50 protein-coding genes and 3 tRNA genes (1 of these 53 running past the window's edge) are annotated in these 57,671 nt (G+C 68.6%); 30 read left to right on the forward strand and 23 right to left on the reverse strand.

Going from position 1 to position 57,671, the window contains the following annotated elements; genetic code table 11:
- Positions 1–131: 131 nt before the first annotated feature.
- Positions 132–1,574: a CCA tRNA nucleotidyltransferase gene (locus ACWDZ4_RS23255; RefSeq protein ID WP_451510319.1), complete on the reverse strand. Its 1,443-nt coding sequence runs from the start codon at positions 1,572–1,574 to the stop codon at positions 132–134.
- A 182-nt stretch (positions 1,575–1,756) separates the two neighbouring features.
- Here ACWDZ4_RS23255 and ACWDZ4_RS23260 point away from each other — a divergent pair, with 182 nt between their 5' ends.
- The 7 genes from ACWDZ4_RS23260 (at position 1,757) to trxA (ending at position 11,395) form a co-directional block, all read left to right on the forward strand.
- Entirely contained in the window at positions 1,757–4,060 is a 2,304-nt protein-coding gene (locus ACWDZ4_RS23260) for a DUF6049 family protein (protein WP_451510320.1), read from the forward strand.
- Between the two features lie 157 nt (positions 4,061–4,217).
- A complete protein-coding gene (murJ, locus tag ACWDZ4_RS23265; protein WP_451510321.1) occupies positions 4,218–6,434 on the forward strand; it encodes a murein biosynthesis integral membrane protein MurJ in 2,217 nt (738 codons plus the stop codon).
- Between the two features lie 120 nt (positions 6,435–6,554).
- On the forward strand, positions 6,555–8,273 hold the full coding sequence (locus tag ACWDZ4_RS23270; protein WP_451510322.1) for a serine/threonine protein kinase: 1,719 nt from the start codon (positions 6,555–6,557) through the stop codon (positions 8,271–8,273).
- Between the two features lie 28 nt (positions 8,274–8,301).
- Positions 8,302–9,006 (forward strand): RNA polymerase sigma factor SigM, encoded by a 705-nt coding sequence (gene sigM / locus ACWDZ4_RS23275; RefSeq protein WP_451510323.1) that lies wholly within the window; start codon positions 8,302–8,304, stop codon positions 9,004–9,006.
- Positions 9,003–9,902, forward strand: coding sequence for a zf-HC2 domain-containing protein (locus tag ACWDZ4_RS23280; RefSeq protein ID WP_451510324.1), 900 nt, complete (start codon positions 9,003–9,005; stop codon positions 9,900–9,902). The genes sigM and ACWDZ4_RS23280 overlap by 4 nt, the downstream gene beginning before the upstream one ends.
- 124 nt (positions 9,903–10,026) lie before the next feature.
- Positions 10,027–11,001: a thioredoxin-disulfide reductase gene (gene trxB / locus ACWDZ4_RS23285; RefSeq protein WP_451510325.1), complete on the forward strand. Its 975-nt coding sequence runs from the start codon at positions 10,027–10,029 to the stop codon at positions 10,999–11,001.
- Positions 11,002–11,047: 46 nt separating this feature from the next.
- Positions 11,048–11,395: a thioredoxin gene (trxA, locus tag ACWDZ4_RS23290; RefSeq protein ID WP_344495934.1), complete on the forward strand. Its 348-nt coding sequence runs from the start codon at positions 11,048–11,050 to the stop codon at positions 11,393–11,395.
- Positions 11,396–11,471: 76 nt separating this feature from the next.
- On the opposite strand, the gene ACWDZ4_RS23295 is transcribed toward trxA, so the two are convergent.
- From ACWDZ4_RS23295 to rpmH, 9 genes are all read right to left on the reverse strand, one after another.
- A complete protein-coding gene (locus tag ACWDZ4_RS23295; protein WP_451510326.1) occupies positions 11,472–12,089 on the reverse strand; it encodes a GNAT family N-acetyltransferase in 618 nt (205 codons plus the stop codon).
- A gap of 307 nt (positions 12,090–12,396) precedes the next feature.
- Entirely contained in the window at positions 12,397–13,494 is a 1,098-nt protein-coding gene (locus ACWDZ4_RS23300; protein WP_451510327.1) for a ParB/RepB/Spo0J family partition protein, read from the reverse strand.
- On the reverse strand, positions 13,491–14,567 hold the full coding sequence (locus ACWDZ4_RS23305; protein ID WP_451510411.1) for a ParA family protein: 1,077 nt from the start codon (positions 14,565–14,567) through the stop codon (positions 13,491–13,493). Before ACWDZ4_RS23305 ends, ACWDZ4_RS23300 begins: the two co-directional genes overlap by 4 nt.
- Positions 14,568–14,820: 253 nt before the next feature.
- Positions 14,821–15,537: a 16S rRNA (guanine(527)-N(7))-methyltransferase RsmG gene (gene rsmG, locus ACWDZ4_RS23310; protein WP_344495931.1), complete on the reverse strand. Its 717-nt coding sequence runs from the start codon at positions 15,535–15,537 to the stop codon at positions 14,821–14,823.
- A 105-nt stretch (positions 15,538–15,642) separates the two neighbouring features.
- Positions 15,643–16,155, reverse strand: coding sequence for a Jag family protein (locus tag ACWDZ4_RS23315; protein ID WP_344495930.1), 513 nt, complete (start codon positions 16,153–16,155; stop codon positions 15,643–15,645).
- 19 nt (positions 16,156–16,174) lie between these two features.
- Positions 16,175–17,416, reverse strand: coding sequence for a membrane protein insertase YidC (gene yidC, locus ACWDZ4_RS23320; RefSeq protein WP_451510328.1), 1,242 nt, complete (start codon positions 17,414–17,416; stop codon positions 16,175–16,177).
- Between the two features lie 3 nt (positions 17,417–17,419).
- Positions 17,420–17,761 (reverse strand): membrane protein insertion efficiency factor YidD, encoded by a 342-nt coding sequence (gene yidD / locus ACWDZ4_RS23325; protein WP_344495928.1) that lies wholly within the window; start codon positions 17,759–17,761, stop codon positions 17,420–17,422.
- Positions 17,758–18,132: a ribonuclease P protein component gene (rnpA, locus tag ACWDZ4_RS23330; RefSeq protein WP_451510329.1), complete on the reverse strand. Its 375-nt coding sequence runs from the start codon at positions 18,130–18,132 to the stop codon at positions 17,758–17,760. Before rnpA ends, yidD begins: the two co-directional genes overlap by 4 nt.
- Before the next feature lie 18 nt (positions 18,133–18,150).
- Complete coding sequence (gene rpmH / locus ACWDZ4_RS23335; RefSeq protein WP_019707372.1) at positions 18,151–18,288, reverse strand: 50S ribosomal protein L34; 138 nt, start codon at positions 18,286–18,288, stop codon at positions 18,151–18,153.
- A gap of 356 nt (positions 18,289–18,644) precedes the next feature.
- On the opposite strand from rpmH, the gene dnaA reads away from it, so the two are divergent.
- From dnaA to ACWDZ4_RS23390, 11 genes are all read left to right on the forward strand, one after another.
- The gene (gene dnaA, locus ACWDZ4_RS23340) at positions 18,645–20,402 is read left to right on the forward strand and encodes a chromosomal replication initiator protein DnaA (protein ID WP_451510330.1); all 1,758 of its coding nucleotides are present in this window, start codon (positions 18,645–18,647) and stop codon (positions 20,400–20,402) included.
- Positions 20,403–21,231: 829 nt separating this feature from the next.
- The gene (gene dnaN, locus ACWDZ4_RS23345; protein WP_344495925.1) at positions 21,232–22,362 is read left to right on the forward strand and encodes a DNA polymerase III subunit beta; all 1,131 of its coding nucleotides are present in this window, start codon (positions 21,232–21,234) and stop codon (positions 22,360–22,362) included.
- A gap of 67 nt (positions 22,363–22,429) precedes the next feature.
- Positions 22,430–23,308: a phosphogluconate dehydrogenase (NAD(+)-dependent, decarboxylating) gene (gene gnd, locus ACWDZ4_RS23350; protein WP_344495924.1), complete on the forward strand. Its 879-nt coding sequence runs from the start codon at positions 22,430–22,432 to the stop codon at positions 23,306–23,308.
- A 30-nt stretch (positions 23,309–23,338) separates the two neighbouring features.
- On the forward strand, positions 23,339–24,469 hold the full coding sequence (gene recF / locus ACWDZ4_RS23355; protein ID WP_451510331.1) for a DNA replication/repair protein RecF: 1,131 nt from the start codon (positions 23,339–23,341) through the stop codon (positions 24,467–24,469).
- Positions 24,466–25,011, forward strand: coding sequence for a DUF721 domain-containing protein (locus ACWDZ4_RS23360; RefSeq protein WP_451510332.1), 546 nt, complete (start codon positions 24,466–24,468; stop codon positions 25,009–25,011). The genes recF and ACWDZ4_RS23360 overlap by 4 nt, the downstream gene beginning before the upstream one ends.
- Before the next feature lie 270 nt (positions 25,012–25,281).
- Positions 25,282–27,348, forward strand: a complete 2,067-nt coding sequence (gyrB, locus tag ACWDZ4_RS23365) for a DNA topoisomerase (ATP-hydrolyzing) subunit B (RefSeq protein WP_451510333.1) — start codon at positions 25,282–25,284, stop codon at positions 27,346–27,348.
- Positions 27,349–27,398: 50 nt separating this feature from the next.
- On the forward strand, positions 27,399–30,068 hold the full coding sequence (gyrA, locus tag ACWDZ4_RS23370) for a DNA gyrase subunit A (protein WP_451510334.1): 2,670 nt from the start codon (positions 27,399–27,401) through the stop codon (positions 30,066–30,068).
- 93 nt (positions 30,069–30,161) lie between these two features.
- Positions 30,162–30,749, forward strand: a complete 588-nt coding sequence (locus ACWDZ4_RS23375) for a DUF3566 domain-containing protein (protein ID WP_451510335.1) — start codon at positions 30,162–30,164, stop codon at positions 30,747–30,749.
- A 61-nt stretch (positions 30,750–30,810) separates the two neighbouring features.
- Positions 30,811–30,884: transfer RNA gene (locus ACWDZ4_RS23380), tRNA-Ile, on the forward strand.
- 231 nt (positions 30,885–31,115) lie between these two features.
- Complete coding sequence (locus tag ACWDZ4_RS23385; protein WP_003958712.1) at positions 31,116–31,250, forward strand: DLW-39 family protein; 135 nt, start codon at positions 31,116–31,118, stop codon at positions 31,248–31,250.
- A gap of 288 nt (positions 31,251–31,538) precedes the next feature.
- Complete coding sequence (locus ACWDZ4_RS23390) at positions 31,539–32,930, forward strand: hypothetical protein (protein WP_451510336.1); 1,392 nt, start codon at positions 31,539–31,541, stop codon at positions 32,928–32,930.
- A 21-nt stretch (positions 32,931–32,951) separates the two neighbouring features.
- Here ACWDZ4_RS23390 and ACWDZ4_RS23395 read toward each other — a convergent pair whose 3' ends face one another.
- A complete protein-coding gene (locus ACWDZ4_RS23395) occupies positions 32,952–34,355 on the reverse strand; it encodes a protein kinase domain-containing protein (protein ID WP_451510337.1) in 1,404 nt (467 codons plus the stop codon).
- Between the two features lie 31 nt (positions 34,356–34,386).
- Complete coding sequence (locus ACWDZ4_RS23400) at positions 34,387–34,935, reverse strand: helix-turn-helix domain-containing protein (protein ID WP_451510338.1); 549 nt, start codon at positions 34,933–34,935, stop codon at positions 34,387–34,389.
- Positions 34,936–35,096: 161 nt separating this feature from the next.
- On the opposite strand from ACWDZ4_RS23400, the gene ACWDZ4_RS23405 reads away from it, so the two are divergent.
- Positions 35,097–35,169 (forward strand) — tRNA-Ala (locus ACWDZ4_RS23405).
- Between the two features lie 165 nt (positions 35,170–35,334).
- On the opposite strand, the gene ACWDZ4_RS23410 is transcribed toward ACWDZ4_RS23405, so the two are convergent.
- Positions 35,335–36,045 (reverse strand): DUF5324 family protein, encoded by a 711-nt coding sequence (locus ACWDZ4_RS23410; protein WP_451510339.1) that lies wholly within the window; start codon positions 36,043–36,045, stop codon positions 35,335–35,337.
- Positions 36,046–36,314: 269 nt separating this feature from the next.
- Here ACWDZ4_RS23410 and ACWDZ4_RS23415 point away from each other — a divergent pair, with 269 nt between their 5' ends.
- Together ACWDZ4_RS23415 and ACWDZ4_RS23420 are read left to right on the forward strand one after the other, a co-directional pair.
- On the forward strand, positions 36,315–36,842 hold the full coding sequence (locus ACWDZ4_RS23415; protein ID WP_451510412.1) for a peptidylprolyl isomerase: 528 nt from the start codon (positions 36,315–36,317) through the stop codon (positions 36,840–36,842).
- Between the two features lie 142 nt (positions 36,843–36,984).
- Positions 36,985–37,830, forward strand: a complete 846-nt coding sequence (locus ACWDZ4_RS23420; protein ID WP_451510340.1) for a rhomboid family intramembrane serine protease — start codon at positions 36,985–36,987, stop codon at positions 37,828–37,830.
- A 263-nt stretch (positions 37,831–38,093) separates the two neighbouring features.
- On the opposite strand, the gene crgA is transcribed toward ACWDZ4_RS23420, so the two are convergent.
- The gene (gene crgA / locus ACWDZ4_RS23425; protein ID WP_451510341.1) at positions 38,094–38,354 is read right to left on the reverse strand and encodes a cell division protein CrgA; all 261 of its coding nucleotides are present in this window, start codon (positions 38,352–38,354) and stop codon (positions 38,094–38,096) included.
- Between the two features lie 141 nt (positions 38,355–38,495).
- Here crgA and ACWDZ4_RS23430 point away from each other — a divergent pair, with 141 nt between their 5' ends.
- The 5 genes from ACWDZ4_RS23430 to ACWDZ4_RS23450 all read left to right on the forward strand — a co-directional run bounded on the left by ACWDZ4_RS23430 (position 38,496) and on the right by ACWDZ4_RS23450 (position 42,366).
- Positions 38,496–39,263 (forward strand): DUF881 domain-containing protein, encoded by a 768-nt coding sequence (locus ACWDZ4_RS23430; protein WP_451510342.1) that lies wholly within the window; start codon positions 38,496–38,498, stop codon positions 39,261–39,263.
- A gap of 90 nt (positions 39,264–39,353) precedes the next feature.
- Positions 39,354–39,524, forward strand: a complete 171-nt coding sequence (locus ACWDZ4_RS23435) for a hypothetical protein (RefSeq protein WP_451510343.1) — start codon at positions 39,354–39,356, stop codon at positions 39,522–39,524.
- A complete protein-coding gene (locus tag ACWDZ4_RS23440; protein WP_451510344.1) occupies positions 39,521–40,159 on the forward strand; it encodes an aminodeoxychorismate/anthranilate synthase component II in 639 nt (212 codons plus the stop codon). Before ACWDZ4_RS23435 ends, ACWDZ4_RS23440 begins: the two co-directional genes overlap by 4 nt.
- Entirely contained in the window at positions 40,156–41,577 is a 1,422-nt protein-coding gene (locus ACWDZ4_RS23445; RefSeq protein ID WP_451510345.1) for a class E sortase, read from the forward strand. Before ACWDZ4_RS23440 ends, ACWDZ4_RS23445 begins: the two co-directional genes overlap by 4 nt.
- Positions 41,578–41,625: 48 nt before the next feature.
- Positions 41,626–42,366, forward strand: a complete 741-nt coding sequence (locus ACWDZ4_RS23450) for a class E sortase (protein WP_451510346.1) — start codon at positions 41,626–41,628, stop codon at positions 42,364–42,366.
- Between the two features lie 42 nt (positions 42,367–42,408).
- Here the strand turns inward: ACWDZ4_RS23450 and ACWDZ4_RS23455 are convergent, their stop codons facing one another.
- The 8 genes from ACWDZ4_RS23455 to ACWDZ4_RS23490 form a co-directional block, all read right to left on the reverse strand.
- Positions 42,409–43,188, reverse strand: coding sequence for a restriction endonuclease (locus ACWDZ4_RS23455; protein WP_451510347.1), 780 nt, complete (start codon positions 43,186–43,188; stop codon positions 42,409–42,411).
- A gap of 263 nt (positions 43,189–43,451) precedes the next feature.
- Complete coding sequence (pknB, locus tag ACWDZ4_RS23460; protein WP_451510348.1) at positions 43,452–45,500, reverse strand: Stk1 family PASTA domain-containing Ser/Thr kinase; 2,049 nt, start codon at positions 45,498–45,500, stop codon at positions 43,452–43,454.
- Positions 45,501–45,707: 207 nt separating this feature from the next.
- The gene (locus ACWDZ4_RS23465) at positions 45,708–46,022 is read right to left on the reverse strand and encodes a hypothetical protein (protein ID WP_451510349.1); all 315 of its coding nucleotides are present in this window, start codon (positions 46,020–46,022) and stop codon (positions 45,708–45,710) included.
- Between the two features lie 202 nt (positions 46,023–46,224).
- Complete coding sequence (locus ACWDZ4_RS23470; protein ID WP_451510350.1) at positions 46,225–47,685, reverse strand: peptidoglycan D,D-transpeptidase FtsI family protein; 1,461 nt, start codon at positions 47,683–47,685, stop codon at positions 46,225–46,227.
- Positions 47,682–49,079 carry an FtsW/RodA/SpoVE family cell cycle protein gene (locus ACWDZ4_RS23475; protein WP_451510351.1) on the reverse strand — a complete coding sequence of 466 codons (1,398 nt, stop codon included), beginning with the start codon at positions 49,077–49,079 and terminating at the stop codon, positions 47,682–47,684. Before ACWDZ4_RS23475 ends, ACWDZ4_RS23470 begins: the two co-directional genes overlap by 4 nt.
- Before the next feature lie 22 nt (positions 49,080–49,101).
- The gene (locus ACWDZ4_RS23480) at positions 49,102–50,649 is read right to left on the reverse strand and encodes a PP2C family protein-serine/threonine phosphatase (protein ID WP_451510352.1); all 1,548 of its coding nucleotides are present in this window, start codon (positions 50,647–50,649) and stop codon (positions 49,102–49,104) included.
- A 120-nt stretch (positions 50,650–50,769) separates the two neighbouring features.
- Positions 50,770–51,279: an FHA domain-containing protein FhaB/FipA gene (locus tag ACWDZ4_RS23485; RefSeq protein ID WP_344489487.1), complete on the reverse strand. Its 510-nt coding sequence runs from the start codon at positions 51,277–51,279 to the stop codon at positions 50,770–50,772.
- 10 nt (positions 51,280–51,289) lie between these two features.
- Entirely contained in the window at positions 51,290–52,171 is an 882-nt protein-coding gene (locus ACWDZ4_RS23490) for an FhaA domain-containing protein (protein WP_451510353.1), read from the reverse strand.
- A gap of 447 nt (positions 52,172–52,618) precedes the next feature.
- On the opposite strand from ACWDZ4_RS23490, the gene ACWDZ4_RS23495 reads away from it, so the two are divergent.
- Both ACWDZ4_RS23495 and ACWDZ4_RS23500 read left to right on the forward strand, forming a co-directional pair.
- Positions 52,619–52,701, forward strand: a tRNA-Leu gene (locus ACWDZ4_RS23495).
- A 111-nt stretch (positions 52,702–52,812) separates the two neighbouring features.
- Positions 52,813–54,507, forward strand: coding sequence for an ArnT family glycosyltransferase (locus tag ACWDZ4_RS23500; protein ID WP_451510354.1), 1,695 nt, complete (start codon positions 52,813–52,815; stop codon positions 54,505–54,507).
- Here ACWDZ4_RS23500 and ACWDZ4_RS23505 read toward each other — a convergent pair.
- Positions 54,494–54,985 carry a MarR family winged helix-turn-helix transcriptional regulator gene (locus ACWDZ4_RS23505; protein WP_451510355.1) on the reverse strand — a complete coding sequence of 164 codons (492 nt, stop codon included), beginning with the start codon at positions 54,983–54,985 and terminating at the stop codon, positions 54,494–54,496. The genes ACWDZ4_RS23500 and ACWDZ4_RS23505 overlap by 14 nt on opposite strands.
- A gap of 80 nt (positions 54,986–55,065) precedes the next feature.
- Between ACWDZ4_RS23505 and ACWDZ4_RS23510 the strand changes: the two genes are divergently transcribed.
- Together ACWDZ4_RS23510 and ACWDZ4_RS23515 are read left to right on the forward strand one after the other, a co-directional pair.
- Positions 55,066–56,202, forward strand: coding sequence for a hypothetical protein (locus tag ACWDZ4_RS23510; RefSeq protein ID WP_451510356.1), 1,137 nt, complete (start codon positions 55,066–55,068; stop codon positions 56,200–56,202).
- Positions 56,203–56,382: 180 nt separating this feature from the next.
- Positions 56,383–57,671: the 5' portion of a DUF2252 domain-containing protein gene (locus ACWDZ4_RS23515; protein WP_451510357.1), read on the forward strand. 202 nt of this gene lie beyond the right edge of the window; the window shows 1,289 of its 1,491 coding nt (coding positions 1–1,289); it begins with the start codon at positions 56,383–56,385; the stop codon falls past the right edge of the window.

Here is a 57,671-nt window from a genome sequence, read left to right on the forward strand (position 1 = left end):
GTGCGAGCTTTCTCTCAGAGCGCCGGCCCGCTGTTATACTATATCACCTATGCGGTGAGGGGTGGTGTTTCACGTGAAACACCACCCCTCACCGCATTCGCCCCCCGTCATGTTTCACGTGAAACATGACCTCAGCTCTGCGTCGCCCACCACTCCTTGAGCGCCGCGACCGCCGCGTCGTGGCCCATCGGCCCGTTCTCCAGCCGCAGCTCCAGCAGGAACTTGTACGCCTTGCCGATCTCCGGGCCGGGGCCGGTGCCGAGGACCTCCATGATCTGGTTGCCGTCCAGGTCCGGCCGGATGGAGTCCAGCTCTTCCTGCTCCTGAAGCTGCGCGATGCGCTCCTCGAGCCCGTCGTACGCCCGCGACAGCGCGCTCGCCTTTCGCTTGTTGCGCGTGGTGCAGTCCGAGCGGGTCAGCTTGTGCAGCCGCTCCAGCTGAGGACCCGCATCACGTACGTACCGGCGCACCGCGGAGTCGGTCCACTCACCGGTGCCGTACCCGTGGAAGCGCAGGTGCAGCTCCACCAGCGTGGAGACATCCTTGATCATGTCGTTGGAGTACTTCAGGGCGGTCATGCGCTTCTTGGCCATCTTCGCGCCCACCACCTCGTGGTGGTGGAAGGAGACCCGGCCGTCCTCCTCGAAGCGCCGCGTCCGCGGCTTCCCGATGTCGTGCAGCAGCGCAGCGAGCCGCAGCACCAGGTCCGGCCCGCCCTGTTCCAGGTCCATGGCCTGCTCCAGAACGATCAGCGAGTGCTCATAGACATCCTTGTGCCTGTGATGCTCATCACTCTCCAGACGCAGCGCCGGCAGCTCGGGCAGCACGTGTCCGGCAAGACCGCTGTCGACGAGCAGCCTCAGACCCTTGCGCGGGTTCGCGGAGAGAATCAGCTTGTTGAGCTCGTCCCGGACCCGCTCCGCCGAGACGATCTCAATGCGCTCGGACATCGACTTCATCGCCGCGACGACCTCGGGGGCCACCTCGAAATCGAGCTGAGCGGCGAACCGCGCGGCGCGCATCATGCGCAGCGGATCGTCGGAGAACGACTCCTCAGGGGTCCCGGGAGTGCGCAGCACACGGGCCGCGAGGTCGTCCAGGCCGCCGTGCGGGTCGATGAACTCCTTCTCCGGAAGCGCGACGGCCATCGCGTTCACGGTGAAGTCGCGGCGGACGAGGTCCTGCTCGATGGAGTCGCCGTAGGACACCTCCGGCTTGCGGGAGGTCCTGTCGTACGCCTCGGAGCGGTACGTCGTGACTTCGATCTGGTAGCTCGCCTTCTGGCACCCCACCGTGCCGAAGGCGATCCCGACCTCCCACACCGAGTCCGCCCAGGGGCGGACGATCTTCAGTACGTCCTCGGGGCGGGCATCGGTCGTGAAGTCCAGATCGTTGCCGAGGCGGCCGAGCAGCGCGTCCCTGACCGATCCGCCGACGAGCGCGAGAGCGAAGCCCGCCTCCTGGAAACGGCGCGCGAGATCATCGGCGACAGGAGAGACCCGCAGCAGTTCGCTGACCGCGCGGCGCTGCACCTGATTCAGGGCACTGGCATTGTCTTCGTTGGCGTTCGGCACAACAGAAAAGAGTACGTGCCCCGGTCCACCGGGGCGTCCCCGTTTACCGCCGCCCCGAGGAGCCTTCCGATCACGTGGAGCACTCGGCAGCACTTTGCCACAGCACACCTCGTTACCATGCGTGGACGCAGGAACCGACAACCAACACCGGCAGCAGACGATGACGAGGGACGGGCGAGAGCGTGGCCGAGGCGGCAGACTTTCAGGGGATGACTCCCTCACCTGCCCGCCGGTGGCTGCGGCGCACGGCAGGACTGCTCGCCGGCGCCCCGCTGGTGGCGGGCCTTCTGTACCTCCCGGCCGCCGCGCCCGCGCAGGCAGCCGAAAAGGCCACCGGCTCGCGCACGGTCGATGTGTCCCTCGACGCGCTGTCCCCCGGCACTCCGGTGGAGGGTGACGAGATCACCATTTCCGGCACGGTCACCAACAGGGGCAAGGAAGCCGTCACCGACGCGCATGTCGGACTGAGCGTGGGGCCGCGCCTGTCCGGCAGAACGGCGATCGACGCAGCGGCCCGGCACAGCCGGGATGCGAACGTCCGTGACCGCGCGGAGCTCGGCGGGAAGTTCACCAAGAAATTCGCGACCCTCCCCGCCGGCATCAGCGAGAACTTCAGCATCACGGTACCGGTCGACAAACTGGACCTCGACGATCAGGGCGTCTACCAGCTCGGCGTGTCCCTGTCGGGGCAGACCCCGAGCCGGCCGTACGAGCAGACTCTGGGCATCCAGCGGACCTTCCTGCCCTGGCAGCCCGAAGCCACGGAGAAGAAGACCCGGCTCACCTACCTCTGGCCGCTGATCTCCTCGACGCATCTCACCGCCGAGACGGGTTCGGACGAGCAGCAGACCCCGGTCTTCGAGAACGACGACCTCGGTGCGGAGCTCGCCCCGGGCGGACGGCTGGACCAGCTCGTCTCGCTCGGCAAGGAACTGCCGGTGACCTGGGTCGTCGACCCGGACCTGCTCGCCACGGTCAACGCGATGACCGAGAGCTACGACGTCAAGTCCGAGGACGGTGAAACCACCGTCTCCGGCAAGAACCAGGCCGTCGCCAACCGGTGGCTGAGCGATCTCCAGAAGGCGGTGGAAGGCAAAAAGGTCGTCGCCCTGCCGTTCGCCGACCCCGATCTGGCCTCGCTGGCGCACCGTGGCAAGGACGTGCCCGGCTCTCTCAGCCACCTGCGGCGCGCGACCGATGTCGCCGCCGCCACCGTGAAGTCGATCCTCCACACGGAACCTTCCACCGACTTCTCCTGGCCGGTGAACGGCGCCGTCGACCCGTCGGTCGTCGATGTCGCCACTTCGGCCGGCGCACACAACGTGATCGCCCGCAGCGACAGCCTCCAGGAGACGAGGGGCCTGGCGTACACGCCCACCGCGGCCCGGCCGATCGGCGGCGGCACCACCGCGGTCGTCGCCGACGCCCGGCTCTCCACCGCCTTCGAGGGTGACATGTCGAAGGCCGGCGATTCCACCCTCGCCATACAGAAGTTCCTCGCCCAGACCCTGGCGGTGACGCTCCAGGACGAGGAGAAGCAACGCAGCATCGTCGTCGCCCCGCAGCGGCTGCCGTCCGCGAGCCAGGCCCAGTCGATGGCGCGCGCCCTGCACAGCCTCGACGCCCAGCGCTGGTCTCAGCCGCTGGACCTGGTGGCTGCGGCGAAGGCCGAGCCCGACGCCCGTGCCACGACCGACGTGCCGGGGCCGTCCTCGTACCCCCGGTCGCTGAGCAAGCAGGAGCTCGCGGCCAAGGCGTTCCAGGACATCAAGGCCACGCAGGCCAAGCTCGACAACTTCAAGGTGATCCTCACCGCCCCCGACCGGGTGGTCACCCCCTTCGGCAACGCGATCAACCGCGCGATGTCGTCGTCCTGGCGCGGGAACGGGCCGAAGGCCCAGACGTACCGCAACGGGGTGCAGAGCTACCTGATGAGCCTCACCGACGAGGTGCAGCTCATCCAGAAGTCCGACGCGACCCTGTCGGGGCGCAGCGCGACGGTACCGGTGACCGTTCAGAACAAGCTGGTGCAGGGGGTGGAGCACCTGGTGCTGCGGCTCACGTCGACCAAGCCCACCCGGCTCAACATGGACGGCGGGCAGACCGTCGCCGAGCAGCGGGTGAAGGTCGCGGGCGGTCACAGCCAGTCGGTGAAGTTCACCGCCACTGCCAACGCCAACGGCCCGGTCCCGGTGATCGCCCAGCTCTACACCGAGGACGGCACGCCGTACGGCCGCCGGATGGTGTTCACGGTCGACGTCAACGAGTTCACTCCGACCGTGATGCTTGTCATCGCCGGCGGTGTGCTGCTGCTGGTTCTCGCCGGCGTCAGGATGTACACCCAGCGCAAGCGCGCGGCGGCCCGTGAGGCCGCCGACGGGGCCGACGGCGAGGGCGGCGACTCCGAGCAGCAGAGTGACCCGACACCGGACACCGGTCCCGAAAGCAGCAACCCGTCGGGCACGGGTGAGAAAGTGGACCGTTGAGCAACACCGTGACCGGGCGGCCGGGGACGATGAGGTGGGGTTGCAATGCAGCGTCTTCCCGGGAGAGAGTCCCCGGATCCCCGGCCGGTCCGCACGATCAGCATGGTCGGCCAGCGGGGCACAGCTCGCCGGAACAGGAAGCTCGAGGGGAGCACCAGTGAACGCGCCGTACGACGGTGACCGTGGACAGGGCGCGGGTGGCACCGTGCCCTTCCGGGGGGCGCCCCCGGAGCCCTCGGCAGCAGGCCATGTGCCGTCGCCGCAGCATCCCGAGTCCGACCGGCACCCCGAGTCCGGCCAGGAGCCCTATGCCGCCCCGGACCCGTACGTCCAGGACGCCTACAGCTACGACCCGTACCGCTCCCAGGACCTCACCGCGCAGGACCCGGTGACGGAGGCGCTCTACGACCGCGCCTCGCACCCCCCGCCGCCGCCCGGCACCTACCAGGAGCCGCAGCCGCTGTACCAGCAGCCGTCCGCGCCGCAGTACGCACCGGATCCGCACGTGTGGGCGCAGACCCCGCCGCCCGAACCGGAAGGCTTCTCGCGCCACCTGCCGTACGGGGACGATGCCGCGACCACCGAGTTCGTGGGCGTGGACGACCTGATCACCAAGGCGGGCGAGGAACCCGCTGAGCAGGACGCGTTCGCCCACCTCTACCGCGACCAGCAGGCACCGGGGCAGCCCGCCCCCGCGGCCGCCCCCGAACCGGCCCCGGCCCCCGCCCCGCCGAAGAAGCCCGCCGGCCGCGCGGCGAGCGTGCTGAAGTCGAGCGCGTTGATGGCCGCGGGCACGCTGGTCTCCCGCCTCACCGGCTTCGTCCGTTCCCTGGTGATCACCGCGGCTCTGGGCGCGGCACTGCTCGGCGACACCTTCACCGTCGCGTACACCCTGCCGACGATGATCTACATCCTCACGGTCGGCGGCGGCCTCAACTCGGTCTTCGTGCCCCAGCTGGTGCGCGCGATGAAGAACGACGAGGACGGCGGCGAGGCCTTCGCCAACCGCCTCCTGACCCTCGTCATGGTCGCGCTCGGCATCATCGTGGCCCTCGCGGTCTTCGCGGCGCCCCTGCTGATCCGCCTGATGTCCCTGTCAATCGCCGAAAACCAGGCGGCCAACAGCGTCGCCGTCACCTTCGCCCGCTACTGCCTGCCCACGATCTTCTTCATGGGCGTGCACGTCGTCATGGGGCAGATCCTCAACGCCCGCGGGAAGTTCGGCGCGATGATGTGGACCCCGGTCCTCAACAACATCGTCATGATCGCCACCTTCGGCCTGTTCATCTGGGTGTACGGCACCTCCGCCGAATCCCGGATGGGCGTGACGACCATCCCCGACGAAGGCGTCCAGCTCCTGGGCATCGGCACCCTGCTCGGCCTCGCCGTCCAGGCCCTGGCGATGGTCCCGTACCTGCGCGAGACCGGGTTCCGCTACCGCCCCCGCTTCGACTGGAAGGGCCACGGTCTCGGCAAGACCGTCAAGCTCGCCAAGTGGACCGTCCTGTTCGTCCTCGCCAACCAGGCCGGCGTCCTCGTCGTCACGCAGCTCGCGACCGCCGCGGGCAAGGCTTCCGGCAAGGACGGCGCGGGCATCCTCGCCTACTCCAACGCCCAGCTGATCTGGGGCATGCCGCAGGCCATCATCACGGTCTCCGTCATGGCCGCCCTACTGCCCCGCATCTCCCGCGCCGCGCACGACAACGACCCGGGCGCCGTCCGCGACGACATCTCCCAGGGACTGCGCAACTCGGCCGTCGCGATCGTCCCGGTCGCGTTCGCCTTCCTGGCGCTCGGCGTCCCCATGTGCACCCTGCTGTTCGCCTCCACCGGCCACGAGGGCGCCCAGGCCATGGGCTTCACTCTGATGGCCTTCGGACTCGGGCTCATCCCGTACTCCGTGCAGTACGTCGTCCTGCGCGGCTTCTACGCGTACGAGGACACCCGCACCCCCTTCTACAACACCGTCATCGTCGCCGCGGTCAACGCCGCGGCCTCCGCCGTCTGCTACTTCGTCCTGCCCTCCCAGTGGGCCGTGGTCGGCATGGCCGCCTCCTACGGGCTGGCCTACGCCATCGGTGTCGGTGTGGCCTGGCGGCGCCTGCGCAACCGGCTGGGGGGCGACCTGGACGGCACACACGTCCTGCGTACGTACGCCAGGCTCTCCGGTGCCTCCGTGCCGGCGGCGGTCCTCGGCGGCGCAGCGGCTTTCGGCATCATGCGGGTCCTGGGCAGCGACGCCCTCGGGTCGCTCGCGGCGCTGGTCGTGGGCGGCATCGTGCTGCTCGGCGTCTTCTTCCTCGCCGCGAAGAGGATGCGGATCGTGGAACTCAACGCCATGGTCGGCATGGTGCGCGGACGACTCGGGCGCTGACGGCCGGGCGGCCCCGCACAACCTTCATCGGCCGCCGCGTGTCGTGCATAGCACCGGACTGTGGGCACAATTGGCATGGCTGTTCAACAGCGCGCAACGGATGGGGAGGCAGGAACGACGGTGGCGGAACGTAGCACGGCTGCCGTCGACGTGGCCGACAACAGCGGCGATGAACCGCTGGCCGCCAAGGCGGACAAGGCCACGGCCGACGGGGTGGCAAAAGCCCAGGAGCCAGCGGACGAGAGCAAGGGCGACGCGGACGGCGAGCGCCAAGGCGCCGAACCCCCCATCGCCACGCCCGAGCTGCACAGCGGGCACAAGCTCGCCAGACGCTACCGGCTCGAAGAATGCGTCACCCGCCTGGACGGTTTCAGCAGTTGGCGCGCGGTCGACGAGAAGCTGCGCCGGGCCGTGGGCGTGCATCTGCTGCCCGCGGACCACCCGCGGGCCAGGTCCGTGCTCGCCGCGGCCCGCTCCTCGGCACTGCTCGGCGACCCCCGGTTCGTGCAGGTCCTGGACGCGGTGGAGGAGAACGACCTCGTCTACGTCGTCCACGAATGGCTGCCCGACGCCACCGAACTTACGGCGCTCCTCGCAGCGGGCCCCCTGGAGGCCCACGAGGCGTACCAGCTCGTCAGCCAGATCTCCCAGGCCATGACCGCCGCCCACCGCGAGGGCCTCGCCCACCTCAGGCTCACCCCGGGCGCCATCCTGCGGACCTCCTCGGGCCAGTACCGCATCCGCGGACTCGCGGTGAACGCCGCCCTGCGCGGCATCACCTCCGACCGCCCGCAGCGCACCGACACCGAGGCGATCGGCGCGCTGCTGTACGCCGCCCTGACACAGCGCTGGCCGTACGAGAAGGACGCCTACGGCCTCTCCGGGCTGCCCAAGGGCGTCGGACTGATCGCCCCCGACCAGGTACGGGCCGGCATCCACCGGGGCCTTTCGGAGCTCGCCATGCGGGCCCTGGTCAACGACGGCGCCACCGCCTCACGCCAGGAACCACCCTGCACGACCCCCGACGAGCTGGCCAAGGCCGTCGCCGCGATGCCCCGCATCCGCCCGCCGGAGCCCGCCTTCACGGCTCCGCCCGAGTACCAGCGCACCACCTACCAGCAGGGCACCTACGGCAGGCCGGGCCCGCACCCGGGCACGCCCGTCACCCAGCCCATCACCGCCGTCCCGCCCCGTCCGCTCCAGAGCCGCACCGGCAAAGCCCTCAAGTGGAGCGTGGCCGCGCTGCTCATCACCGCGCTCGGCCTCGGCAGCTGGCAGCTCGCCGACACGCTCCTGGACCGCAACAAGGACTCCGGCGACACGAAGACCTCGCAGCCGAACGGCGACGAGGCCCCCAAGAAGAAGCCGGACCCGAAGCCGCTTCAGATCTCCGACGCCACGGTGTTCGCCCCGAACGGCTCCGGCATAGAACCGGAGGACGTACCGAACGCCATCGACGGCGAGACCGGCACCGCCTGGATCACCGGGCAGTACCAGGGTTTCGCCAACTTCGGCAATCTCCCGCAGCGCAAAGACGGCAGCGGGATCATCGTCGATCTCGGCAGCGTCGAGGACGTGTCCGGCATCGACATCGACATGTACCGCAGCGGGCAGACCGTCGAAGTGCTCGCCGCCGAAGAAGACACCTCGGCCCCGTCCGCCGTCTCCGATTTCTCACAGGAGATGACCAAACTCGAGCCGGTGACAGACAAGCTGGAAGCCGAGCTCGACAAGCCGGTCCGTACCCGGTACATCCTGATCCACATCACAGAGCTGCCGACCGATGGATCACCCAGTGCCTTCCGTGGCGGAATCTCGGAGATCAGGATCAGCGGCTGACCTGTACACCAGGGGAGGGGGCTCACCGTTGGACGACGTGACGCTCAGCGCCACAAGCGATCAGGATCTCCTGGCCGCCCACGTCAAAGGCGACCCGAACGCCTTCGGTGAGCTCGTACGACGTCACCGCGACCGGCTGTGGGCCGTGGCCCTGCGCACGCTGGGCGACCGCGAGGAGGCCGCCGACGCGGTCCAGGACGCCCTGGTGTCCGCCTACCGCGCCGCCCACACCTTCCGTGGCCAGTCCGCCGTCACCACCTGGCTGCACCGCATCACCGTCAACGCCTGCCTCGACCGGGCCCGCAAGGCGGCCTCCCGCAAGACCGCACCGGTCGACGACGCGGACCGTCTCGACCAGCTCCTGGAGCCCCATGAATCCGCCGAGGCCCCCGCAGAGCGCCAGGACCTCCACCGAGAGCTCATCGCGGCACTGGCCACCCTGCCACCCGAGCAGCGGGCCGCCCTGGTGCTCGTGGACATGCAGGGCTACCCGGTGGCGGAGGCCGCCGACGTCCTCGGTGTACCGACAGGGACGGTGAAGAGCCGCTGTGCGCGCGGCCGTGCCCGGCTGCTGCCGCTGCTCACCCATCTGCGCGCCAGCGGCGGGGATAGCAATCACCTCGGTGGGGGAAGGAACCGGACGCCCGGGGCATCCGTCCCACCGGCATCGGGGCCAAAGGACGCAGGGCCAAGTGATCCTGCTGCTGTGAAGGGCGGAGGTGAGCGCGCATGACATCGACGGCCGGCACGTCTCAGCACCCGGACGTCTCGGAGATCTCCGATCTCACCGAGGGCCTCCTGTCCCCTTCCCGCACGGAAGAGGTACGTCGCCATCTGGACGCGTGCGCGCTGTGCGCCGACGTACAGACTTCCCTGGACGAGATCCGCGGGCTGCTCGGTACCCTCCCCGGCCCGCTGCGCACACCTGCCGATGTCGCAGGCCGCATCGACGCCGCTCTGGCAGCCGAAGCGCTGCTGGACTCCACGGCGCCCGAAGAGAGCGGGCATGTTTCACGTGAAACAGCGCCCGCACCGCGTGTCGCCGAGACCACCGTCGCGGACCGCCCCGCCGGCCGTCCCCACGCGGCAACCGGTCCCGGACGGGACCGCCGGGCAAAGCGCCGTCGGCGCAATGCCGTCATCGGCGCAGTACTCGGCACGGCCGCCCTCGGCATGGGCGTACTCCTGCTGCAGCCGTTCCAGTCACCGAACTCTCAGACCGACAAGGACACCTCCGCCGACGGTGGGGTCTCCGCCACGAAGAAGTCGGAGGACAAGTTCTCCGATACCGCTCTCGAGGACCGGGTGCGGGATCTGATCGCCAAGCAGCCGATGTCCCGGAGCAAGACGGCCGAGAACGGCTCTTCCCTGGGCGTCGAGCCCAACTCTCCCAAGTGGGGGACCGACACGATCGTGCCTCAGTGCGTCCAGGACGGCACCGGACGCAACACCGTGCCGCTCGCCGCGGAGAAGGGGACCTACAACGGCAAGAGCGCCTTCCTCGTCGTACTGCCGCACGCCACCGACACCACCCGGGTACAGGCCTATGTCGTCGATGCCGCCTGTGTCGAGGCGGCCCCCCCTGCCAAGGGTGAGATTCTGCTGACACACGCCTACTCCCGCCGCTGACATCACGCCGGAACGGGCCGGACACCTCGGGAATGCATGCCCCGTAGGATCCGTTGGGTGGGGTGAGAGTCCTAGACAGGCCCCAGTAGGCAGCAGGCAGTCCGCAGAGACGAGGAAAAAACCCGTGAGCGACGTCCGAAACGTGATCATCATCGGCTCCGGGCCCGCCGGCTACACCGCTGCGCTGTACACAGCGCGTGCGTCGTTGAAGCCGCTGGTGTTCGAAGGTGCGGTGACCGCAGGCGGTGCTCTGATGAACACCACCGACGTGGAGAACTTCCCCGGGTTCCGCGACGGCATCATGGGCCCCGACCTGATGGACAACATGCGTGCCCAGGCCGAGCGCTTCGGCGCCGAGCTGGTCCCGGACGATGTCGTGTCCGTCGACCTCACCGGCGACATCAAGACCGTCACGGACACCGCCGGTACGGTCCACCGCGCCAAGGCGGTCATCGTCTCGACGGGTTCCCAGCACCGCAAGCTCGGCCTGCCCAAGGAGGACGCGCTCTCCGGACGCGGTGTCTCCTGGTGCGCCACCTGCGACGGGTTCTTCTTCAAGGACCAGGACATCGCCGTGGTCGGCGGTGGCGACACCGCGATGGAGGAGGCGACCTTCCTCTCCCGCTTCGCGAAGTCCGTCACCATCGTCCACCGCCGGGACACCCTGCGCGCCTCCAAGGCCATGCAGGACCGCGCCTTCGCCGACTCGAAGATCAAGTTCGCCTGGAACAGCGCGGTTGCCGAGCTCCAGGGCGACCAGAAGCTCGCGGGTGTGACGCTGCGGGACACCAAGACCAGTGAGACCACGCCGCTGCCCGTCACCGGATTGTTCATCGCCGTGGGCCACGACCCGCGCACCGAGCTGTTCAAGGGTCAGCTGGAGCTGGACGGCGAGGGTTACGTGAAGGTCGACGCGCCGTCGACGCGCACGAACCTCACCGGTGTCTTCGCCGCCGGTGACGTCGTCGACCACACCTACCGGCAGGCCATCACGGCTGCGGGCACCGGCTGCTCGGCCGCGCTCGACGCCGAGCGCTTCCTGGCCTCTCTCGCCGACACCGAGAAGGTGGCCGAGCCCGAGAAGACCGCCACCGTCTGATCTTCCCTCCCCACCCCACACCCCACCCGAAGTTAAGGAGGCTGCCGTGGCCGGCACCTTGAAGAACGTGACTGACGCATCCTTCGAACAGGATGTCCTCAAGAGCGACAAGCCCGTACTGGTCGACTTCTGGGCCGCGTGGTGCGGTCCGTGCCGTCAGATCGCCCCGTCGCTCGAGGCCATCGCGGCCGAGCACGGCGACCAGATCGAGGTCGTCAAGCTCAACATCGACGAGAACCCGGACACCGCCGCCAAGTACGGCGTGATGTCCATCCCGACGCTGAACGTCTATCAGAACGGCGAGGTCGTCAAGACCATCGTCGGCGCCAAGCCGAAGGCCGCGATCGTCCGCGACCTCGGTGACTTCATCGGCGACGAGGTCACCACGGCCTGACCGCCTCTCCTGTTTCACGTGAAACGTGTGTGGGCTCATCCCTGACAGGGATGAGCCCACACACGTTTTCCCACTCTCACAGCGGACGCAGCACCGGTTCCTTCTGGACCGCCCCCAGCAGCCTGTCGAGAGCAAGCTCGACGTCTTCCTTCCAGGACAGCGTCGTCCGCAGCTCCAGCCGCAACCGGGGATGCAACGGATGCGGACGTACGGTCTTGAAGCCGACCGACAGCAGGTGCTCGGCGGGCAACAGACACGCGGGCTCCGTCCAGCGGGCGTTGCCGAACGCCTCGATGGCCTTGAATCCCCGTCGCAGCAAGTCCTTGGCAACGGTCTGCACCATCACCCGCCCCAGCCCCTGCCCCTGATAGCTGGGCATGATCCAGGCCGTCATCAGCTGCACAGCGTCCGGGGACACCGGACTGGTGGGGAACGCCGTCGACCGCGGTACATACGCCGGCGGCGCGTACAGAACGAAGCCCACCGGGACCTCGTCGACGTAGACCACTCGCCCGCAGGACCCCCACTCCAGCAGAACAGCTGAGATCCAGGCTTCCTTCTCCAGCTCGGGGGTGCCCGCCTTCAAGGCTGCTTCTCCACTGACCGGATCAAGCTCCCAGAAGACACAGGACCGGCAGCGCTTGGGAAGGTCCGGAAGATTGTCCAGCGTGAGCGGTACGAGCCGACGCCCCATGAAGGATGTTCCTCGCTTCCTTCGCCTGCCGCATCGCGGGCGGCTGCCAGAACGCCCCGTTCCCGGAGCAGACTGCCGACGAACCCGCCGACTGCCCCGACACTCAGCCCTGCTGTCACCAGTCGGCTGCGGCTCACCGATCGCATGACCCCCAACCTCCCTCTCAAGTGAACCAAGGTGGATGTGCCATACCAGAACGCATCGTATCCACCATGCGATCGGACGGACACCGTGGGAAAGCAAAGGGCGGGTCGTGTTCCGGTTTGCTCCGGAACACGACCCGCCCTGCAACGGCTCGACCGAGAGCTCAGCTCTCGTCCTCCTCCGCGTTCTCTTCGGTGAGTCCCTTCTGCAGGACCCGCCCCTCACCGGGGGCAAGCGTCCCGAGAATCCGCTCCAGATCGTCCATCGAGGCGAACTCGACGACGATCTTCCCCTTCTTCTGCCCCAGGTCGACCTTCACTCGGGTCTCGAACCGGTCCGAAAGCCGGGAAGCGAGACCAGTCAGAGCAGGCGACACCCTGGTGCCCGCCCGCGGGCTCTTCGCCTTGGGAGAGCTCTGTGGATGTGAGTCCATCAGAGTGACGATCTCCTCGACCGAACGCACCGACAGTCCCTCGGCCACGATGCGGTGCGCCAGACGGTCCTGTTCCTCCGAGTCCTCCACGCCGAGCAGGGTCCGCGCATGACCGGCGGACAGCACACCCGCCGCGACCTTGCTCTGCACCGAAGGCGACAACTTCAGCAGACGCAGCGTGTTGGAGACCTGCGGGCGCGAGCGCCCGATCCGGTCGGCCAGCTGGTCATGCGTGCAATTGAAGTCCTTGAGCAGCTGGTCGTACGCCGCTGCCTCTTCCAGCGGATTGAGCTGAGCCCTGTGCAAGTTCTCCAGCAGTGCGTCGAGGAGCAGTTTCTCGTCCTCCGTGGCCCGGACGATCGCGGGGATCCTCTCCAGCCCTGCTTTCTTGCAGGCCCGCCAGCGGCGCTCACCCATGATGAGCTCATAGCGCTCATGTCCCAACTGCCGTACGACGACGGGCTGGAGGAGGCCCACCTCCTTGATGGAGGTGACCAGTTCCGCGAGGGCTTCCTCGTCGAACTCCTTACGGGGCTGCTTCGAGTTCGGCTTGATGGAGTCCAGCGGCAGCTCAGCGAAGTGAACTCCGGCGACTTCATCGAGCTCTACCGGCTCCCGCTTCCGCACGGGAGCTTCTGTTTCACGTGAAACAGAAGCCGCAGGAAGCGAAGTCACCTTGGCGGCGGCCACTCCGCGCTCCGCGGTCAGCACCGGCACCGCCCCGGGGGACGTCGAAGCCAGCCCTACGGAAACGCCCGGCTTCTCCGGTGAAGCGGGCGGGATCAGCGCAGCGAGCCCGCGCCCCAATCCTCTACGTCGGTCACTCACTGGATCCCCTCCGGCATGCTCTGCTGACTGTTCTGGCTGCCCGAGTGGGCATGCTGCGGGTCGTAATGCACCCCGACGCCCCGCAGCGCGATCTCACGCGCCGCTTCGAGGTACGACAGCGACCCACTGGACCCCGGGTCATAGGTGAGCACGGTCTGCCCGTAACTCGGTGCTTCGGAAATACGCACGGACCGCGGGATGCTCGTCCTGAGCACTTCCTTGCTGAAGTGCGTACGCACTTCGTCAGCCACCTGAGAGGCGAGCCGCGTCCTTCCGTCATACATGGTCAGCAGAATCGTTGACACATGCAGGTCCGGGTTGAGATGCCCCCGCACCAGATCGACGTTCCGAAGGAGCTGCCCCAGGCCTTCGAGCGCGTAGTACTCGCACTGGATGGGAATCAGCACCTCCGCACCGGCGACCATGGCATTGACCGTCAGCAGGCCCAGCGAAGGCGGGCAGTCGATGAGGATGTAATCCAGCGGCTGCTCGTACGCCTGGATGGCTCGCTGCAAGCGACTCTCCCTCGCCACCAGCGACACCAGCTCGATCTCTGCACCGGCGAGATCGATAGTGGCCGGGGCGCAGAAGAGGCCTTCGACGTCCGGGACCGGCTGAACCACTTCGGAGAGCGGCCTGCTGTCCACCAGGACGTCATAGATCGAGGGGACTTCGGCGTGATGGTCGATCCCCAGCGCCGTGGAGGCGTTGCCCTGCGGGTCGAGATCGATCACCAGGACGCGTGCACCGTGCAGCGCGAGCGAAGCGGCAAGGTTGACCGTCGACGTGGTCTTCCCGACGCCGCCCTTTTGGTTGGCCACCACCATGATGCGGGTCTGCTCAGGCCGGGGCATCCCCTCACCGGCGCGACCAAAAGCCTCTACCGCCAGTTGAGCAGCACGACCAATGGGGGTGTCGTCCATCGGGGGCGGTGTTTCACGTGAAACATCCTCCCCCTCCGATTCGGTTCGGGGACCGGGGACCGGGTCGGTCATCGGTCCCGCGATGTTGGCGTCGGACCGCAAGGATTCACTCTCCTCGACTTCAGGCTCGCAATGCACAGAGCCTGCCATGCTTTCGGGGTCATGAACCAGCGAGGCCCGTTCTTCTGTGGAGGAATCCACCTCTGTGAACAACTCCGTAACCCTCACGGGCCTGCGGTCGCGCGGCGCGGCAGCCTCACGAGTGCGGCTGATGATTCCATGCAGCAGAGAGCGGTGTTTCACGTGAAACACGATGCACCGGCTCCGCAGCTACACCGTCACGACACTCCGAAATACGTACATATGGCAGATCATGCGCAACATCATTGACAGGCAGCGCAGATCACCGGCGCCGACGCGTACGCCCCGTCCGCGCCGCCTTGGCCCGCTTGGCCGCGAATCGCACCCCGCCGGGGCTCTCCCCGACCTTCACGCGCACCACCGTGGACAACGGGTCCACCACGCCCTCACCGACATGCAGCACCTCCGTCTCCACCACACCGAGCTTGCTCAGCGCGGAACGGGTGCTCTTGAGCTCCTCCTCGGCGGTGTCACCCTTGAGCGCCAGCATCTCCCCGTACGGACGCAGCAGGGGAACGCCCCAGCCGGCCAGCCGGTCCAGCGGTGCCACGGCCCGCGCCGTCACCACATGAACCGGCGGCAGCTTCCCGAGGACTTCCTCCGCGCGGCCACGCACCACCGTCACGTGCTCCAGGCCCAACAGCTCGACCACTTCCTGAAGGAAGTTCGTACGCCGCAGAAGAGGCTCCAACAGGGTGATCTTCAGGTCCGGACGCACCAGCGCCAGCGGGATGCCCGGAAGCCCGGCGCCCGACCCCACATCACAGACCGTGACCCCTTCGGGAACGACCTCGGAGAGCACCGCACAGTTCAGCAAGTGCCGCTCCCACAACCGCGGCACCTCACGCGGACCGATCAGACCTCGCTCGACTCCGGCATCCGCGAGCAGTTCCGCGTACCGGACGGCCTCTGGAAAGCACTCACCGAATACCGCCCGTGCCTCTTCAGGCGCCTGGGGAAGCGCTGCTTCCTCCGTCACGGGGACCGTCCTTCCGTACCGCGCTACCGCACTGGTGGCTGACTATCAGGCTGACAAAGATCGGCCCCGCCTGCGAACAGACGGGGCCGACAGGCGATGGACCGGTCAGGCCGGGAGCACAACGACGAAGCGCTGCGGCTCCTCGCCCTCGGACTCACTGCGCAGACCCGCCGCTGCGATCGCGTCGTGCACGACCTTGCGCTCGAAGGGCGTCATCGGGTCCAGCTTCACCGGCTCGCCCGTGCTCTTCACATCATTCGCGGCCTTGGCGCCGAGCTCTGCGAGCTCTTCGCGCTTCTTGGCCCGGAAGCCCGCGATGTCCAGCATCAACCGGCTGCGGTCCCCGGTCTCACGGTGCACGGCAAGACGCGTCAGCTCCTGAAGCGCCTCCAGCACCTCACCGTCGCGACCCACGAGCTTCTGAAGATCACGGCTACCGGCGTCACTGATGATCGAGACCGAAGCCCGATCGGCCTCGACATCCATGTCGATGTCACCGTCGAGGTCGGTGATGTCGAGCAGACCCTCAAGGTAGTCGGCCGCGATCTCCCCTTCCTGCTCGAGGCGGGTCAGGGTGTCGACACCCTCAGCGGCCACGGAGGTGGTGCCTTCCGTCACGGGATGGACTCCTTATTAATTACTTCTTGGACGGGTGCTTGGGCCGCTGCTGGCCCTTGCGCTGCCCGGACTTGGCTTGGCGTGCGGAACCGGAAGCAGGCTTGCCGGCCGTCTTGGGCTTGTCGGCCTGCTCCGGTCCTTCCTTCTGCAGCGAGGTCTTCGTCGCCACAGGCTCGGTACCGGACTGACGCTGCGCCTTGGTCAGACGCTTGGGCTGCTGCCGCTTCGGGCCGGAGTCGACCGTAGCGCCGCCCTCGGTCTCGACCTCGGGTTCGCCCTTCGCCACGGTGCCGTCAGGCTGCACGGTCAGGCGCGCCATGCCGAGACCCTTGACGAACTTGCGCTCGGCCTCATTGCGCTCACGGCCCTTGGCTGCGATCTGCTTGATCACGTTGCGCTCGCGCCGGCTGCGCACCTTGCCGTGCTTGACGATCGACTTCTGCATCCGCTCCAGCAGCTGGGCCTGCGCCTTGCTGCCCGGAGTCGGGTTGCCGTGGATCACGTACATCTGCTGGCCCATGGTCCACACGTTGGTGGTCAGCCAGTAGACGAGGACACCGACGGGGAAGTTGATGCCCATGACGGCGAACATGACCGGGAAGATGTACATCAGCATCTTCTGCTGCTGCATGAACGGCGTCTTCACCGTCAGGTCGACGTTCTTCGTCATCAGCTGGCGCTGCGTGTAGAACTGCGACGCCGACATCAGGACGATCATGATCGCGGTGATGACGCGGACATCGAGCAGAGAGGCGTCGAACTTCACCATGTCCGCCGCGCTGTCCGTGAACTTCGCGGCCAGCGGAGCGCCGAAGATGTGCGCCTCACGCGCGCTCGCCAGCAGCGAGTCATTGATGACGCCGACGGTCTTGCCCGAGGCGATGCTGGAGAGCACGTGGTACAGGGCGAAGAAGAACGGCGACTGCGCCAGGATGGGAAGGCACGAGGACAACGGGTTGGTACCCGTCTCCTTGTACAGCTTCATCATCTCTTCGGACTGACGCTGCTTGTCGTTCTTGTAGCGCTCCTGGATCTTCTTCATCTCAGGCTGGAGCGCCTGCATGCCACGCGTCGACTTGATCTGCTTGACGAACAGCGGGATCAGACAGATCCGGATCAGCACCACCAGGGACACGATGGACAGACCCCAGGCCCAGCCCGTGTCCGGTCCGAAGAGGGCCCCGTACATCGTGTGGAACTGGACGATGACCCAGGAAACTGGGGTGGTGATAAAGCTGAAGAGACTGGCAATCGTGTCCACTAATCAGGCTCCTTGAGCATTGGGCGAGGTCTCTGCGGCCGGGTTGATCTCAGCGGCGGAGTGCTGCCCGCCCTTGCTGCCGCGGTTGCCGCTCCACGCATTGCGCAGCGCTTCGTGCCAACGCGGACGTCTGCGCGGCGGGACATGGTCCACACCGCCCGGCGACCACGGGTTGCACCGCAGGATGCGCCAGGCAGTCAGGGCCGTGCCCTTGACCGCGCCGTGCCGGTCGATGGCCGTGAACCCGTAGTGGGAGCACGACGGGTAGTACCGGCAGACAGGCCCGAGCAACGGACTGATCGTCCACTGGTACAGCTTGATCAGAGCCAGCAGCGGGTACTTCATCGCGCGCCCCCTCCCAGCAGCCGCTGAAGCGCGGCATCCAGGTCTCGGGCCAGCTGTGCATGGTCGGCATCGCCTGCTCCGGGCAATGCCCGTACGACAACCAGGCTACCGGGGGGCAGCTCCGACAGACGGTCCCGGACAAGGTGGCGAAGCCTCCGCTTCACCACGTTGCGCACCACAGCATTGCCCACGGCTTTGCTGACGACGAAACCCGCACGCGGCTGGGGAACGCTCTCCCCAGGCGCGTGCGGGTCCGTTGCACCGCTACTGCGTAGGTGGACGACGAGGAGCGGGCGTCCGGCCCGGCGTCCTCGGCGTACCGCGGTCGCGAAGTCCTCGCGCCGCCTCAGCCGATTCTCGGTAGGCAGCACGTCATGACCTGTAGGTGATCAGGCGGAAAGGCGCGTGCGGCCCTTGGCACGGCGAGTCGCCAGGATGGCGCGACCGGCACGCGTCCGCATGCGAAGACGGAAACCGTGGGTCTTGGCGCGACGACGGTTGTTCGGCTGGAAGGTGCGCTTGCTCACTCGGGGGCTCCAGAAGTGGTGTGGTGGCGGGGCATCGCCTGGCTGTCACCGTGCGCCCACGAGGAAGCTCGCAACGCCCGTGTGCACCGCTTCACGATCACGGACCGTGATCTTTGCCCATCGGAGGCAGGCGGCAGCAGCCATCGACAACTCGACCTGGTCACGGTACGCGCGGCTACGCCATCCGGTCAAACCGACACCTTGTTGCCGGGCGACTGTGCACAGCCTGTGGACAACAACTTGAACCGCGTGAGGCGCCGCGACTACCGTGACTGAACTTGGATTCCTTTCCTGCCTGTCCTTCCATCCCGTCCCTAGAACCACACATTCGTGGGACCTGTGAGAGAGCGTGCCCTGTGGCTGACGTACCTGCCGATCTTGCCGCAGTGTGGCCGCGAGTGCTGGAGCACCTTCTCCAAGAGGGCCAGCAGGGCATCGAACCCAAGGACAAGCAGTGGATCGAACGCTGCCAGCCGCTCGCGCTGGTCGCCGACACCGCACTGCTCGCCGTCCCCAATGAATGGGGCAAGCGCGTCCTCGAAGGCCGGCTCGCCCCCCTCATCAGCGAGACCCTGAGCCGCGAGTGCGGCCGTCCGATCCGGATCGCGATCACCGTCGACGACTCCGCGGGGGAGCCCGCCCCCCAGCAGCAGCCCCCGCACGAGTCGTACGACAGCTACGGTCACCGGCCCCAGGCCGACGACCTGCCGACCGCCAGGCCCGCCTATCCCGACTACCGGCAGCCCCGCCACGAGCAGGGCTCCTGGCCCCGCCCGCAGGAGGACCACGGCTGGCAGCAGCCCCGGCTCGGCGGATTCCAGGAACGCGACCCGTACGCCTCGCGCCCCCCCCAGCACGACTACCGGCAGCAGCCGCCCGAGCACCAGCAGTACGAGCAGCCGCACTACGACCAGTCCCCGCGTCACGAGCGTCACGAGCGTGCAGAGCGCCCCGAACGCCGCGACCACCAGGACCAGACCGCCCCGCACCGCGGCGGCCCCGGCTCCTCGATGATGTCCGCCGGCAGCGGCGCCCCCGGGCCCCTGGCCGCGCAGCCCTCGACGCCGGGCCCCGGCGAACCGCACGCCCGCCTCAACCCGAAGTACCTCTTCGACACCTTCGTCATCGGCTCGTCCAACCGCTTCGCGCACGCGGCCGCCGTGGCCGTCGCCGAGGCGCCGGCGAAGGCGTACAACCCGCTCTTCATCTACGGAGAGTCAGGACTCGGCAAGACGCACCTGCTGCACGCGATCGGGCACTACGCGCGGAGCCTCTACCCCGGCACGCGCGTGCGCTACGTGAGCTCCGAGGAGTTCACCAACGAGTTCATCAACTCCATCCGCGACGGCAAGGGCGACGCCTTCCGCAAGCGCTACCGCGACGTGGACATCCTGCTCGTCGACGACATCCAGTTCCTCGCGAGCAAGGAGTCGACACAGGAGGAGTTCTTCCACACCTTCAACACGCTCCACAACGCCAACAAGCAGATCGTGCTGTCCTCGGACCGGCCGCCCAAGCAGCTGGTGACCCTGGAGGACCGGTTGCGCAACCGCTTCGAATGGGGCCTGACCACCGACGTACAGCCGCCCGAGCTGGAGACGCGCATCGCGATCCTCCGCAAGAAGGCGGTGCAGGAGCAGCTCAACGCGCCGCCCGAGGTCCTGGAGTTCATCGCGTCCCGCATCTCGCGCAACATCCGCGAGCTGGAGGGCGCGCTGATCCGTGTGACGGCCTTCGCATCGCTCAACCGGCAGCCCGTGGACCTCGGCCTCACCGAGATCGTGCTCAAGGACCTGATCCCCGGCGGCGAGGACGCGTCTCCCGAGATCACGGCGGGCGCCATCATGGCGTCCACCGCGGACTACTTCGGGCTGACCGTGGAGGACCTCTGCGGGTCGTCCCGCAGCCGCGTGCTGGTGACGGCCCGGCAGATCGCGATGTACCTGTGCCGTGAGCTGACGGACCTCTCACTGCCCAAGATCGGCGCACAGTTCGGCGGCCGCGACCATACGACCGTGATGCACGCCGACCGCAAGATCCGCGCGCTGATGGCGGAACGACGCTCCATCTACAACCAGGTCACCGAGCTCACGAACCGCATCAAGAACGGCTGACCCGGCACCGGGAACACCGCCCGAAGGGCGCCCAGGGACGTACTCCCGGGGCGCCCTTCGGGGTTCCGCGACTCCGCGGTGTTCGAACGCGTAGCCACCCGGCTCGGTTCTCCACAGAAGAGAGCGGGATGCCCTGTCCACACCCTGGGGACTCCCGAGTTGTCCAGATCGGGTCCACAGGCGCGGCCGCTGGAGGTTCATCACCCCAGGTCAGGTGGTTGTGGATTTGTGGCCAACCTTCATCCACAGGCTGTGGACAGAGAAACTGTCCACAGGGGCCACTCTTGGTTGTCCACCGGCAACCCACAGGCAGGACCATGTTGTGCACAGCTAATCCACATCGCTGTCCACTGTTCGGCAACGAAACGCACGCTCTCACCGTGTCGAGTGAAAGCGGTCACACCAAGGAGCCGGGTTGGGCTGTGGGGAACGTGGGTAAAGCTGGGGACAGCACTGGGGAGAAGTGACCCCCGCCTGTGCATGGGGTGTGCAGAACTTTCGCGTGTCCACAGAACCCCTTGGTTTTCCACCGGGTCCGCCCACAGGGCCGGTGGACAAAAAAGCGGGCCTGACCTGTGGAAACAGGGTTATCCACCGTTTCCACAGGCCCTACTACTACTCCCACTTAGAGTTAGCTCGGAAATCGCTTGGAAGAAGGGCCTGTGCACAACTCGGGTCCGGAGCCTGCAACGCCTCTCGCCACGACTTGACCCCGAGCCGCACCGACTGTCGGTGCCGTGCGTCAGACTGGTTCCCGGCAACACAGCCAGACGACCCCAGACGACGACGGCCAGCAGGGCGAGCCAGCAACAAGCAGGAGGCGGTTCCGGTGAAGATCCGGGTTGAGCGCGATGTACTCGCGGAGGCGGTGGCCTGGACGGCTCGCAGCCTCCCGGCCCGTCCGCCGGTGCCCGTTCTCGCGGGCCTTCTTCTGAAGGCGGAGGAAGGCGCGCTGAGCCTCTCCGGCTTCGACTACGAGGTCTCGGCGCGGGTCTCGGTCGAGGCGGACGTGGAGGAGGACGGCACCGTTCTCGTCTCCGGCCGGCTCCTCGCCGACATCTGCCGCGCCCTGCCGAACCGGCCGGTGGAGATTTCCACAGACGGTGTACGGGCGACCGTGGTCTGCGGCTCCTCACGGTTCACACTCCACACACTGCCTGTGGAGGAGTACCCGGCACTGCCGCAGATGCCGACCGCGACCGGCACCGTTCCCGGTGAGGTCTTCGCCTCCGCCGCAGCCCAGGTGGCCATCGCCGCCGGCCGCGACGACACGCTGCCCGTCCTCACCGGCGTGCGCATCGAGATCGAGGGCGACACGGTCACGCTGGCCTCCACCGACCGCTACCGCTTCGCGGTCCGCGAGTTCCTGTGGAAGCCGGAGGACCCCGAGGCGTCCGCCGTCGCCCTGGTGCCCGCCAAGACCCTGCTGGACACCGCCAAGTCGCTGACCAGTGGTGACACGGTGACCATCGCGCTCTCCAGCTCGGGTGCCGGTGAGGGCCTGATCGGTTTCGAGGGTGCGGGCCGCCGGACGACGACGCGGCTGCTCGAAGGCGACCTGCCGAAGTACCGGACGCTCTTCCCGACCGAGTTCAACTCGATCGCCGTCATCGAGACCGCCCCGTTCGTCGAGGCCGTCAAGCGTGTGGCGCTGGTCGCCGAGCGGAACACCCCGGTGCGGCTCAGCTTCGAGCAGGGCGTGCTGATCCTCGAAGCGGGATCGAGCGACGACGCACAGGCTGTGGAGAGGGTCGACGCGAACCTCGACGGCGACGACATCTCGATCGCCTTCAACCCGACCTTCCTGCTGGACGGCCTGAGCGCGATCGATTCGCCGGTCGCCCAGCTCTCCTTCACGACGTCCACCAAGCCGGCGCTGCTCAGTGGCCGGCCCGCGGTGGATGCCGAGGCGAACGAGGCGTACAAGTACCTGATCATGCCGGTGCGGCTCTCGGGCTGAGGTCTTCGCGGGCCGGGCGTAGGCTCGTTCCCGGGTAAGAATCGCCACGACGCTTAAGGAATCTCTGATGGAGCTCGGTCTCGTCGGCCTCGGCAAAATGGGCGGCAACATGCGGGAGCGCATCCGCCGCGCAGGCCACACCGTCATCGGTTACGACCGCAATCCGGACGTCGCCGATGTGCACAGCCTCGAGGAGCTTGTGGCCAAGCTCAAGGGTCCGCGGGTCGTGTGGGTGATGGTTCCGGCCGGCGCCGCGACCCAGTCCACCGTGGACGAGCTGGCCGAGCTGCTGGAGCCCGGCGACGTGGTCGTGGACGGCGGGAACTCGCGCTGGACGGACGACGAGAAGCATGCGGCGGAGCTGGGTCTCAAGGGCATCGGGTTCGTCGACTGCGGCGTCTCCGGTGGTGTCTGGGGCCTGGAGAACGGTTACGCGCTGATGTACGGCGGCGACGCCGAGAACGTGGCGAAGGTGCAGCCGATCTTCGACGCGCTGAAGCCCGAGGGCGACTTCGGTTCGGTGCACGCGGGCAAGGTCGGCGCCGGCCACTTCGCGAAGATGGTTCACAACGGCATCGAGTACGCCATGATGCAGGCGTACGCCGAGGGCTGGGAGCTGCTGGAGAAGGTCGACTCCGTCACGGACGTGCGCGAGGTCTTCCGGTCCTGGCAGGAGGGCACGGTCATCCGTTCCTGGCTGCTGGACCTGGCGGTCAACGCCCTGGACGACGACGAGCACCTGGAGAAGCTCCGCGGGTTCGCGGCGGACTCGGGTGAGGGCCGCTGGACCGTCGAGGCCGCGATCGACAACGCCGTGCCGCTGCCGGCGATCACCGCTTCGCTGTTCGCGCGGTTCGCGTCGCGTCAGGACGACTCCCCGCAGATGAAGATGATCGCTGCCCTGCGCAACCAGTTCGGTGGTCACGCGGTCGAGTCGAAGAAGTAGTTCAGAGCTGGAAGAAGGTCGGCGTACACCATGCATGTCACGCATCTGTCGCTGGCCGACTTCCGCTCGTACGCCCGGGTCGAAGTTCCTCTCGATCCGGGCGTCACTGCTTTTGTGGGGTCGAACGGGCAGGGCAAGACGAACCTGGTCGAGGCGGTCGGTTATCTCGCGACGCTCGGCAGTCACCGGGTGTCTTCGGATGCGCCGCTGGTGCGGATGGGTGCGGAGCGGGCTGTCATCCGGGCCGCCGTGACGCAGGGCGAGCGGCAGCAGCTGGTGGAGCTCGAGCTGAATCCGGGCCGGGCGAATCGTGCGCGTATCAACAGGTCTTCGCAGGTCAGGCCGCGTGATGTGCTGGGGATCGTACGGACGGTGCTGTTCGCGCCGGAGGATCTGGCCCTGGTGAAGGGTGATCCGGGTGAGCGGCGGCGGTTCCTCGACGAGCTGATCACGGCGCGCTCGCCGCGGATGGCGGGAGTGCGGTCGGACTACGAGCGGGTGCTGAAGCAGCGGAACACGCTCTTGAAGTCGGCGGCGATGGCGCGCAGGCACGGCGGGCGTTCGATGGACATGTCGACGCTGGACGTGTGGGACCAGCATCTGGGTCAGGTCGGCGCGGAGCTGCTGGCGCAGCGGCTGGATCTGATCGCGACGCTGCAGCCGCTGGCGGACAAGGCGTACGAGCAGCTGGCGCCGGGCGGGGGGCCGGTGTTGTTGGAGTACCGGAGTTCGGTCGGTGAGGGTGCCGGGGCGGCGCGGTCGCGTGAGGAGCTGTACGGGCAGCTGATCGAGGCGCTGGCGGGTGCGCGGAAGCAGGAGATCGAGCGGGGTGTGACGCTGGTGGGTCCGCACCGGGACGATCTGGTGCTGAAGCTGGGCCAGCTGCCGGCGAAGGGCTATGCGAGTCATGGTGAGTCCTGGTCGTACGCGCTGTCGTTGCGGCTCGCTTCGTACGACTTGTTGCGGTCCGAGGGCAATGAGCCGGTGCTGGTGCTCGACGATGTTTTCGCGGAGCTGGACGCGCGGCGCCGGGAGCGGCTGGCGGAGCTGGTGGCGCCGGGTGAGCAGGTGCTGGTGACGGCTGCGGTGGACGACGATGTGCCGGGGGTGCTGGCGGGCGCGCGGTGTGTGGTGGCCGGTGGCGAGGTGGTGCGGGTATGACGGGTGCGAGCGGGGAGTTTCCGCGGCAGCCGAAGGTGCCCGAGCCGTCCGGGGTGGATCTGGCGCGGGTGGCGTTGCGGGCGGCGAAGGAGCAGGCGCGGGCCCGGGGTGCGGCGGCGCAGCAGAGGACGCAGGCCAGGCGTGGGGGTGGGTTGCGGTCGGGGGCGGGGGCGGACGGTCGTGATCCGTTGGCGTTGGGTGCGGCGCTGGACCGGTTGAAGACGGAGCGCGGCTGGGAGATGCCGATGGCGGTCGGCGGGGTGATGGGCCGGTGGCCGGAGATCATGGGCGGGGATCTGGCGAATCACTGTGTGCCGCAGCGTTATGACGAGGACGAGCGGGTTCTCACGGTGCAGTGCGATTCGACGGCGTGGGCGACGCAGTTGCGGCTCATGCAGCGGGAGTTGCTGACACGGCTGAACAAGGATCTGGGCCGGGACACGGTGCGGATGATCAAGATCTGGGGGCCGGGTGGTCCGCCGCGTCGTTTCGGTGCTCTGCGGGCTCCGGGGAGTACGGGTCCCGGGGACACCTACGGCTGAGAAGCGGGCGTACGCGTGAGGTGTCGCTCACGGTGGGAGGTGCTTGACAGCTGGAAGCGCTCAATGCCCGCGTGAGCCTCTTGGAGCCCCTTCCCGGATATGGGGAGTCGGACGGCGCCGGTTCAGGTCGGCACATGGGGACTCAGGTACCGGCAAACCCCCATGAGTGTCTGCGCTACCGGTAGACTGGTAAAGAATCCCGCCCGCGTGCGGGACACGTCGACTTATACAGAACGACGCAGCCGGTCCCGTTTGTCGCGGTTTCGGCTCGTGCTGTGCCAGAAAGGGCGCTTCGTGGCCGATTCCGGCGACCCCAACGAGAACATTCCGTCCACTGCTGTCGCGGGCGGCGAGGGTGCCGTCTCGGCGGCCTACGACGCCAGCGCGATTACCGTGCTCGAGGGCCTGGACGCGGTCCGCAAGCGCCCCGGTATGTACATCGGCTCGACCGGTGAGCGTGGTCTTCATCACCTTGTGCAAGAGGTCGTCGACAACTCGGTCGACGAGGCTCTGGCCGGGCATGCGGACATGATCGATGTCACGATCCTGCCGGACGGCGGGGTGCGTGTGATCGACAACGGCCGTGGTATCCCGGTGGACATCGTGCCGTCCGAGAACAAGCCGGCCGTCGAGGTCGTGCTGACCGTCCTGCACGCGGGCGGCAAGTTCGGCGGTGGCGGCTACGCCGTCTCCGGCGGTCTGCACGGTGTCGGCGTCTCTGTCGTGAACGCGCTGTCGACGAGGGTGTCCGTCGAGGTCAGGCGTGACGGCTACCGCTGGACGCAGGACTACAAGCTCGGTGTGCCGACAGCGCCGCTGGCCCGGAACGAGGCCACGGAGGAGACCGGTACTACGGTCACTTTCTGGGCCGATCCGGACATTTTTGAGACGACTGACTACTCCTTCGAGACGCTGTCGCGGCGTTTCCAGGAGATGGCGTTCCTCAACAAGGGCCTGACGCTGAAGCTCACCGACGAGCGGGAGTCCGCGAAGGCGGTGTCCGGGGCGGACACGGCCGACGGTACGGACGACGACCAGGCGCTTTCGGTCATGTACCACTACGAGGACGGCATCGTCGACTTCGTGAAGTACCTGAATTCGCGCAAGGGTGAGCTGATTCACCCGACCGTCATCGACGTCGAGGCCGAGGACAAGGAGCGCATGCTCTCGGTCGAGATCGCGATGCAGTGGAACTCGCAGTACACCGAGGGTGTGTACTCCTTCGCGAACACGATCCACACGCATGAGGGCGGTACGCACGAGGAGGGCTTCCGTGCGGCGATGACGGGTCTGGTGAACCGTTACGCGCGCGAGAAGAAGTTCCTGCGCGAGAAGGACGACAACCTCGCCGGTGAGGACATCCGCGAGGGTCTGACGGCGATCATCTCGGTGAAGCTGGGCGAACCGCAGTTCGAGGGCCAGACGAAGACCAAGCTGGGCAACACGGAGGCGAAGACCTTCGTGCAGAAGGTCGTGCACGAGCACCTCAACGACTGGTTCGACCGCAATCCGAACGAGGCCGCGGACATCATCCGCAAGGCGATCCAGGCGGCCACGGCGCGGGTCGCGGCCCGCAAGGCGCGCGATCTGACGCGTCGCAAGGGTCTGCTGGAGTCGGCGTCGCTGCCGGGCAAGCTCAGTGACTGCCAGTCGAACGACCCGGCGAACTGCGAGATCTTCATCGTCGAGGGTGACTCGGCCGGTGGTTCGGCGAAGTCGGGCCGTAACCCGATGTACCAGGCCATCCTGCCGATCCGCGGCAAGATCCTGAACGTCGAGAAGGCGCGGATCGACAAGATTCTTCAGAACACCGAGGTGCAGGCGCTGATCTCGGCGTTCGGCACGGGTGTGCACGAGGACTTCGACATCGAGAAGCTCCGCTATCACAAGATCATTCTGATGGCGGACGCCGACGTCGACGGTCAGCACATCAACACGCTGCTGCTGACGTTCCTGTTCCGCTTCATGCGGCCGCTGGTCGAGGCGGGACACGTGTACCTGTCGCGTCCGCCGCTGTTCAAGATCAAGTGGGGCCGGGACGACTTCGAGTACGCGTACTCGGACCGTGAGCGCGACGCGCTCGTCGAACTCGGCAAGCAGAACGGCAAGCGGGTGCGGGACGACTCGATCCAGCGCTTCAAGGGTCTCGGCGAGATGAACGCCGAGGAGCTGCGCATCACCACGATGGACGTGGACCACCGGGTTCTCGGCCAGGTGACCCTGGATGACGCGGCGCAGGCCGACGACCTGTTCTCGGTGCTGATGGGTGAGGACGTCGAGGCGCGGCGCTCGTTCATCCAGCGCAACGCCAAGGACGTCCGCTTCCTCGACATCTGAGTCGGCCGTGCAAGCCCACCAGCCGCAGCTCGAAAGGACTTTGACCAGCAATGGCCGATGAGAACACCCCTGTCCCCGTGACGCCCGAAGAGGTGCCGCCCGTCGAGGGCGTGGGCATGCGTGTCGAGCCCGTGGGGCTCGAGACGGAGATGCAGCGTTCGTACCTCGACTACGCGATGTCCGTCATCGTGTCGCGTGCGCTGCCCGACGTGCGGGACGGTCTCAAGCCCGTGCACCGTCGTGTGCTGTACGCGATGTACGACGGCGGTTACCGGCCCGAGAAGGGCTTCTACAAGTGCGCCCGTGTCGTCGGTGACGTCATGGGTACGTACCACCCGCACGGCGACTCCTCGATCTACGACGCCCTGGTGCGCCTGGCGCAGCACTGGTCGATGCGCATGCCGCTGGTGGACTCCAACGGCAACTTCGGCTCTCCGGGCAACGACCCGGCCGCGGCGATGCGGTACACCGAGTGCAAGATGATGCCGCTGGCCATGGAGATGGTCCGCGACATCGACGAGGAGACCGTCGACTTCCAGGACAACTACGACGGCCGCAACCAGGAGCCGACGGTCCTGCCGGCGCGCTTCCCGAACCTGCTGATCAACGGTTCGGCGGGTATCGCGGTCGGTATGGCCACCAACATCCCGCCGCACAACCTGCGGGAGGTGGCGGCCGGTGCGCAGTGGTTCCTGGAGAACCCGGACGCGGGCCACGAGGAGCTCCTGGACGCGCTGATGGAGCGCATCAAGGGCCCCGACTTCCCGACCGGTGCGCTGGTGGTGGGCCGCAAGGGCATCGAGGAGGCGTACCGGACGGGCCGCGGCTCGATCACGATGCGCGCGGTGGTGGCGGTCGAGGAGATCCAGAACCGCCAGTGCCTGGTGGTCACGGAGCTTCCGTACCAGACCAACCCGGACAACCTGGCGCAGAAGATCGCCGACCTGGTGAAGGACGGCAAGGTCGGCGGCATCGCGGACGTCCGTGACGAGACCTCGTCGCGTACGGGTCAGCGCCTGGTCATCGTGCTGAAGCGGGACGCGGTCGCGAAGGTCGTCCTGAACAACCTGTACAAGCACACCGACCTCCAGACGAACTTCGGCGCCAACATGCTGGCGCTCGTCGACGGCGTGCCGCGCACGCTGTCGCTGGACGCGTTCATCCGCCACTGGGTGACGCACCAGATCGAGGTCATCGTCCGGCGTACGCGCTTCCGTCTGCGCAAGGCGGAGGAGCGGGCGCACATCCTGCGCGGTCTGCTCAAGGCGCTGGACGCGATCGACGAGGTCATCGCGCTGATCCGGCGCAGCCAGACCGTGGATGTGGCGCGCGAGGGCCTGATGGGCCTGCTGTCGATCGACGAGATCCAGGCGAACGCGATCCTGGAGATGCAGCTGCGCCGGCTGGCGGCGCTGGAGCGTCAGAAGATCGTCGCGGAGCACGACGAGCTCCAGGCGAAGATCAACGGGTACAACGCGATCCTCTCCTCGCCGGAGCGCCAGCGGCAGATCATCAGTGAGGAACTGGCGGCGATCGTCGACAAGTTCGGTGACGACCGGCGTTCCAAGCTGGTGCCCTTCGACGGTGACATGTCCATCGAGGACCTGATCGCCGAGGAGGACATCGTCGTCACGATCACGCGTGGCGGCTATGTGAAGCGTACGAAGACGGACGACTACCGGTCGCAGAAGCGCGGCGGCAAGGGCGTGCGCGGTGCGAAGCTGAAGGAAGACGACATCGTCGACCACTTCTTCGTTTCGACGACGCACCACTGGCTGCTGTTCTTCACGAACAAGGGCCGGGTGTACCGGGCGAAGGCGTACGAGCTGCCCGACGCCGGCCGGGACGCGCGCGGCCAGCATGTCGCGAACCTGCTCGCTTTCCAGCCGGACGAGCAGATCGCGCAGATCCTGGCGATCCGTGACTACGACGCGGCGCCGTATCTGATCCTGGCCACCAAGGGCGGCCTGGTGAAGAAGACGCCGCTGAAGGACTACGACTCGCCGCGTTCGGGCGGTGTCATCGCGATCAATCTGCGGGAGACCGCGGACGGCGGTGACGACGAGCTGATCGGCGCGGAGCTGGTGTCGGCCGAGGACGATCTGCTGCTGGTCAGCAAGAAGGCGCAGTCGATCCGGTTCACGGCGACCGACGAGGCGCTGCGGCCGATGGGGCGTGCGACTTCCGGTGTGAAGGGGATGAGTTTCCGCGAAGGGGACGAACTGCTCTCGATGAATGTCGTGCGGGCCGGTACGTTCGTCTTCACTGCCACCGATGGCGGGTACGCGAAGCGGACCCCCGTCGACGAGTACCGCGTTCAGGGTCGTGGCGGCCTGGGTATCAAGGCCGCCAAGATCGTGGAGGACCGCGGCTCACTGGTCGGCGCGCTGGTGGTCGAGGAGACGGACGAGATCCTCGCCATCACGCTCGGCGGTGGTGTGATTCGTACGCGAGTCAACGAAGTCAGGGAGACGGGCCGTGACACCATGGGCGTCCAACTGATCAACCTGGGCAAGCGCGATGCCGTCGTCGGTATCGCGCGCAACGCCGAGGCCGGTCGTGAGGCTGAAGAGGTCGAGGGTCCCGAAGGGGACGATGTCGACGCGGCCGATGTCGACGGGGCCGAAGGCGTCGCGGTCGAGGTTGCCGAATCCGTCGAGGGCGCTGTGCCCTCATCCGCCGAGGGCGCTGCGCCTTCGGCCGGGCAGCACGAGGAGTAAAGCGTGAGTGGAGCCACGGGCGCCGGAGCGGCCGCTTCCGAATCTGGGGCACCCGGTGACCGTGGCTCTGCCACGGACTCCAAGGGGGGGACTGTGACCGATACGCGGGGGCCTCAGCCTCAGGGGTACGACGGGCGCGCGAGCGGGCCGTTGCCCGGTGAGCGTGAGCCGCAGGGGCAGGGCCAGGCAGCGCAGCCGTATCACCCGCCGCAGGCGTATCCGTCGCCCGAGGGCGGCGCCGCGCAGGGCGGGCAGCAGCCGGGTGTCGCCGCGGTGCGTCTGCCGCGGACCGGGGCGCGTACGACGCCGCGTACGCGCAAGGCGAGGCTGCGGGTGGCCAAGGCCGACCCGTGGTCGGTGATGAAGGTGAGCTTCCTGCTCTCCATCGCGCTGGGCATCTGCACGGTGGTGGCCGCCGCGGTGCTGTGGATGGTCATGGACGCGATGGGCGTCTTCTCCACGGTGGGCGGGACGATCAGCGAGGCGACGGGCTCCAATGAGAGCAACGGCTTCGACCTGCAGTCCTTCCTTTCGCTGCCGCGCGTGCTGATCTTCACGTCGGTCATCGCGATGATCGACGTGGTGCTCGCTACGGCGCTCGCGACGCTGGGTGCGTTCATCTACAACCTGTCGGCGGGCTTCGTCGGCGGCGTCGAGCTGACGCTCGCCGAGGACGAGTAGGCGGCCGGCGGAACCGATTTTGGTACTGCCCCCGAGGTGCGCTAATCTTCAGGGGCAGCGCGGGGCTATAGCTCAGTTGGTTAGAGCGCATCCCTGATAAGGATGAGGCCACAGGTTCAAATCCTGTTAGCCCCACCGCGGACCTGAAAAGGTCGAAGGCCCGGCAGATCGAAAGATCTGCCGGGCCTTCTGCATTTCACCCGCCCATTCCGTAATGACGTGTACGCGTCGGGGTGGTGCGGGGGTGGATCGACTGCTGTGTGCCACGCCTCAGTTGGGTGGGAACTAGGTCACCGATCGATATCGGTCGGTGTGTATAGTCGGGCGCCAGAAGTCCCCTACGTCAAGGAAAGACGAGGTCGCGCGGTGAAGAAGCTTCTCCTGGTCGCACTGGCCGCCATCGGCGGGCTCCTCGTGTACCGCCAGATCCAGGCGGATCGCGCCGAGCAGGATCTGTGGACGGAGGCGACTGACTCCGTGCCCGCAGGTTCGGGTGTGTGAGACCCAGTAGTCCCAACACGGGCCCCGGTCGCTGAGCGGCCGGGGTTCTGTGCTGTCCGGGGGACGGCTGAACGGGTTGCGGCGAGTCGTCGCGGAGCTGTCACGCGTTTGCCCCTGGCCCCCGGGCTCCTCCCGGGACCCCTGGATTCGCCTAAGTGAATCCGTTGATCGCGGAAGCAGAAACACCGGGGCGGGGCGTACGCGGTGCGACCGGTGGCTCACGCAGACAGCACCGGGGCCGGCGGGGCAGGATGGTCGGGCACTGCGGACGACGAGGGGTGGCGCGTGATGAGGCGGCGCAGCATGGGCAGGGTGGCGCTCGGCGCGGTGGCGGCGCTGTGTGGGGTGGTGGCGCTGCCGGCGCAGGCCCGGGCGGCGGGTGAGCCCGGCCCGTACGCCTACGGACCGAGGGCGAAGCCGGTCGAGGGAGCGGTGGTCAGTACCGACGCCGAGCGGCTGGAGCCGGGCGGGACGTACCGGGACTCGATCGAGCCGGGTGGCAGGCTCTTCTACCGGCTGGAACTCGACGCGAAGTCCAACGCGTATGTGTCGGCGACGGCCGTGCCGGTGCCGGGCACGAAGGTCGCGTACGCCGACGAGCTCAAGGTGACGCTGCAGGACCGCGACGGCAACTCGTGCAACTACAACACCGCGCGGTTCGGCTCCGCGGAGTTCGCGCGGCCGATCGGGACGTACGCCCACCGGACCGTCGAGGAGGACGCCTCCTGCCAGGCGGCCGACACGTACTTCGTCCTCGTCGAGCGGACCGGCGCGGACACCTCGTCGAGCGAGCCGTGGGAGCTGGAGATCCGTCACCTGACGGAGCCCCGGGTGAAGGCGGGCGGGGCGACGGCGGCGCCCGAGAACTGGCCCAGCAGCTCACCCGCGCCGCCCGGTGGCGAGCCCCGGGAGCGCAGGGGCGGGACGAGTTTCTTCAACGCGCCCGGGCTCGGACAGGGCGAGTGGCGGGACAGGATCAAGCCCGGCGAGACGCTGTTCTACAAGGTGCCGGTCGACTGGGGGCAGCAGCTGTCCGCCAGTGCGGACCTCGGCAGCGCGGCCGGCGAGGGGTATGTGTCCAACGCGCTCACCATGGCGCTGTACAACCCGGCGCGGGGGCTCGTCGACAGTGCGACCGACGTGTCGTACGACGGCAGGCAGAAGTCGTCCGTACTGGATCCGCTGCCGCCCGTGGCGTACGAGAACCGCTTCGAATCGTCGGATTCCGTCAACGGGATGCGGTTCGCGGGCTGGTACTACCTGAGAGTCAGTCTGAGCCCGCGGGTCGGGAAGGAGTTCGGGCCGCAGGCCCTCGGGCTCTCCCTGCGGCTGAACATCGAGGACGGCAAGGGGAAGGGCGCCCCCGGTTACGCGGGGCCTGCCGGTGAATTCCAGGTCACCGACGAGGACCTGAGCGCGGCGGAGAGCGGACAGAGCACCTCCGCGGCGGCGAGGAGCGCCACGATGCGGCTCATCGGGGCGTCCGGGATCGGTGCGGGCACCGTGCTGGTGCTCGGGCTCGGGGTGTGGACCCTCGTCGCCAGGCGGCGCGCGGCGGCAGGGCCGCGGCCTGCGGGGCCCGGTGGGGGCCTCGGTGCGGGGCCGGGTGCCGGTCCGGGTGACGGCCCGGTCCACGACAGCGAGGCGCCTGCGCGGTACGGGCCGCCTGCCGCCCGGTAGGCGGCCCCGGCCCTGAGCCGGTCAGCTCTGCGTCAGAGCCCAGATGCCCACCGCGAAGCAGACCAGCGCCAGCAGCAGCACCGGGACCGTCACCTTCGGGGGCGGTCCCGGCCGCCTGTGCGGGGCCTGGTCGGGGGTGTGGGCGCCTTGCGGGGCCGGCGAGGCACGGGGAGCCGGAGTGGGAACCTCCGGGCCGTGAGCGGTGCAGGGACGAGTAAGGACTTGTTCGTACTGCGCCGCGCCCATGGGGGCCTGGGAGGGGCCCTGCGCCGCGCCGGGGAGGGGGGAGGCCGCATGCGCGGACGCGAGGACGGGCGGGGACGCCGGTGCGGGTGCCGGCAGGGGTCCCGGCGCGGGGGGAACCGACGGCTGCGCCGCCGGGGACGGCAGTGGGGGCTGCCGCTGCGGCGGAGGCGCGAGGTGGAAGCTGCCCGTCTCCGACATGGAGGACGGCTGCCGCTGTACGGGCTGCGCCTGCTGGCGGCCCTGCCGGTGGTCCTGGTGGCGGCCGTCCTGTACGGAATCCTGGGGGCCGGGAGCGGGCGCCGAAGGCCCTTGTGGGCCGAAGCCGGGCGGGAGCGGGCCGATCTGGTCGAAGACTTCCACCGGCTCCTGATCGGGGGCCGGTCCGGGGAGCATCTCGACGGCGGCGGTCAGCGCCTTGCGCGCACCCGTCGCCGTACGGAACCTGGCCTGCGGGTCGGGCTGCAGCATCCCGGCGACGACCTGCCACAGCGGCTCCGGGACGCCCTGCGGGGCGCCCGGTGTGCCGTGCGTGGCGAAGTGCTCCACCAGGGCCCGGGAGTCGGGTTTCCGGCCCTGCACCAGGTAGAGGGCGACCAGGCCGACCGCGAACAGGTCGGCCGGGAAGTCCGGCTCAGCGCCCATCATCTGCTCGGGCGCGAAGTAGCCGGGCGTTCCCACCACATAGTTGGTCTCGGTGAGGCGGGGCTCACCCTTGCGCATCGAGATGCCGAAGTCGGACAGCCGCAGGTGCGGCCGCCCGGTGCCGGTGGTCTCCAGCAGGATGTTGGCCGGCTTGATGTCGCGGTGCACGACGCCTTCCGCGTGCACGGCGCCGAGACCGGAGAGGAGCTGATCGAGAAGGGCGCAGACGAAGTGGGGCGGCAGCGGGCCGTAGTCCCCGATCACATGGGCCAGCGAGCCGCCGCTCACCAGATCCATGGTGAACAGCACCTTGTCGTCGTCCGCCGCCCAGCTGGCCGGGGCGAGGACATGGGGGTGGTCGATCCGCAGTGCCTGCTCGCGCACGAAGCGCAGCAGGGCGTGCGCGTCGCTCTGCTGAAGTACCTTGGCCGCCACGTACCGGCGGCGCCTGTGGTCCCACGACCGCCAGACGGCTCCTGCCCCACCGCGTCCGATCGGGTCGATCAGCTCGTACCGACCGGCGAAGACCTCACCCATTGTGTCGCGCCCGCTCCCCGGTCCGCTCGGATCAGCTCTGGTGCGCCTCGTAGTGGGCGACCGCGTCAGCGGTGCGTCCGGCGCCGTACACCCGGAGGAACTCTGCCAGTTCCGGGTGGGTCGGAGCGAGGGTGTCCGCCGCATCTATGATGTCGCCGGCCGCTGCCACCGAGCGCAGCAGCGACTGGATCTCGCGTACCACGCGGCGCACGGTCGGCGCTCCGGAACTCGCGTTGGTCTGGCTGGTGTTGTTGAGCACGGAGCCGCCCTGGGACTTCTTGATCTCTTCCATCCGGCCGGTGGCCTCGGCGGCGCTGACGCTGCCGTCGGCGACCTGGCCGGCCAGGTCCTGCAGCGCCTGGACACGCTGCACCACGGCCGGATTTCCGATCTTGGCGCGCTGGCCGCTCATCAGCTGGGACAGCATGGGCGCGGACAGCCCGAGCACCGCGGCGAGCCTGGCCTGGTTCAGGCCCAGGTCGTCGATCAGCCGACGGAAGAGCGCCCCCAACGGCTCCCCGTACCAACTGCGTTGAAGCTCTCTGGCTCTGGCCGTCGCCTCTTGCTGCGCTGTATCCATTGCGTCTCCCCTTCGCTGCTGCGAACCTCGCCGAGCATCTTACGGAGCGTGGTCGCGGACGGGGAGTCCCATATTTTTTTGCAGGATCCGGGGGGAGACCCGGTACTCTGTTCTGCGGCGGTGGCCACGGTGCGGTCCGACCGGTCACGTCCACCCGTCCCGGGGCCTTAGCTCAGTTGGTAGAGCGCTGCCTTTGCAAGGCAGATGTCAGGAGTTCGAATCTCCTAGGCTCCACACCGCAGATGCCCCTCTCGCCTGTTTCCGCAGGCCAGAGGGGCATTTTTGATACGTGGACCATCTTCGGCCGCAGCCGGACGCAGCGCACGGGTGCCGGGCGGCCCGAAGACCGCCCGGCACCCGTGCACTGCGTGTGTACGTCCGGCCCGTGGAGCCGGGACGTCAGTTGTCCTTCTTGTCGCGCTCCGCCGTCCCGGCTTCGGCCTCGGCCTGCTTGGCCTCGACCTCCGGGTCCAGCGCCGCCTCGCCGCTGCCGTCGACCGACGTCAGCGGCGCGCGGTCCGCGACCTCGGTGGCGGCAGGGGGCTCGACCAGCCAGTCCGGGTTGGCCTGCTTGTCCCACCACTTCCAGGCCGCGAAAGCGCCGCCCGCCACCATGCCGAGGACCGCGAGGCCCTTGACCACCCGGCCGGCCCGGGCCCGCCGCTCATGCTTCTTGACGAGCTTGCGGAGTTCCTTCTGCGTGATCTGTCCGCGCAGTGCGGCCACGGCGGCCGCACTGCGCGCGGCTGCCTGCTCGCGGACGGGCTGGGCGGCCGCCATCGCGTGTTCCACGCGTGGCACGGTGTAGTCGGCGGCCTGCCGGGCCGCCTGCCGGGTGCGTACGGCGGCCCGGTGCGCGGCCACGTCCACCTTCGGCGGGACGTGGGCACGGGCCTGCTCCACGCGCGGCGCCACATGCACGCCGTACTGGGTACGGGCCTGGCGGGCTGCCTGGGAGACCTTGGGCGCCAGCCGTACGCGGGCGTCGTGTGCGTATTGCGCGGCCTGTTCCTTGGCCGTACCGGCGTAGGGCGCCACCACTTCCGCGGCGTGCAGCACGCTTTCCTTCGCCGATTCGGATGCGGCGCGCACGCTGTCGATGCGGGTCACTGGATCCTCCTCCTTGGTGGCGTTTCGCTATATCGCCTATCCACACATGCCGAAATCATGCCTCTGGGGGGTCATCACGGCACGTGCGGGCGGGCATCCGGGTCATGGGCGACGACTCGGGGCGATCTCAGGGCAATGCTGTGCAAGGGGAACCTTCGCACGACAATGCCACGCTTCGCCGTCTCGCGTGCCGGTTCGGCGGTTACTCGTCGCAAACCGGTCCGTGGGAGGATCGGGAGCCGTCAGTGAAGACTTATGGAAGGCAGAACGTGGCCGAGCAGCTCTACGCCACCCTGAAGACCAACCGGGGCGACATTCAGATCCGGCTTCTGCCGAACCACGCGCCGAAGACGGTCGAGAACTTCGTCGGACTCGCCCGGGGCGAGCGGGAGTGGACGAACCCGGAGACCGGCCGCAAGACCACGGACCGGCTGTACGACGGCACCGTCTTCCACCGGGTGATCAGTGACTTCATGATCCAGGGCGGCGACCCGCTGGGCAACGGCACGGGCGGCCCGGGCTACGAGTTCCCGGACGAGTTCCACCCCGATCTCGCCTTCGACCGGCCCTACCTGCTGGCGATGGCCAACGCGGGGCCGGGCACCAACGGCTCGCAGTTCTTCATCACCGTGTCGCCGACGATGTGGCTGACGCGCAAGCACACCATCTTCGGCGAGGTCACCGACCCCGCGAGCCGGAAGGTCGTGGACGACATCGCGACCACGGAGACCAACGCGCGCACCCACCGTCCGGTCAGGGACGTCGTCATCGAGTCGGTCGTCGTCGAGACCCGCTGAGGCCGTCAGGAGCCGCAGAGGCCACAGGGACCCGGTGGCCGGGAACCAAACCGCCCCGCCCGTCCGTACTGGATAGGCGGGGTGGCGCGCTGAGCGGAGCCGCACTGCCAAGAGTCACACCTAGGGAGCTGGGGACGGACCGATGGATCACTGCTACCGGCACCCGGACCGTGAGACGGGCATCCGCTGCACGCGCTGCGAGCGACCGGTCTGCCCGGAGTGCATGATCAGCGCGTCGGTCGGTTTCCAGTGCCCCGACTGTGTCCGCGAAGGATCGGGTACGGGCCACGCCCCGGACGCGAGCCGGCCGCGCACGCTGGCGGGGGGCGCCGTCGCCGCCGATCCGCGGCTGGTCACCAAGGTCCTGCTGGCCATCAACGTGGTGCTGTTCATCGCCGTGAGATCGCGCGAGGGGCTCGCCGCCGACCTCGCGCTGCTCGGTGCGTGGCCGCCCGAGACGTACCTGCCCCTCGAAGGCGTCGCGAGCGGCGAGTACTACCGGCTCCTCACGTCGATGTTCGCGCACCAGGAGGTCTGGCACATCGCGTTCAACATGTTGGGCCTGTGGTGGCTCGGCGGCCCGCTGGAGGCGGCGCTCGGCCGCGTCCGCTACCTGGCGCTCTACCTGATCTCCGGTCTGGCGGGCAGCGCGCTCACGTACCTGATCGCCGCCCCCTGGGAGGGCTCGCTCGGTGCTTCCGGCGCCATCTTCGGACTGCTCGGCGCGACCGCCGTCCTCATGCGCCGCATGAACTACGACATGAAGCCGGTTCTCGTGCTCCTCGCGCTGAACCTGTTCTTCACCTTCACCTGGCCGGACATCGCCTGGCAGGCGCACCTCGGCGGCCTCGCCGCCGGCACCCTCGTCGCGATCGCCCTGGTGCACGCTCCGCGCGAGCGCCGGGCACTGGTGCAGTACGGCGCCTGCGGGCTGGTCCTGCTCGTGACCGTCGTCCTGGTCCTGGCGAGAACAGCGATGCTCACCTGAGCGTCAGTAGCGTCGGTTGTCCACAGTGGGTGGTGAGGCTTGTGCACTCGTGCGGAAGAGCTCGGGAACAGCTGTGCCCCTCGTCGCTGAACTGGGTTTTCCCAGGCAGGGCAAGGGGCGACAGGAGGCGGGCTGTATGCCGTCGGGAAGCTCGGGCGGTCACGCCGTCATCAGCGACTCCGTGAGTTATCCACAGATCGTCTGACCTTTCCCCACCGTGTGGACAACGCTGTGGATAACCTCTGGTCAAGGCTTGCGCGGTCCTACTTCCACTGGGTCGAGACCCCGAAGCCGGCGGCGATGAAGCCGAACCCGACCACGATGTTCCAGTTCTTGAGGCTCTCGACCGGCAGGCCGCCCTCGGTCACGTAGAAGACCACGATCCAGGCGAGTCCGATGAGGAAGAGCGCCAACATCACCGGAGCCACCCAGCTGCGGTTCGTCAGCTTGATGCTCGTCGCCTGCTTCGCGGCGGGCGGGGGCGGCGTGAAGTCGGACTTCTTGCGGATACGTGACTTCGGCACGAGGGACTCTCCTGTCGATGCGCTGCGTTACCGCGCAGGGAACTGTGGCTGGCGCTTGGGGCGGGAGCGACGGGCAACGCTGCCTCCCCCGGGCGTCCGTTAGCGTAGTGCTTCCGAGGCGTCGAAGGAGATAGGGGTACGTTGAGCAATTCTGCCGACTCCTCCACCGAGCCCGCCAGGCGCCCCGCCCTGCGGCCGGTCAGGCTGCTGACGGCCGGCGTCTTCGCGCTCGCCGGGCTCATTTTCGTCACCAGCTTCAATACTGCCAAGGGCACTAATATCCGTACAGATGCCTCGCTGTTGAAGCTCTCCGACCTCATTGACCAGCGCAGTCACAAGAACAAGGAACTGGACGAGTCGACAGCGTCCGTACGCGACCAGGTCGACGCTCTCGCGCAGCGCGGCGACAGCAGTACGCGGGCCGAGGACGCGAAGCTCGACGCGCTGGAGCGGTCCGCGGGCACCAAGAAGCTCACCGGCGCCGGCCTCACCGTCACCCTCGACGACGCCCCGCCGAACGCCACGGCCAACCCCGGCTACCCCGAGCCCCAGCCCAACGACCTGGTCATCCACCAGCAGGACCTCCAGGCGGTCGTCAACGCGCTCTGGCAGGGCGGCGCCCAGGGCATCAGGGTCATGGACCAGCGGCTGATCTCCACCAGCGCGGTGCGCTGCGTCGGCAACACCCTGATCCTCCAGGGGCGCGTCTACTCGCCGCCGTACAAGGTCACGGCGATCGGCGACCGGGACAAGCTCCAGCGCGCGCTCACGGCCTCCACGGCGCTCCAGAACTACCAGCTGTACGTGAAGGCGTACGGCCTCGGCTGGAAGGTCGACGAGCACGAGGCCGCGACTCTCCCCGGCTACTCGGGCACGGTGGATCTCCACTACGCCAAGCCGGTCGGGTAGCCGCCGAGTGGCCGCGCGCATTGCGCAGCTGACCCACACGTCCCCGCCGTCGCCCTTTACTCTGGGTTTCGACCGAACGGAAGGGACAGCATGTACGGCTGGATCTGGCGGCATCTGCCGGGCAACGCATGGGTACGGGCGATGACCTCGCTCGTACTGATCCTGGCGGTCGTCTACGCACTGTTCCAGTACGTCTTCCCGTGGGCGGAGCCACTGCTCCCGTTCAACGATGTGACGGTCGACGGAGGGACGGGCCGGTGAGCGCGCGGATTCTGGTCGTCGACAACTACGACAGCTTCGTCTTCAACCTGGTCCAGTACCTGTACCAGCTCGGGGCCGAGTGCGAGGTGCTGCGCAACGACGAGGTCGGGCTGAGTCACGCCCAGGACGGCTTCGACGGCGTGCTGCTCTCGCCGGGCCCGGGAGCCCCCGAACAGGCGGGCGTGTGCGTCGACATGGTGCGTCACTGCGCCGCGACGGGCGTGCCGGTCTTCGGTGTCTGCCTGGGCATGCAGTCGATGGCGGTGGCGTACGGCGGTGTGGTGGGCCGGGCCCCCGAGCTGCTGCACGGCAAGACGTCCTTGGTGACGCACGAGGGGTCCGGCGTCTTCGCCGGCCTGCCCTCGCCCTTCACGGCCACGCGCTACCACTCGCTGTCCGCCGAGCCGGCGGCGCTGCCCGCCGAGCTGGAGGTCACCGCGCGGACGGCCGACGGGATCATCATGGGGCTGCGCCACCGGGACCTGCCGGTCGAGGGCGTGCAGTTCCACCCCGAGTCGGTGCTGACCGAGCACGGGCACCTGATGCTGGCCAACTGGCTCGCTCGGTGCGGCGATCCGGGGGCGGTGGAGCGCTCGGCCGGGCTCGCGCCGGTGGTGGGCAAGGCCGCCGCGTGACAGAGCTCCGCCCCGAACACGACGCCGACCAGGGAGCCTCGTACGAGCAAGGTGCGTACGAGGCGGCAGGCGCGTTCGAGGCGGCGGTGGAGCAGCTCGCGGATCCGCTGAACGATCCGCTGCCGGGGCAGCCGAAGCCGCAGGCCCAGGCCCAGGCCCAGGCCCAGGACCCGGCCCAGGGCTCGGGTCCGGCCCCGGGACCGACCTCACCGTGGTTCCGGTCGGCGACGGCGGAGCAGCCCCAGCAGCCCCAGCAGCTTCAGGCGCAGGCTCCGCATCCGCAGTACGAGCAGTCGCAGTACCCCCAGCAGCAGTACGAGCCGTACCAGCAGCCCGTACCACAGCCTCAGCAGGCCCTCCAGCAGCCTCAGGAGTGGTACGCCCCGCCGGGCCACCCGCAGGACTGGTACGACGGTCAGCGGCCCGCGCCGGCCCCCGCGCCGGCCCCCACCGCCGTCGCCGCGCCCGTGTACGACGACGAGACCGTGGCCCTGCGGACGGACGACGCCCGGCGAATAGCCGGGGACAGGACCGGGGCCGGGGCCGGGGTCGAACCGGACCCCGGCACACGGCCCGCCCCGTCGGCCGCGGCCGGTGGCCGCGCGGAGCGCCGCAGAGCGGCCAAGGGGCAGGGAAGCCGCGGCCGGGCCCCGGCCGGGGGTGCCTCGGCGAAGGACACTCCGGCGGGGAACGGCGAGGCGCCGCGCTCCCGCGTCGAGGCCAGGCGCGCCGCCCGCGCCGCCAAGGACAGCCCCGGTGTCGTCGCCAGCCGTTTCTTCGGCGAGGTCTTCATCTCGCTCGGCGTGCTGATGCTGCTGTTCGTCACGTACCAGCTGTGGTGGACGAATGTCCGGGCCGATCTGTTCGCCGGCAACGAGACGGACAAGATCCAGGACGGCTGGGCGAAGGGCCGGAAGCCCGCCGGGGCGTTCGAGCCGGGCCAGGGCTTCGCCATCATGCACATCCCCAAGCTGGACGTCGTCGTACCGATCGCCGAGGGCATCAACAAGGAGAAGGTCCTCGACAACGGCATGGTCGGCCACTACGCGGAGGGCAAGCTCAAGACGGCGATGCCGTCGGACGAGCAGGGAAACTTCGCGGTCGCGGGGCACCGCAACACCCACGGCGAGCCGTTCCGGTACATCAACCGCCTGAAGCCGGGCGATCCGATCGTCGTCGAGACGCAGGACACGTACTACACGTATGAGATGGCGAGCATCCTGCCGCAGACCCCGCCCTCGAACGTGGGCGTGATCGGGCCGGTGCCGCCGGGGTCGGGCTTCACCGGGCCCGGCCGGTACATCACCCTGACGACCTGCACACCGGAATTCACGAGTACGTACCGAATGATCGTGTGGGGCAAGATGGTCGACGAACGGCCGCGCAGTGAAGGGCAGCCCGACGCACTCGTCGGCTGAGACGGGGCCGGCCGGACGTAAGAGTGCTGAGGGACGGGGACGAGTGCGGTGGCAGCCAGGACCGAGCAGGACGAGCAGACCGGCACGCCCGCGCCCGCGCAGGCACCCGCGCCGGCGCGGCGCAGGCGCGGACGTGTCGCGGGAGCGGTCAGTGTCTTCGGCGAGCTGCTGATCACGGCGGGCCTGATCCTCGGCCTCTTCGTCGTCTACTCGCTGTGGTGGACGAACGTGCTCGCCGACCGGGATGCCGACCAGCAGGGCAGTGAGGTGCGCGACCGCTGGGCAAGTGGTCCCGGCGCCCTCGACACCAAGGACGGCATCGGCTTCCTGCACGTACCCGCGATGAAGAACGGCGAGGTGCTGGTCAAGAAGGGCACCGACTCCAAGAGCCTCAACCGCGGCGTCGCCGGCTACTACACGGACCCGATCGAGTCGGCGCTGCCGTCGGACCGGCAGGGCAACTTCTCGCTGGCGGCGCACCGTGACGGACACGGCGCGAAGTTCCACAACATCGACAAGCTCAAGGACGGCGACACGATCGTCTTCGAGACGAAGGACACCTGGTACGTCTACAAGGTGTACGCGAAGCTGCCCGAGACCTCGAAGTACAACGTGGACGTACTGAAGCCGGTCCCGAAGGAGTCGGGCAAGAAGAAGCCGGGCCGCTACATCACGCTGACGACGTGCACGCCGGTCTACACGTCCGAGCACCGGTACATCGTGTGGGGCGAGCTGGAGCGTACGGAGAAGGTCGACGCGAAGCGGACGCCGCCGGCCGAACTGCGCTGACCGGCTTTTCGGCGAGAGCGGCACTTCGTCACTCCCGGAGCGTCAGCGCAGCACTTGCAGCACTTGCAGCACTTGCAGCACCGTGCCGGCGCTCCGTGCCTCCAGCAGTCCGCGGTGCACGGCTGTGACGGCGTACTCCACCGCGATGGCGTGGGCTTCACGCGAAAACGGGCGGGTGGCTGCGGAGAGGGCGACCTCGGCCCGGTGCTGGACCTTGGCGGCTCCGAGGAACTTCTGCATCTCACCGCTCCACACGGAGCGGTACGGCGCGAAGTTCTCGCACCGCACGACGACACTGCGCCCGTCGGAGGTGTACGCGGTGATGTCGGCGCCCCGGTCGCCGTGGACGACGGCATCGGTGCGTCCGTCCCGGCGCAGCAGCCCCGCCACGTACTGCTCGAATCCGCGCCAGTCCATGGCGTCCATGGCGGCCATGACCCCGGTCGGCGGCTGCCGTTCCTGCGCCCGTTCCAGGCGCAGGAGCCGTACGTCGTGCTGGACGAGTTTCCGTTCGGCCCGCTGCACGTCCTCCCGGAGGGAGACGAGCTTCTTCCGCTGCTCGCCCGGAGCCTCGACGAGGGTGTTGAACATCGGGACGACCGAGGTGCCGAGGACGTGGGTGATACGTCGGCCGATGCGGTCGTCGAGGGACTCAGGGGCCCTGGGGACGAAGTCGTCCCCAGGGTGGGTACGGGCGATGTACTCGGCGCCGAGAAGGTACGTACGGACCTGACGTGCGACTTCGCTGTCGCGGAGCAGCATGGTGATGTGGGGGACGGTGCGCCGGGGGTGGAGGGCGAGGGCTCGTGAGCGTGACTGCATCCCACTGTCCTCCTTGAAGGAGGCCGGTTCTATACCTGACAAAACTCGGTAGTCGTCGGCTTCCGGTTCCTCCCCGTTGTCCCTACCAGGGGTTCGACGGCCTTGATGCCGGCCTGGAAGCAACTGGCCACCGTGGCTGTGGTGACGTGCATGCCGTCCGGCGGCTTTCGCAGCCATGCGCGTCGCTGTCCCCTCCGGGCAAGCCAGAAGGGCCGTGGACTCCTCTCGAAGTCCACGGCCCTCCTGGGGTGCTGTACTCGGCGCTAGTCCCGGTCCCCCCCGTTGCGGCCGAAGCCGCCGCCGAAGAGGCCGCCGACGTCATTGCCGCCGTTGTTGCCGTTGCCGCCGTTGTCTTCGCCGCCGTCGTTGCCGCCGTCACCGCCGCCGGGGGCAGCGGCAGTGGTGAAGTTGACCGACGTGCCCTTGGGGACCTGCTGGCCGGCCGCGGGCTGGGTGAGGACGACGACGGCCTCGTCGTCCTGCGGGTCGGTGATCGTGCCGACGGTCAGGCCGGCGTCCTCGATCGCCTTGCGGGCGTCCTTGAGCTTCTGGCCGGTCACGGACGGTACCGCGACCTGTTCCTGGGCGGGGGCCTTGGCGACGGTCAGGGTGATGGTGCCGCCCTTGTCGGTCCGGCTGCCACCCACCGGGGTCTGCTTGAGAACCGAGTTCGGGGGCTGGGCCGACTCCTCCTCCTCGCGGGCGACGACGAAGCCGAGGTCCGAGAGCTGCTTCTTGGCCGCTTCGAAGTCCTGGCCGACCACGTCCGGGACGTCGGCCTTGGAGGTCTTGGCGATCGAGATGGTGATCGTCTCGCCCTTCTCCGCCTTCGTGCCGCCCTCGGGGTCCTGGTCGATGACCGTGCCGACCGTCTTCTCGGACTCGACCGACTTGGTCTCGACGTCGAAGCCCTTGGACTCGAGGTTCTCCGTCGCCCTGTCCTTCGTCTGGTCCATGACGTCGGGGACCTCGATCTTCGGAGCGCCCGTGGAGACGACGACCGTGATGGCCGAGCCCGGCTCGGCCTCCTCGCCGCCGGCCGGGGTCTGTTCGCAGATTTTGCCCTCGGGCTGGTCCTCGCACTCCTTGCGCTCGCCGACCTTGAGCGTCAGGTCGACGTTCGTGGCAAGGCCTCTGGCATCGGCCACCGTCTCGCCGATCAGGGGCGGCACGGGGACGCTGTCGGTGCTGTTGTCGCTGGGGAAGAGCGATCTGCCGATCAGGATCGCGCCGACGAGGACGAGGGCGCCCGCGAGGACGAGCAGGATCGTCGAGAGGTTGCTCTTCTTCTGCTGCTGCCTGCGACGGTCCGGGCGGTCGTCGTAGCCGTAGCCGCCGTCGTCCGGATTGACCGGCGGCAGTATCGACGTCTGGCCGCCGCTCGCGTCGGCCGAGTGCAGCGCCGTCGTGGGCTGGTCGTCCGGGTAGCCGCCGTAGCCGACCGCGCCGAGTGCCGAGGTGGCCGCGACGGGCCGGCCGTCGAGGCAGGCCTCGATGTCGGCGCGCATCTCGTCGGCGGACTGGTAGCGGTAGTTGGGGTCCTTGACCAGGGCCTTCAGGACAATGGCGTCCATTTCGGGCGTGATCTCGGGGTCGAAGTTGCTGGGCGGCTGCGGCTCTTCCCGTACGTGCTGGTACGCGACCGCGACGGGGGAGTCGCCGATGAACGGCGGCCGTACCGTCAGCAGCTCGTAGAGCAGGCAGCCGGTGGAGTAGAGGTCGGAGCGCGCGTCGACCTGTTCGCCCTTGGCCTGCTCGGGCGAGAGGTACTGGGCGGTGCCGATGACCGCGGCGGTCTGCGTCATGGTCATGCCGGAGTCGCCCATGGCGCGGGCGATGCCGAAGTCCATGACCTTGACCTGGCCGGTGCGCGTCAGCATGACGTTCGCCGGCTTGATGTCGCGGTGGACGATCTGGGCGCGGTGCGAGTACTCGAGCGCCTGGAGGATGCCCACGGTCATTTCCAGGGTGCGCTCGGGCAGCAGCTTGCGGCCGGAGTGCAGGAGCTCGCGCAGGGTCGATCCGTCGACGTACTCCATCACGATGTACGGGATGGAGACGTTGTCGACGTAGTCCTCGCCGGTGTCGTAGACCGCGACGATCGCCGGGTGGTTGAGCGAGGCGGCCGACTGGGCCTCGCGGCGGAACCGGGCCTGGAAGGACGGATCGCGGGCGAGGTCCACCCGCAGCGTCTTCACGGCGACGGTGCGGCCGAGCCGGGTGTCGTGCGCGATGTAGACCTCGGCCATGCCACCACGGCCGAGCACCGAGCCCAACTCGTACCGGCCGCCGAGGCGACGCGGCTCTTCCATAGCGCTAGACCTCTCCCTCAACCGTCCACGTGTGGTTGCTTGGGACACGGTACCGGTCGCGGCGGGGCGAACTTGGCCGTGCCCAGTAGTCGATATCCGACCGGTATGCGGATGTGGAGCGTGTGAAGGCTGCCGGTGGGACGCGGGATAAGTGTCGTGCCTCGGGGAGGGCGCAGGGCTGTCAACCGGTTCGATGCGCCGGGTGAACTAGACCCTCGATGCCGCTTCAAGCAGTGTTTCATTGCTTTTTCGCAGCATTTCCAGCCGCTCGAAACTCTTGTTGACCGAGCCGAGCCGGTATGCCTTCTCCACGGCGTACCGGATGCCTACGGCGTTGGTTTCCTGCTTGCAGGAGACATCCGCGGTCGCGGTGGACTTCTCGGCATTCCCCGCAGGTCCCCCGGAAGGGAAGGTCTCCGCCGGGTCCATGGGGATTTGGTAGTCGAAACCCTTCTTCTTCATGCAGGCGGACCGGCTTCGGAACGCCTTCGATATCACCGACAATTTTCTCTTCGCACTCATGCGGCTCTCCTCGTCAATGGCCCGGGGCAGTGGGCTCAATGCCCTCCGCGCGGCCGACCGGGATGAAGTGCCCATTTCAGATAAAGAGCTTCGGGATCATAGCGAGCCCGCGAAGCGGAATGATTTTCACTTGATGGAGAATGTGGCGTAAGTCACCGCTCGCTTGTGTGTGCAGGCTGCGACAAGGCCAAAGAGGGCCGGGTTACCTTTCACCGTTCAGGACCGCATTCATGACATCTTTGGCGATCGGTGCGGCAAGTCCGCCACCCGTAATGTCGCCGCCGACTGCCTGGCTGTCTTCGACCACCACGGCGACGGCGACGGGCGAGCCCTTCTCGATCTTCGCGTAGGAAATGAACCAGGCGTAGGGCTTCCCCATGTTGCCCACGCCGTTCTCCGCCGTGCCCGTCTTGCCGCCGACCTTGACGCCGTCGATCTTGGCGTTGCCGCCGGTGCCCTTCTCGACGACGTTCTCCATCATCTGCTGGACCAGCTGTGCGTTCTCCTGGGACAGGGGCCGGCTCATCTCCTCCGGCGCGGTCTTCTCGATCAGATCCAGGCTGGAGGAAGTGAGCCGGTCGATCATGTACGGCTTCATCAGCTTGCCGTCGTTGGCGATCGCCGCCGTGACCATGGCCATCTGGAGCGGGGTGGCGGCGGTGTTGAACTGGCCGATGGACGACATCGCGTTGCTGGAGCGGTCCATCTTGGTGTCGTAGACGCTCTCGGCGGCCCGGACCGGGGTGTCGATCTCGGAGTTGTTGAAGCCGAACTTCTCGGCCGTCTTCACCATTTCGTCCCGGCTGACCTCGTCACCGAGCTTGGCGAAGACCGAGTTGCAGGAGACCTCCATCGCCTTGTTCAGGCTGGCGTTCTCGCAACCTTGCGCATGGTTGACCATCGGCGTGCGGGTGTTGGGCAGGATGTACGGCTCAGGGGTGTCCGTCGCCGCGTTGATGTCCTTGACCTTGCCGTGCTCGAGAGCGGCGGCGGCGGTGACCACCTTGAAGGTCGACCCCGGCGGGTACGTCTCGCGCAGTGCCCGGTTCTTCATCGGCGCGTCCTTGTGGTTAAGGAGCTTCTGCCGGTTGTCGGAGTCCTTGTGGGAGTTGCCGGAGAACACGGACGGGTCGTACGACGGGGTGCTGGCGAGAGCCAGGATCGCGCCGGTCTGCGGGTCGATGGCCGCGACGGCGCCCTTCTTGTCGCCGAGGCCCTTGTACGCGGCCTTCTGGGCGGCGGACTTCAGGGTGGTGACGACGTTGCCGCCTTGTTTCTTCTCACCGGTGAACACGCTGACCGTACGGTCGAAGAAGAGGCGGTCGTCGTTGCCGGTGAGGATGCCGTCTTCGAGGGCTTCTATCTGGCTGGAGCCGAAGGCCTGTGAGGAGAAGCCGGTGACCGGGGCCCACATCGGGCCGTTCTTGTACGTCCGCTGGTACTTGAAGTCGTTGCTCTTGGACTCCTTGGACCCCGTGATCGCCTTGCCGTCGACGATGATGTTGCCGCGCTTGTGGGCGTAGCGGTCGATCTGGACGCGGCGGTTCTTGGGGTCATTGGCGAGTTCGTCGGCCTTGACGTACTGCACCCAGTTGACACGTACGAGCAGGGCGAGGACGAGCAGGCCGCAGAAGATGGCGACCCGGCGCAGGGGCTTGTTCACGGTCGGACCACCTGGGTCATTTCGGCGTCGGAGGTGGGGGCGGGGGCGGGCGCGGGCCTGCGCGCGGTGTCGCTGATGCGCAGCAGGATGGCGATGAGTGCCCAGTTGGCGATGACGGAGGAGCCGCCCTGCGCGAGGAACGGCATGGTCATGCCGGTCAGCGGGATGACGCCGGTGACACCGCCCGCGACGACGAAGACCTGGAGGGCGAAGGCGCCGGAGAGGCCGATCGCGAGGAGCTTGCCGAAGGGGTCACGGGCGGCGAGGGCGGTGCGTACGCCGCGCTCGATGAGGAGGCCGTACAGCAGGATGATCGCCATGAGCCCGGTCAGGCCCATTTCCTCGCCGACGGTGGCGAGGATGTAGTCGCTCTTGGGGGCGATGCCGCCGATGAGGCGGGAGTAGCCCTGGCCGAGTCCGGAGCCGAAGAGGCCGCCGGAGCCGAAGGCGTACATGGCCTGGGCGGTCTCGGTGACGCCGCCGTCCTGGAGAGCGAGGGGGTTGAGCCAGTTGTTGACGCGGGACTGTACGTGCCCGGCGAAGGAGGCGACGCCGACGGCGCCGGCGGCGCTGAGGGTGAGGCCGAAGACGACCCAGCTGGTGCGCTCGGTGGCGACGTACAACATGATCACGAAGAGGCCGAAGAAGAGCAGCGAGGTGCCCAGGTCGGTCTCGAAGATCAGGATCATCAGGCTGATCGCCCAGATGGCGAGGATCGGCCCGAGGTCGCGTCCGCGGGGCAGGTACATGCCCATGAAGCGGCGGCTGGCGAGGGCGAGCGCGTCACGCTTCACCATCAGGTAGCCGGCGAAGAAGATCGCGATGATGATCTTCGCGAACTCGGCGGGCTGGAGCGATCCGACACCGGGGATGGTGATCCAGATCCGCGCGCCGAACTTGGCCGGGAAGAACATCGGCAGGATCAGCAGCACGAGGGCCACGACCATGGAGATGTACGTGTAGCGCTGGAGTACGCGGTGGTCCTTGAGGAACAGCAGGACGCCCAGGAAGAGGGCGACGCCGAGCGCCGACCAGATCATCTGCTTGGGTGCCATCGCGCCGCCGAGGGCGTCGGTGGTGATCGACGGTTCCAGGTCGAGCCGCCAGATCAGTACCAGGCCGAGCCCGTTGAGCAGGGTGGCCAGGGGCAGCATCAGCGGATCGGCGTACGGCGCGAACTTGCGCACCATCAGGTGCGCGACGCCCGCGAGCAGGCTGAGCCCGATGCCGTAACCGAGCATGCCGGCGGGCAGGCTGCCGTCCTTGGCGAGGCCGACGTTGGCGTACGCGAAGACCGGGATGATGACGGCGAACGCGAGCATCGCGAGTTCGGTGTTGCGGCGGCTCGGCGCTTCGATCGCGCCGATGGTGGTCGTGTTGGTGACAACGCTCATGGTGGTAAGGCCCCCTACGGCTTTACGGCTTACCGCACTGCGAGACCAGCTTCTGTTCTTCCTCGGAGAGGCTGGGGCCAGGAGTGGGCGGAGCTGTAGCCGTCGGAATCTTCTTGGACGTGGTGGTCTGGGTCGTGGCGCCGGAACCGGGCGTGCCGCCCGCCTCACCCGTACGCGCGTCGTTCTCGCGTTCCGCCTTCTCACGCGCTGCCTGCTCGCGTTCCGCTTTCTCGCGCTCTGCCCGGCGGCGCTCCTCGTCCTTCTTGCACGCGGAGGCCTGGGTTCCGAGTTCGGTGACCTTCTCGCGCGCGTCGGCGAGGCTGCCCTCGGCGATGGTCGTCTCCACCTGCTTGCGCTGGTAGGGCGGGAGGTACTTGAGTTCGATCTCGGGGTGGTCCCGCTCGACCTTCGAGAGGGAGACCCAGGCGAGGTCCTGGCTGATGCCCCGGTAGAGCGCGACGTGCTCGTCGTTGGCGCCGACGTAGTACTGGGTCTGGGTCCAGCGGTAGCCGCCGTACAGACCGCCGCCGACGACGGCGAGCGCGAGCACGATGTAGAGCGATCTCTTGAGCCACTTGCGGCCGGCGCGGGGCTTGTCGAAGTCCTCGTCGCTGTACGCGCCGAAGACGCCGTCGGGTGCCGCTCCGTAACCGTCGTTGTCACCGCTGCCGGGCGGGCCGAAGGCGCCCCCCGGTGCGGACTGCGGGGGGACGGGCCTGCCGAGGCCCGCCGCGCGGCCCGCGGGGGTCTGCATGGCGCCGCCGTCGTTCAGCTGGAGCTGGTTCTCGGCGACCGCGCCCACGACGACCGGGGTGTCGTTGAGCTGCCCGGCCAGGGTGTCGTTGCCGTCGACGTCGAGGACGTCCGCGACGATGCAGGTGATGTTGTCGGGGCCGCCGCCGCGCAGCGCGAGCTGGATCAGCTCCTGCACGGTCTCCTGCGGGCCGTGGTAGCCGGCGAGCGTCTCCTCCATCGTCTGGTGGGAGACGACGCCGGACAGGCCGTCGGAGCAGATCAGATAGCGGTCGCCGGCCCGGACCTCACGGATCGAGAGGTCGGGGTCGACGTGGTCGCCGCTGCCCAGCGCGCGCATCAGCAGGGAGCGCTGCGGGTGGGTGGTGGCCTCTTCCTCGGTGATGCGGCCCTCGTCGACGAGGCGCTGCACCCAGGTGTGGTCCTGCGTGATCTGCGTCAGCACGCCGTCGCGCAGGAGGTACGCCCGTGAGTCGCCGACGTGCACGAGGCCCAGGCGCCGGCCGGTCCACAGCAGGGCGGTGAGCGTGGTGCCCATGCCCTCCAGCTGGGGGTCCTCCTCGACCATCACGCGCAGCTGGTCGTTGGCACGCTGCACGGCGGTGCCGAGCGAGGTGAGGATGTCCGAGCCGGGTACGTCGTCGTCCAGGGTGACCAGGGTGGAGATGACTTCGGAACTCGCCACCTCGCCCGCGGCCTGGCCGCCCATGCCGTCGGCGATGGCGAGAAGGCGCGGACCGGCGTAACCGGAGTCCTCGTTGCCCTCCCGGATCATGCCTTTGTGCGATCCGGCGGCGAAGCGCAGTGACAGACTCATGCGCACCTCGCCCGTCGGCTCCGGGTACATCCGCACGGTGCCCACCCTCCGGTCGGGAGCCTTCGGGGATCCGTTGTCACGGCCGCCGCGGCTCGCTCGCTCCGCTCGCTCATTGTCGTACTACTTCCGCAGCTCGATGACGGTCTTGCCGATGCGGATCGGCGCGCCCAGCGGAATGGGGGTCGGGGTGGTGAGCCGGGTCCGGTCGAGATACGTGCCGTTGGTGGACCCGAGATCCTCGACGATCCACTGGCCGTCACGGTCCGGGTAGATCCTGGCATGACGGCTGGACGCGTAGTCGTCGTCCAGCACGATCGTCGAGTCGTGCGCCCGCCCCAGCGTGACGGTCTGCCCCTGGAGGGCCACCGTCGTGCCGGTGAGCGTGCCTTCGGACACCACCAGCTTGGTGGGGGCGCCGCGGCGCTGGCGCTGCTGCGGCGGGGCCGCAGCCTGTTGCTGGCGTCCGGTCTGCTGCGGTCTGGCGTCGGCGGGCGCAGTACGGCGTGAGCCGCGCTGCGTGACCCGCGTACCGAACAGATCGCTGCGGATGACCTGGACGGCCACAATCACGAACAGCCACAGAACAGCCAGGAAACCTAGCCGCATGACCGTCAGGGTCAGCTCTGACATTGCCCCCGCTTCACCCTTCGGCTTGCCGATAAACGATGGTCGTACTGCCCACGACGATCCGCGAGCCGTCGCGGAGCGTAGCGCGGGTGGTGTGCTGTCCGTCTACCACGATGCCGTTGGTAGACCCGAGATCCTGGATCGTCGGGGGCGTTCCGGTCCGGATCTCACAGTGCCGGCGCGATACGCCGGGGTCGTCGATCCGCACGTCTGCTTCGGTGCTGCGGCCCAGCACCAGCGTCGGGCGGGACATCTGATGGCGTGTGCCATTGATCTCGATCCAGCGCCGCGTCTGGGCGCCCGGCATGGGGCCGGGGGCTGCGCCCTGTCCGGCGGGTCTGCGGTCGGCGGCCGCCGGGCCGCCGGGCCTCGCGCCGTGCGAAGGCGGCGGGGCCGCGGGCATGGGGGGCACTCCGGGGGCGGCCGACGGCGGGTAGCCGTAGCCGCCGCCGCGGGGGGCGGCCGGTGCGGAGGGGGAGTGGCCGGGGGCCGGGGACTGGGGGGCGACTGCCTGCGACGTACTCGAAGCGAGGGTGCGGCTGCGCACGCGGTAGAGACCGGTGTCGAGGTCTTCGGCCTTCTCCAGGTGGACCTTGATGGGGCCCATGAAGGTGTAGCGCTGCTGCTTGGCGTAGTCGCGGACGAGTCCGGAGAGTTCGTCGCCGAGCTGGCCGGAGTACGGGCTGAGGCGTTCGTAGTCCGGGGTGGAGAGCTCGACGATGAAGTCGTTGGGGACGACGGTCCGCTCGCGGTTCCAGATCGTGGCGTTGTTGTCGCACTCGCGCTGGAGGGCGCCGGCGATCTCGACGGGCTGGACTTCGGACTTGAAGACCTTGGCGAAGGTGCCGTTGACCAGACCTTCGAGACGCTGCTCGAAACGCTTCAGGACTCCCATGGGGCACCTCCTCCGTCGTTGTCGTCCTGGTACTGCTTACTGATCGTATCCACGCGTCGGGAAATCGGCTGGTTCCCCTTGTCTGCACAGTGGATGAGTGTCACCTCTCACAGGGATCGTAGAGGTGGCCTCCTGACAGTGTCCCGCACCCGGGCGGCACTCTGGAGGAGTGGGTGAGAGGCGGCGTCGTTCCCTCTCCTTGTTCTCTGTCCCTTCCCCCTCCGGTTCGCTGCCTCGTTCCGCCCTTCGTCCGCCTTCGTCCCGCCCTTCGTCCGCCTTCCGTTCCGCCTTCGCCCCGCCCTTCGGTCCGCCTTCCGCTCGGCTCTCCGCTTCTCCCCAGGTCCCCCGCAACAACGGGTGTGAATCCCTCCTCGCCACCGTGCTAATCTTCTGCATGTCGTCAGGCGCTCGCACAAACCAGTGAGAGATTCGAACGGCACCACTCATGCGCGAGTGGCGGAACGGCAGACGCGCTGGCTTCAGGTGCCAGTGTCCTTAGGGACGTGGGGGTTCAAATCCCCCCTCGCGCACTTTGCAAGACCCATGATCCGGACCTCACCGTTGACCACGGTGAGGTCCGTTTCTTTTTACGGGCTGCCCTGCGGTGTCCGGCGGTCCGTCGGCGGCAGGGGGATTCCGTGGTGACCCGTAGGAAGGCCGCCTTCGTCGTGGCCGTGGTGTTCACGGCTCTGGCGGGTGTGCAGCAGGTGCTGCTGGTGGCCGGGTTCGGGAGGTGGCTGCCGGGGTGGCAGCCGTGGCCGTACCTGCTTGTCGCGGCGCCGGCCTGGCTGGTTTCCCGGCCTCTGTGGGCGGAGCGGGTGTCCGCCGGCCCGCGGTCGGCGGTGGGCGCGCTGCGGCGGGTGCCTTCCTGGGCGTACGTCCTGGGGGTGCTGGTGCTCGCCGCCGGGGTGTGGGCGGTGCTTCAGGACTTCGAGCCGTACCTCGGTCACGAGGAAGCGGTGTACGCGAACAAGGCGCGCTCCTGGGCGGACGGGACGCCCGACGCGGGCTGGGGCGTCTACCGGCCCGTGGGGCTTCCCGCGCTCGGCGCGCTCGCCCTGTGGCTGCACGGAGGTGCCGGAGGGGAGGGCGCTCTGCGCGCGGTGGCGCTCGTGCTGGTGCTGGGGACGCTGACGGTGACGTATCTCGTCGCGGCCGTCTGGACCTCGCGGCGGCGGGCGGTGGTGGTTCTGCTGGTGCTGCTGAGCGGGCTGGGGTTTCTGCGCAGGGTGCCGGAGTACCTCAACGACATCGGGGCGACGGGGTGGTTGCTGATCGTCGTCTTCCTGCTGGTGCGGGCGCAGGAGAAGGAGGGGTCGCGGGCGCTGTGGGGGGTGCCGGCCGCCGCACTGGCCGCTTTCTACCTGCGGTACGGCGTGGTGGGGAACCTGCTGGCCGTGGGGCTCGCCGCGCTCTTCGCGTACGGCCCGCGCGCGTGGGCCGTACAGGGGCGGCGGCTGGTGGGGGCGGCCGCGCTGCTGGCGATCGGGCTCGTACCGCACTTCGTGCATGCCGTACGGGAGACGGGGTCGCCGCTCGGAATGGTCCTGTCGGCGACCTCGCAGGCCAATCGCGCGTACGTGGGGGACGGGCTCGTCTATTACCTGGCGGTCTTTCCCTACCGGCTGGCGGGAGACCTCGGCGCGGTGGTGATGGTCGCGGGGCTGTGGGCGGCGGGGGCGGCGCTGCGGCGGGTGTGGCGGGTGTGGCGGGTACGGGGAGCGCGGGACGTCCGGGGCGGGGTGGCACCGGAGGTGCGTCCGGAGGACCTGCGGCGGGTGTTCCTGGGAACGGCCGCCGTGCTGGTCTTCGTGATCCTCGGCCTGGCGACGGACGGAGAACCGCGGTTCGTCTGTCTCGCTGTCGTCCTGCTGACCGTGCTCGGGGTGCAGGCGGTGGCCGAACTGGTGGGGTCAGTGGGCAGTGCCCCCGTGCTGGCCGGCGCGGGCGTGCTGGCCGGGCTCACGGTGCTCGGCACGACGCAGGTCGTGGCGCACGGCGCGATGCCGGCGCCGACGCGGCTGAGCTGGTCGACGGTGCCGGTCGCGCGGGAGATCGGGGCGGCGGCGCAGGGACGGCCGTGCCTGGTGGTGACGGGGTACGAGCCGGAGTTCGGCTGGTACTCCGGGTGCGACGCGGTGACGTACGCCCAGTACCGGGGGCGGAAGGGGCGGGTGCCCGAGGGGACGCGGGTGAGCCTGGTCGTCTTCGAGCGCGGGCGGCTGCAGCCGGATGCGGCGGGGCTGGAGCGGTTGGTCGCGGGGCGCGGGACCGACGTACGCACCATCGGGACGGACGGGGCCGTGGGGGCGGCGACGGTCGTCACGCTGCGGTAGCCGGGCCTGCTTGGCCTGCTTGGCCTGATTGGCTTGCCGGGTCTGGTTGGCCTGCCTGGTTGTAGCGCAGGAGGTAGGCGGCGAAGCGGGTGAGGTCTTCCTCGCTCCAGTCGGCGAGGCGTTCCTGGAAGGCCGTGTGGCGGCTGGCGTGGGTCGCGCTGAGGAGCTCGGCGCCGGCCCGGGTCGGATGCAGGACCTGGACGCGGTGGTCGTCGGGATCGGGGCGGCGCTCGACCAGGCCCAGCGTTTCGAGGGACCCGACCTGCCTGCTGACCGTCGACTTGTCGAGCAGGTAGTGGGCCGCGAGGTCGGTGGCGCGGCACCCCCGCTGGTCGTTGATGTGCGCCAGCAGCGTGTACGAGACCAGGGGCAGACCGGGGTGCAGACGGGCAGCGGCCGCGCGGGCGCGGCGGGCGAATGCTGTGAGTTCGCGCTCGATGGTGTCGATGGCGTTGTTGGCGTTGTTGGCGTTGTTCATGTGTTTTGTCCTCCCGGGTATTGGTTGTAGAGTACATCCATTGATTCGGTTGTAAAAACCAACCATCGGAGGTTTTCCTGATGTCCGTTCCGGCACACGCGGTCCCTGGCCGTACGGGAGACGGGGCCGCTCTGCGCCATGTGCTCGGCCATCTCCTCACGCCGCTGCTGATGTGCGTCGGTATGGGGATCGCGTATCTGGGGGCCTTCCACGCCCCGGCCCCGCACGATCTGCGGGTGGACGTGGTGGGGTCCGGGCCGAGCGCCCAGGTGCTCGCGCAGACGCTGCAGGACAAGGGCGCGGGAGCGCTGAACGTGCGTACCGTGCCCGACCGGGAGGCCGCCGTCGGGCAGCTGATGGACCAGGCGGTCTACGGGGCGTACGTACCGGGGAAGGGCAAGGAGACGCCGGAGCTGCTGGTCGCCACCGCCTCCTCGGAGACCAGCGCCACCGCCGTCCAGAAGGTCTTCACCGAGGTCGCGGCCAAGCACGGCGAACCGTTGAAGGTGACGGACGTGACACCGGCGGCGAGCGGCGACCCGACGGGGCAGGGGCTCTTCTTCCTGCTGGTCGCGCTGAGCATCGGTTCGTACGCCTCGGTCGCGGTGATCGGTGGTGCGGGCGGTGTGCTGCCGCTGCGGATCAGGGCGCTGCTGGCGGCGGGGATGTCGCTGGTCGTGAGCGGGATCGGGGCGGCCTTCGCGGGGCCGATGTTCCACCTGGTGGACCGGGGGCTCGGTGGGCTGTGGGCGATGTCCTGGGTGTACTCGGCGGGCATCCTGCTGATCGGCGTCGGACTGCACACCTTCCTCGGGCGGTGGACGACGCTGGGCGTGATGGTGCTGTTCGTGATGCTCAACTTCACCAGCTCGGGAGGCATCTTCCGGCCGGAGCTGCAGTCGGGCTTCTTCGGCGCGCTGCACGCGTTCTGGAACGGCGCGGGCTTCATCGAGGGTGCGCGCAGCCATGTGTACTTCGACGGGAACGGGCTCGGGCGGCATGTGCTGGTGCTGGGCCTGTGGCTGGTGGCCGGACTCGCGGCGATGGGGGCGGCGGGACTGGCCGAGGCGCGGCGGCGACGGGCGGCTGTGGCCGGCTCTCGGGGGGTGACTGCCGGGGCAGCTGCCGGGGTGACTGCTGGAGAGGTTGCTGGAGCGGCTTCGGAGTCCGGGGCGGCTACGGCCGAGGAGGAGATGGAAGAGGCCGTCGGGGTGTGAACTCCTGAGCGTTGGGTGGCTGGTGGCTGGTGGCTGGTGGCTGGTGGTTGTCGGCTGTCGGCTGTCGGTTGTCCACAGGGAGAGACGGGTGTCGGTGGGCGGCGGTACGGTCGTGAGCAGTTGATGTTGGCCGTTGCGGCCGGCAGTCGTGCTGTGCGAGGGCTGGGGAGGCGGCGCATCATGGCCGAGAACGAGACAGTGGTGTCGGGGCAGCGCGGAGGGCTCGACGGGGGGTCCGGCGAGGGTTTCGATGGGGGACCGGGCGGGGGCGCCGGGGAACGGATTCCGGAGGTTCGCGGCTTCGCCCGGTGTACGGCGGAGGGCGCGCCCGGGGACTCGCCGAAGAGCGAGGGCAAGGCGCTGCGGTCCCGGGTGCCCAGGGCTTCGCACGATTCGCTGGTGCTCTCGGTGGGGCGGCCCGATGCGGTGCGGGCGGTCGAGGAGTCGAGCCGCGGCCGGGTGCCCGAGCTGACCCCGATAAGGGTCGGTCGTATGGCCGAGTCGCCCTTCGCCTTCCTTCGGGGCGCGGCCGGGCTGATGGCACACGACTTGGTGGGTACGCCCGTCACCGGTGTGGGGGCGCAGATCTGTGGTGACGCGCATGCGGCGAACTTCGGCCTCTACGGCGATGTGCGCGGCCGTCTGGTCATGGACCTGAACGACTTCGACGAGACCGTCGTCGGCCCGTGGGAGTGGGACGTCAAACGGCTCGCGACCTCGCTGGTGCTGGCGGGACGCCAGGCGGGGGCCGGTGAGGACGTCTGCCGACAGGCGGCGTTCGACTCGGTCGGGGCGTACCGGCGGACCATGCGGCTGCTGGCCAGGATGCCGGTGCTGGACGCGTGGAACGCGATCGCGGACGAGGAGCTCGTCTCGCACGCGGACGCGCGGGATCTGGCCGGCACCCTGGAGCGGGTCGCGCAGAAGGCCCGTAACAACACCAGTGCGCGCTTCGCCGCCAGGGCGACGGCCGAGGGGCCCGGCGGGATGCGGCGCTTCGTGGACGCGCCGCCGGTGCTGCGGCGGGTGGCGGACGCGGAGGCCGCCGCGGTGGCCTCGGCGCTCGGCGGGTACCTGGAGACGCTTCCGGAGGACCGGTTGCCGCTGCTCGCGCGGTACGCGATTCACGATGTGGCGTTCCGGGTGGTCGGTACCGGCAGCGTCGGTACGCGGTCGTATGTGGTGCTGCTCCTCGACCACCGGAGCCAGCCGCTGGTGCTCCAGGTGAAGGAGGCGCGTGCTTCGGCGCTGGCGCCCTTTCTGCCGGCGGCCGGATTCCGGGCGCCGGAGGCCGGGCACGAAGGGCGCCGGGTGGTGCTCGGGCAGAAGCGGATGCAGGTGGTCAGCGACACTCTGCTGGGCTGGGCCGAAGTGGACGGCCGGCCCTTCCAGGTGCGGCAGTTCAGGAACCGCAAGGGCAGCGTCGACCCGACGGCGCTCGAACCTGGTCAGCTGGACGACTACGGGCG

The organism is Streptomyces sp. NPDC003016, assembly GCF_053591455.1.

Coding starts and splice junctions, on each gene's coding strand:
- ACWDZ4_RS23480 (WP_451510352.1), bottom strand. CDS start 50,649: ATGAGTCTGTCACTGCGCTTCGCCGCCGGATCGCACAAAGGCATGATC.
- pknB (WP_451510348.1), bottom strand. CDS start 45,500: ATGGAAGAGCCGCGTCGCCTCGGCGGCCGGTACGAGTTGGGCTCGGTG.
- ACWDZ4_RS23455 (WP_451510347.1), bottom strand. CDS start 43,188: ATGCAGTCACGCTCACGAGCCCTCGCCCTCCACCCCCGGCGCACCGTC.
- ACWDZ4_RS23395 (WP_451510337.1), bottom strand. CDS start 34,355: ATGGGTGAGGTCTTCGCCGGTCGGTACGAGCTGATCGACCCGATCGGA.
- ACWDZ4_RS23305 (WP_451510411.1), bottom strand. CDS start 14,567: ATGGCAGGCTCTGTGCATTGCGAGCCTGAAGTCGAGGAGAGTGAATCC.
- ACWDZ4_RS23295 (WP_451510326.1), bottom strand. CDS start 12,089: ATGGGGCGTCGGCTCGTACCGCTCACGCTGGACAATCTTCCGGACCTT.
- ACWDZ4_RS23280 (WP_451510324.1), top strand. CDS start 9,003: ATGACATCGACGGCCGGCACGTCTCAGCACCCGGACGTCTCGGAGATC.
- ACWDZ4_RS23505 (WP_451510355.1), bottom strand. CDS start 54,985: ATGAACAACGCCAACAACGCCAACAACGCCATCGACACCATCGAGCGC.
- recF (WP_451510331.1), top strand. CDS start 23,339: ATGCATGTCACGCATCTGTCGCTGGCCGACTTCCGCTCGTACGCCCGG.
- ACWDZ4_RS23390 (WP_451510336.1), top strand. CDS start 31,539: ATGAGGCGGCGCAGCATGGGCAGGGTGGCGCTCGGCGCGGTGGCGGCG.
- ACWDZ4_RS23475 (WP_451510351.1), bottom strand. CDS start 49,079: ATGAGCGTTGTCACCAACACGACCACCATCGGCGCGATCGAAGCGCCG.
- ACWDZ4_RS23490 (WP_451510353.1), bottom strand. CDS start 52,171: ATGGGAGTCCTGAAGCGTTTCGAGCAGCGTCTCGAAGGTCTGGTCAAC.
- ACWDZ4_RS23420 (WP_451510340.1), top strand. CDS start 36,985: ATGGATCACTGCTACCGGCACCCGGACCGTGAGACGGGCATCCGCTGC.
- ACWDZ4_RS23485 (WP_344489487.1), bottom strand. CDS start 51,279: ATGTCAGAGCTGACCCTGACGGTCATGCGGCTAGGTTTCCTGGCTGTT.
- gyrA (WP_451510334.1), top strand. CDS start 27,399: ATGGCCGATGAGAACACCCCTGTCCCCGTGACGCCCGAAGAGGTGCCG.
- ACWDZ4_RS23435 (WP_451510343.1), top strand. CDS start 39,354: ATGTACGGCTGGATCTGGCGGCATCTGCCGGGCAACGCATGGGTACGG.
- ACWDZ4_RS23400 (WP_451510338.1), bottom strand. CDS start 34,935: ATGGATACAGCGCAGCAAGAGGCGACGGCCAGAGCCAGAGAGCTTCAA.
- ACWDZ4_RS23510 (WP_451510356.1), top strand. CDS start 55,066: ATGTCCGTTCCGGCACACGCGGTCCCTGGCCGTACGGGAGACGGGGCC.
- gnd (WP_344495924.1), top strand. CDS start 22,430: ATGGAGCTCGGTCTCGTCGGCCTCGGCAAAATGGGCGGCAACATGCGG.
- ACWDZ4_RS23465 (WP_451510349.1), bottom strand. CDS start 46,022: ATGAGTGCGAAGAGAAAATTGTCGGTGATATCGAAGGCGTTCCGAAGC.
- ACWDZ4_RS23360 (WP_451510332.1), top strand. CDS start 24,466: ATGACGGGTGCGAGCGGGGAGTTTCCGCGGCAGCCGAAGGTGCCCGAG.
- yidD (WP_344495928.1), bottom strand. CDS start 17,761: ATGAAGTACCCGCTGCTGGCTCTGATCAAGCTGTACCAGTGGACGATC.